The 57,671-nt window shown below is 61.5% G+C and carries 37 protein-coding genes and 1 tRNA gene (1 of these 38 running past the window's edge); 20 read left to right on the plus strand and 18 right to left on the minus strand.

Annotated features, from left to right (window positions below; translation table 11 throughout):
* Positions 1-243 precede the first annotated feature (243 nt).
* From C8D82_RS13135 to C8D82_RS13185, 11 genes are all read left to right on the plus strand, one after another.
* Positions 244-1,329: a GntR family transcriptional regulator gene (locus C8D82_RS13135; protein ID WP_187144093.1), complete on the plus strand. Its 1,086-nt coding sequence runs from the start codon at positions 244-246 to the stop codon at positions 1,327-1,329.
* 29 nt (positions 1,330-1,358) lie between these two features.
* Positions 1,359-2,018, plus strand: a complete 660-nt coding sequence (locus C8D82_RS13140; RefSeq protein ID WP_116884750.1) for a DUF1559 family PulG-like putative transporter — start codon at positions 1,359-1,361, stop codon at positions 2,016-2,018.
* A 26-nt stretch (positions 2,019-2,044) separates the two neighbouring features.
* Positions 2,045-4,462 (plus strand): GH39 family glycosyl hydrolase, encoded by a 2,418-nt coding sequence (locus tag C8D82_RS13145; protein WP_116884751.1) that lies wholly within the window; start codon positions 2,045-2,047, stop codon positions 4,460-4,462.
* A gap of 197 nt (positions 4,463-4,659) precedes the next feature.
* Positions 4,660-6,135, plus strand: coding sequence for an esterase/lipase family protein (locus tag C8D82_RS13150; RefSeq protein WP_116884752.1), 1,476 nt, complete (start codon positions 4,660-4,662; stop codon positions 6,133-6,135).
* Positions 6,136-6,142: 7 nt separating this feature from the next.
* On the plus strand, positions 6,143-6,493 hold the full coding sequence (folB, locus tag C8D82_RS13155; RefSeq protein WP_165833068.1) for a dihydroneopterin aldolase: 351 nt from the start codon (positions 6,143-6,145) through the stop codon (positions 6,491-6,493).
* 16 nt (positions 6,494-6,509) lie between these two features.
* Positions 6,510-7,064, plus strand: coding sequence for a flavin reductase family protein (locus C8D82_RS13160; RefSeq protein ID WP_116884754.1), 555 nt, complete (start codon positions 6,510-6,512; stop codon positions 7,062-7,064).
* A gap of 19 nt (positions 7,065-7,083) precedes the next feature.
* The gene (gene mutS / locus C8D82_RS13165) at positions 7,084-9,615 is read left to right on the plus strand and encodes a DNA mismatch repair protein MutS (protein ID WP_116884755.1); all 2,532 of its coding nucleotides are present in this window, start codon (positions 7,084-7,086) and stop codon (positions 9,613-9,615) included.
* A 297-nt stretch (positions 9,616-9,912) separates the two neighbouring features.
* Positions 9,913-10,596, plus strand: coding sequence for a 2-C-methyl-D-erythritol 4-phosphate cytidylyltransferase (gene ispD / locus C8D82_RS13170; RefSeq protein ID WP_116884756.1), 684 nt, complete (start codon positions 9,913-9,915; stop codon positions 10,594-10,596).
* The gene (locus C8D82_RS13175; RefSeq protein WP_116884757.1) at positions 10,593-10,991 is read left to right on the plus strand and encodes a YraN family protein; all 399 of its coding nucleotides are present in this window, start codon (positions 10,593-10,595) and stop codon (positions 10,989-10,991) included. Before ispD ends, C8D82_RS13175 begins: the two co-directional genes overlap by 4 nt.
* Entirely contained in the window at positions 10,988-11,704 is a 717-nt protein-coding gene (locus tag C8D82_RS13180; protein WP_116884758.1) for a ComF family protein, read from the plus strand. Before C8D82_RS13175 ends, C8D82_RS13180 begins: the two co-directional genes overlap by 4 nt.
* 71 nt (positions 11,705-11,775) lie before the next feature.
* Positions 11,776-11,852 (plus strand) — tRNA-Val (locus C8D82_RS13185).
* 580 nt (positions 11,853-12,432) lie between these two features.
* Here the strand turns inward: C8D82_RS13185 and C8D82_RS13190 are convergent.
* The 5 genes from C8D82_RS13190 to C8D82_RS13210 all read right to left on the minus strand — a co-directional run bounded on the left by C8D82_RS13190 (position 12,433) and on the right by C8D82_RS13210 (position 22,038).
* The gene (locus C8D82_RS13190) at positions 12,433-15,498 is read right to left on the minus strand and encodes an alpha-mannosidase (protein WP_165833069.1); all 3,066 of its coding nucleotides are present in this window, start codon (positions 15,496-15,498) and stop codon (positions 12,433-12,435) included.
* Positions 15,499-15,562: 64 nt separating this feature from the next.
* Positions 15,563-16,432 (minus strand): DOMON domain-containing protein, encoded by an 870-nt coding sequence (locus C8D82_RS13195; protein ID WP_116884760.1) that lies wholly within the window; start codon positions 16,430-16,432, stop codon positions 15,563-15,565.
* Entirely contained in the window at positions 16,429-20,031 is a 3,603-nt protein-coding gene (locus tag C8D82_RS13200) for a LamG domain-containing protein (RefSeq protein ID WP_116884761.1), read from the minus strand. The genes C8D82_RS13195 and C8D82_RS13200 overlap by 4 nt, the downstream gene beginning before the upstream one ends.
* A gap of 65 nt (positions 20,032-20,096) precedes the next feature.
* A complete protein-coding gene (locus tag C8D82_RS13205) occupies positions 20,097-20,777 on the minus strand; it encodes a type II secretion system protein (protein WP_116884817.1) in 681 nt (226 codons plus the stop codon).
* Between the two features lie 34 nt (positions 20,778-20,811).
* Positions 20,812-22,038, minus strand: a complete 1,227-nt coding sequence (locus C8D82_RS13210; RefSeq protein WP_116884762.1) for a GntR family transcriptional regulator — start codon at positions 22,036-22,038, stop codon at positions 20,812-20,814.
* 204 nt (positions 22,039-22,242) lie between these two features.
* Between C8D82_RS13210 and C8D82_RS13215 the strand changes: the two genes are divergently transcribed.
* Entirely contained in the window at positions 22,243-23,391 is a 1,149-nt protein-coding gene (locus C8D82_RS13215) for an alpha/beta hydrolase family protein (protein WP_165833071.1), read from the plus strand.
* A gap of 420 nt (positions 23,392-23,811) precedes the next feature.
* On the opposite strand, the gene C8D82_RS13220 is transcribed toward C8D82_RS13215, so the two are convergent.
* A complete protein-coding gene (locus C8D82_RS13220; RefSeq protein ID WP_165833072.1) occupies positions 23,812-25,893 on the minus strand; it encodes a family 78 glycoside hydrolase catalytic domain in 2,082 nt (693 codons plus the stop codon).
* A gap of 167 nt (positions 25,894-26,060) precedes the next feature.
* Here C8D82_RS13220 and C8D82_RS13225 point away from each other — a divergent pair, with 167 nt between their 5' ends.
* Positions 26,061-27,737, plus strand: a complete 1,677-nt coding sequence (locus C8D82_RS13225; RefSeq protein WP_116884765.1) for a hypothetical protein — start codon at positions 26,061-26,063, stop codon at positions 27,735-27,737.
* 428 nt (positions 27,738-28,165) lie between these two features.
* Here the strand turns inward: C8D82_RS13225 and C8D82_RS13230 are convergent, their stop codons facing one another.
* From C8D82_RS13230 to C8D82_RS13240, 3 genes are read right to left on the minus strand one after another with little or no spacing between them, the layout of a single operon-like run.
* Positions 28,166-31,420 carry a glycoside hydrolase family 5 protein gene (locus C8D82_RS13230; RefSeq protein WP_116884766.1) on the minus strand — a complete coding sequence of 1,085 codons (3,255 nt, stop codon included), beginning with the start codon at positions 31,418-31,420 and terminating at the stop codon, positions 28,166-28,168.
* Between the two features lie 23 nt (positions 31,421-31,443).
* A complete protein-coding gene (locus C8D82_RS13235; protein ID WP_116884767.1) occupies positions 31,444-32,592 on the minus strand; it encodes a type II secretion system protein in 1,149 nt (382 codons plus the stop codon).
* Between the two features lie 17 nt (positions 32,593-32,609).
* Positions 32,610-33,737, minus strand: coding sequence for a GntR family transcriptional regulator (locus C8D82_RS13240; protein WP_165833073.1), 1,128 nt, complete (start codon positions 33,735-33,737; stop codon positions 32,610-32,612).
* Between the two features lie 227 nt (positions 33,738-33,964).
* Between C8D82_RS13240 and C8D82_RS13245 the strand changes: the two genes are divergently transcribed.
* Together C8D82_RS13245 and C8D82_RS13250 are read left to right on the plus strand one after the other, a co-directional pair.
* Positions 33,965-34,441, plus strand: a complete 477-nt coding sequence (locus C8D82_RS13245; RefSeq protein WP_116884769.1) for a methylated-DNA--[protein]-cysteine S-methyltransferase — start codon at positions 33,965-33,967, stop codon at positions 34,439-34,441.
* Positions 34,442-34,570: 129 nt separating this feature from the next.
* Positions 34,571-35,902: an alpha-glucosidase/alpha-galactosidase gene (locus C8D82_RS13250; RefSeq protein WP_116884770.1), complete on the plus strand. Its 1,332-nt coding sequence runs from the start codon at positions 34,571-34,573 to the stop codon at positions 35,900-35,902.
* A gap of 11 nt (positions 35,903-35,913) precedes the next feature.
* Here the strand turns inward: C8D82_RS13250 and C8D82_RS13255 are convergent, their stop codons facing one another.
* The 6 genes from C8D82_RS13255 to metG all read right to left on the minus strand — a co-directional run bounded on the left by C8D82_RS13255 (position 35,914) and on the right by metG (position 46,643).
* Positions 35,914-37,455: an alpha-L-rhamnosidase-related protein gene (locus tag C8D82_RS13255; protein ID WP_116884771.1), complete on the minus strand. Its 1,542-nt coding sequence runs from the start codon at positions 37,453-37,455 to the stop codon at positions 35,914-35,916.
* Positions 37,439-41,485, minus strand: a complete 4,047-nt coding sequence (locus C8D82_RS13260; protein WP_116884772.1) for a glycoside hydrolase family 2 protein — start codon at positions 41,483-41,485, stop codon at positions 37,439-37,441. The genes C8D82_RS13255 and C8D82_RS13260 overlap by 17 nt, the downstream gene beginning before the upstream one ends.
* Positions 41,482-42,204 carry a type II secretion system protein gene (locus C8D82_RS22165; protein ID WP_116884818.1) on the minus strand — a complete coding sequence of 241 codons (723 nt, stop codon included), beginning with the start codon at positions 42,202-42,204 and terminating at the stop codon, positions 41,482-41,484. Before C8D82_RS22165 ends, C8D82_RS13260 begins: the two co-directional genes overlap by 4 nt.
* An 18-nt stretch (positions 42,205-42,222) precedes the next feature.
* Positions 42,223-43,206: a LacI family DNA-binding transcriptional regulator gene (locus C8D82_RS13270; RefSeq protein WP_116884773.1), complete on the minus strand. Its 984-nt coding sequence runs from the start codon at positions 43,204-43,206 to the stop codon at positions 42,223-42,225.
* Between the two features lie 136 nt (positions 43,207-43,342).
* Positions 43,343-44,512, minus strand: a complete 1,170-nt coding sequence (locus C8D82_RS13275; RefSeq protein WP_116884774.1) for a sugar transporter — start codon at positions 44,510-44,512, stop codon at positions 43,343-43,345.
* A gap of 190 nt (positions 44,513-44,702) precedes the next feature.
* The gene (gene metG / locus C8D82_RS13280; RefSeq protein WP_116884775.1) at positions 44,703-46,643 is read right to left on the minus strand and encodes a methionine--tRNA ligase; all 1,941 of its coding nucleotides are present in this window, start codon (positions 46,641-46,643) and stop codon (positions 44,703-44,705) included.
* A gap of 390 nt (positions 46,644-47,033) precedes the next feature.
* Between metG and C8D82_RS13285 the strand changes: the two genes are divergently transcribed.
* The 5 genes from C8D82_RS13285 to C8D82_RS13305 are packed head-to-tail and all read left to right on the plus strand — an operon-like array spanning position 47,034 to position 53,749.
* The gene (locus tag C8D82_RS13285; protein ID WP_133245199.1) at positions 47,034-48,083 is read left to right on the plus strand and encodes a LacI family DNA-binding transcriptional regulator; all 1,050 of its coding nucleotides are present in this window, start codon (positions 47,034-47,036) and stop codon (positions 48,081-48,083) included.
* A 54-nt stretch (positions 48,084-48,137) separates the two neighbouring features.
* Positions 48,138-49,049, plus strand: a complete 912-nt coding sequence (locus C8D82_RS13290; protein WP_116884777.1) for a glycoside hydrolase family 130 protein — start codon at positions 48,138-48,140, stop codon at positions 49,047-49,049.
* An 18-nt stretch (positions 49,050-49,067) separates the two neighbouring features.
* A complete protein-coding gene (locus tag C8D82_RS13295; protein ID WP_116884778.1) occupies positions 49,068-49,835 on the plus strand; it encodes a prepilin-type N-terminal cleavage/methylation domain-containing protein in 768 nt (255 codons plus the stop codon).
* 17 nt (positions 49,836-49,852) lie between these two features.
* On the plus strand, positions 49,853-53,023 hold the full coding sequence (locus C8D82_RS13300) for a carbohydrate binding domain-containing protein (protein WP_116884779.1): 3,171 nt from the start codon (positions 49,853-49,855) through the stop codon (positions 53,021-53,023).
* Positions 53,024-53,749 (plus strand): sugar-binding protein, encoded by a 726-nt coding sequence (locus C8D82_RS13305; RefSeq protein ID WP_116884780.1) that lies wholly within the window; start codon positions 53,024-53,026, stop codon positions 53,747-53,749.
* A gap of 813 nt (positions 53,750-54,562) precedes the next feature.
* Here C8D82_RS13305 and C8D82_RS13310 read toward each other — a convergent pair.
* The 3 genes in view from C8D82_RS13310 to C8D82_RS13320 are tightly spaced (at most 13 nt apart) and all read right to left on the minus strand, a layout consistent with a single transcriptional unit that may run on beyond the window.
* Positions 54,563-56,167, minus strand: coding sequence for an NAD(P)/FAD-dependent oxidoreductase (locus C8D82_RS13310; protein WP_116884781.1), 1,605 nt, complete (start codon positions 56,165-56,167; stop codon positions 54,563-54,565).
* 13 nt (positions 56,168-56,180) lie between these two features.
* Positions 56,181-56,936 (minus strand): CvpA family protein, encoded by a 756-nt coding sequence (locus C8D82_RS13315; RefSeq protein ID WP_116884782.1) that lies wholly within the window; start codon positions 56,934-56,936, stop codon positions 56,181-56,183.
* A gap of 5 nt (positions 56,937-56,941) precedes the next feature.
* Positions 56,942-57,671, minus strand: the end of a protein-coding gene (locus C8D82_RS13320) for a GspE/PulE family protein (protein WP_116884783.1). 737 nt of this gene lie beyond the right edge of the window; the window shows 730 of its 1,467 coding nt (coding positions 738-1,467); the start codon falls outside the window, past its right edge; the stop codon is at positions 56,942-56,944.

Raw genomic sequence — 57,671 nt, forward strand, 5'->3', positions numbered from 1 at the left:
GGAGGACTACTGGCAAAAACGTATGCAAATTATCGGCAACGTCGTTATCGGCGTTGGAAACTACAAGTGTGTTTCACAAAATTTGGGACAATAACAACATTTGCCCTCTTGACATCGGGTGAAAAGTTTGGTATAATAGTTATAGGAGAACCGAATAACCTGTTGTTTGAGCTTCCTGCTGCTGAAAAGAGAATGAAAACAGGGTATGGCGTTCCGGCTGGAAGAAGTTATAGGAGAACTGAAATGAATATCGTGGAGACTCCGTCCAAAAAGGATCAGGTGCGCAACTACCTGATCCAGGAGCTGAACAGCGGAAAATATCCGCCCGGCTCGATGTTTCTGTCGGAGAATATGCTGTTCCGTGAGCTCGGCATCTGCAAGAATACGGTGCGCGAAGCACTCTCCTCGCTGGTCAGCGAAGGATTGCTCGAACGGGTGCGCGGCAAGGGCACGTTCGTGCTGGAACCGCGCCCGCATATCGTGGAAAGCACCTCGGCCGGAGTGGTTCATTTCATCTGCGCCAACCCCTGGAGGACCGGGGAAAGCGATCCTTTCATCAGCGGGCTTGTGCAGGGGCTGCATGCGGCGCTCGACCCGTTCCGCTGGCGGATCTGCCTCGATTTCGCGGACTTCACGGAACATTCGCACGAAGATATGAAGACGATCATCAGTACGATTCATCCCGGCGAGTGCGCCGTGTTGGCGGGCTTCAATTTTTCCGCGGAGCTGACCGGAATGCTGCGCGAGGCGAATATCCGTTTCCTGACCGTCGGGCAGGCGGAGGATGAGTCGGTTCCCTGTGTGGATACCGACTATGTTTCGGGAACCTACGATGCCGTCTGCGACCTGATCGGGCGCGGCCATACCCGGATCGCGCTGGTCGACCGCCGCGGCCCGCACTTCCCCTCCTGCGAGAAGCGGCGGCGGGGGTATATCAAAGCACTCGGCGAACACGGCATTATCCCTGACGCCCGGCTGATGGCGCAGTATTCAAACCTGACGCCCGCCGAGGGGGAAAAAGTGTGGAAGGAGCTTGAGGAGTATGCGACGGGCTTTACCGCGGTGCTGATTTACGGCGACGTGCCGGTTCTCGGCTTCGTGAAGAGCGCGCTGGCGGCGGGCCGGAAAATACCGGAGGGGTTGTCGGTCGTGGCATTCTGCGATCCGCCGCTGCTGGTCGCGGATCACGTGATCACCCGGATCGTCCCGTCGCTGATCGAGCTCGGCAAGGCCGCCGGAAATCTGATCCGCGAACCGAATGGAACTTTCCCGCGTACCATTGCCTGCCGCCGGCTCGAAGGCAATACGGTTGCCGGGATCGGAGAATAGGAACAGGATGTTACAGCGAAAGGAGCAAAATGAAACATCGTTTTACATTGATCGAATTGTTGATTGTTATTGCGATAATAGCAATTCTCGCTTCCATGCTTCTGCCGGTGCTGGGACAGGCGCGCGAAGCCGCCCGAAAAACCGCCTGCGGCGCGAACCAGAAGCAGGTCGGGCTCGCGCTTCAGCATTACCAGGGGGATTTTGACGCTTATATCCCGGCTTACTGGACATCCGGGTACCAGCCGTCGGAGTGGTGGTTCTGGCAGATGTCGATGTTGAACTATATCCCGGAATTGCAGGAGGGAAAGCCCGGCATCATGACCTGCGCGACCAACGCGATGTCCGCTCCCCGGCCGGAACTGCTGGTCACCACCTATTGCCGCGTCGGCAACGGCTGGTACTGGTGGCCGGGAGAGTGGCGCAGCACGGACGGCTTCTGTAAAATCAGCCGCCTGCCGCATCCTTCGCGCCAGATCCTGCTGATGGAGGGCTCTTTTCTGGAAGGCGGCACCGGCGCCCCCCGCGACGGCGCGTCGATCAATTCATGGGGATTGAAGCACTCCGGCCAGGGGGCGTTCGCGCACAAGGGGACGATGAATTGTCTGTACGCCGACGGTCATGTCGCTTCCCACAGCTTCGGTGAATTCGACGAATATGATGAACGGATGAACCATCCGGACTCCCATTGAGCAACCTGTAACGCTGTGAGGTTCTGATGAAATTTCTGTTGTTGTTCTGCTTTTTGTGTTCGCTGGCGGCGGGCGGGGTTGACTTCCTGCGGCTGAAGCCGGATTTTTCCCGCTCCGACTGGCGCGAACTGCTGATTCCATCCGGGGCGGGTGAGCCGTCGGTCCGGGGTAACGCACTGGAACTGCCCCCCGGCAGCCTGCTGGCCACACAGCGTTTTCCGCTGGTGAAGGGGGAGATCAAAATCAAGGCCGGGGTTTCCGGGGCCGTGAAGCTGAAACTGGCGTTCTACCGCGCCGGCAGCAGGCTCGGAGAGCTGCCGGTGGCGGCCGTGGCCTCCGTTCCGGCCTCCCGCGCTCCGGCGAACAGTGAGGAGTTCCGGCTGGAAGTCGCCGCGCCCGGCCCCGGGAACGGGCGGCTTTCCGCACTGGAATTGCGGCTGGCGGTCGATGGCGCGCCGCTGACCGGCGACCCGTTTTTCCGGAACGCGCTCGGCCGCGATCACTGGCTGATCCGCGGAAACGGCCGGGACTGGGACAATCTGAGCTACGGAGGCCCGGACAGCGGAGTCCGGATCGAATCCGCCGCCGGTCCGGCCGGAGGCAACATCCTGGCGGTTACCGATACCGGGACGGTAAATTCGGCGACTTTTCCGTATGCGGGCGAGAGGCTCCTGATCGGCGCGTGGCTGAAGCAGGAGAACCTGCGAAGGGATGCGAATGCTCCCGCCTGGGCTTATGCGACGGTTCAGGCGGTGCTGTTCGACCGCACCGGCAGGGAGATCGGCCACTGCGATCTGACGCCGCTGGCGCCGGGCGATACGCCGTGGAAATTTTACTGGCTCGAAGTGGAGCCGGGCAGCTGGTCGCGGCAGGTCGACAGCTTCGGGCTTTACATCCGGGTGTTCGACGGGGCGCACGGCACGCTGAAAACCGGCATGGCGGTCGCGATCCGGCAGGAAGATGGGAGTAAAAGCCGCCGCTCCTACAACGCCGCGCAGGGGACGGTCCGAATCGACGCGGCCCGGCCGGGAAAGCTCTTCACGCCCTTATGGCAGGCGGCGGATATGTCCTATGCGGTCGACACCTATCACCCGTCGATGCGTTACGCGCTGGCGGAGCTTCGCCGGGCCGGAGTGCGCCAGTTGCGGCTGCGGGAGTTCATGCAGGGGCTGCGCATTGTGAAAAATCTCGCGCCGGACGGCAGCTTTGAACTGGATTTCACCAATGCGGACCGGGCGCTCGACTATGTGGTCCGGGAACTGGGATTTGACCTGACCGTGACCGTCGAAAGTTCGCCGAACCAGCTTTCCGTGAAACCGGATCCCGGCGATCCCTATGCGAACTCCCATCCTCCCCGGGACAATCGGGTGTGGGGCAATATCGTGAAGGCCGCGGTCAACCACTGGATCGACCGGTACGGCCGCGATGCCGTGGCGCGCTGGAGTTTCGAGTGCTGGAACGAACCGAATTCCTCCGCTTTCTTCAAGGGGACGGATGCGCAGTTCACCGACCTGTTCCAAGCCTATCTGGAGGCGCTGACCGAAGTGGAGGCCGAGAGGAACATTCAACTGAACATCGGCACGATGAGCGCGTTTGAGGCGACGTCATGGTTCTTCAATCTCTTTGAAAGGGCACGCTCGACGGGAAAGCTGGACCGGATCGATTTCATCTCCTTCCACCTCTACGCCGGCTTCATCGGCTCGCTGGAGAGCTTTACGCGGAACATCGCCCGGATGCGCCGGATCGCGGCCGAGTTTCCGCCGATGGACAAGCGGCCTCTGTACCTGACCGAATACAACGCCAATACGATGAACGATGTGAAGCTCGACACGGGGGCCAATGCGGCATTCGCGGTCAAGGTCGCGCGCCTCTTTCTGGACGGCGGCATCGAACGGGCATATTTCTTCTGTGTGTGCGATCACCTTTATCTGTACAGCGGGCGGCACTTCGAGGGTGGACTCGGCCTTTTCACCGCCAGTGGAATTCCGAAGCCGGCTTTCAACGCGGTGGCGTTGCTGAACCGCCTTACCGGAAACAGGCGGTTGCCGGTGAGTTCCTCCAACGATCCGTTCGACGCGGTCGCCGGAGTCGATGAAAACGGCGCGGTCCGGGTGCTGCTGACCACCTTCGATGAGCTGCAGCCTGAAGCGGCTGCTGCGGCCAGGGTCCGGTTGGAACTCGACTGGACCGGACGTTCCCGGAATATCGCTCCACTGCTGATCCGTGTTGACAGCGCCCATGCGAACTCTCACGCGGCTTACCAGAAGGCCGGTTCTCCGACGATTGCGGCGCATCCTGATGTGACGCCGTTCCGCCGGGCGAACGAGATGAAACCGGAACCGGTAAAGAAGTTCCGCTTCGCCGGGAACAAGCTGCTGATCGATCTGGAGCCGGAACTGAACTCCGTGACTTGCGTGGAAATCGCTCCTCCGGAAAGCCGATGACAAAGATTATTAATGCCATGTGCAAGTTTCTTGAACATGGCATTTATTACTATTGAGTCTGCCGGTAGTACTTGCCCATACCATTTCCTTTCTTCCTCTCCTCCTTTACCCGGAATAAAATCGGTGTTTTTAGCCTGCCGGTTTTGCTAAATACGGAAAAGAGTGGTATTGTATAGAAACCCGGTATAAGGAATTTTATGAAATCATTCACTCTGTTTTTTTCGTTCGCTGCACTGGCTGCGGCGCTGCTCTTCGGTTGCGCGCCTTCGCCGGTCGGTTCGTACCAGTCGGCGGCGACGTATGACCGGGTGCTTTTCAGCGACACGGCGAAGGAGGCATTCCGCTTTCAGGGGCCGGAGCGCAATCCGGTGGTGGTGATTCACGGTTTCCTCGGGGCGAAACTGGGAAATGCGAAAAGCTGTGAGATGGTGTGGGGAAAGTTTTCCGCGCGTCCCCCGGCGGCGGCTGAATTGCAGCAGCTCGCACACCCGATGATTCTGGGCCGCCCGCTGCGGGAGATTCCGACGGCTCTGGTACCGCTTTCGATTCTGGATGAGGCGGATGTGGAGGTCGGGATGTTCAATTTCACTTTTCCCGGCTACCGGACCGCGATCGACCAGCTCGTGAAAGCCGGCTATGTCGACGCGAATAAACCGCTGCCGAAAGACCGGAAGTACGCGGATCTGTTCAGTTTCGCCTATGACTGGCGCCGCGACCTGCCGGAAACGGCGGAGCGTCTGCACCGGTTCCTGTTGAAGAAACGGGAGGAATTGCAGAAGATTTATGAGCGTGAATACGGACTGAAGGATTACGATGTCCAGTTCGATATCGTCGCTCACAGCATGGGCGGGCTGGTGGCGCGTTACTACCTGATGTACGGCGACCGGGACCTGCCGGAAGACCCGGCGAAGGTGCCGGTTCCGGATTGGAGCGGCGCGAAACTGGTGGACAAGGTGATCGTGGCGGGGACGCCGAACGACGGCTATCTCGACACGCTGACCGAAATGGTCGAGGGGCTGAAAATGGTGGCCGGCGCGCCGGTCTATCCCTCGGGAATCATCTCGACGTTTCCCTCCTATTACCAGATGCTGCCGGGTGCCGGGGGGGGCGAGGCGGTGGTGAAGGGCGATGATTCCGGCAAGACGCTGGACCTTTTCGATTACGGAGTCTGGGTGATGTTCCGCTGGGGACTGGCGAATCCGGCGGCGGATGCGCAGCTGAAGCTGCTGCTGCCCGGCTTCTACACGGCCGCGGAGCGGCGGGTGGTCGCGCTGGATCATCTGAAGAAATGCCTGGCCCGCGCCCGGCAGTTCCGGGCGGCGCTGGCGGTGCCTTCGCGTCCGCCGGACGATGTGATGCTTTTCCTGTTCGCCGGGGATGCGGTGGAGACCGCCTACCGGGTTGAAGTTGATCCGCGTTCCGGTAAATTGACCCCGGCCGGATTCAGCGCCGGGGACGGCAAGGTGCTGGCGACCAGCGCCCGGTTCGACCGGACGCGCCGGGGAGCGGGGCTGCCGTTTTCCCAGTCGCCGATCTACTGGCAGGGGGTTGACCATGTCGCGGCGGCGCACATGGGGCTTTTTTCAAGCAATGACTTCTGGCGCAATGTGCGGTACTACCTGCTGCAGTTCCCGACGGTTGCGCAGCGGGAGCGGTATCAACTCAACCGATAGGTTTTTCATGGATAAGATTTTTATTTGCGACCTGCGGATCAATCCGATCATCGGGCTTTATCCGGGGGAACGGATTCACCGGCAGGGGCTGCTGGTCAACGTGGAGATCGGGCTTGACCTGCAGATGGCTTCCCGGAGCGATGACCTTTCTCACACTGTCAATTACGCCGAGATCGAGGAACGGATCGTCGTGCTGGCCGATGCGTCGGAATTTCTGCTGATCGAGCGGCTGGCCGGAGCGATCGGCGCGCTGGTGTTGGAATATACCCGGGTTCAGACGGTGAAAGTCAGGATCGAGAAACCCCGCGCCGCCCGCCATGCCCGCGCCATCGCCGTGGAATTGAATTTTACCCGCTAACTTGAGGAAGAAGAATATGGAGCAGGATGTGAAAACGGAATGGATGGAAATTTCCCCTGAAGAGTTCCGGTGTGACGCCTTTCAGGTCTGGGGTGACAACTGGTTGGCGCTTGCCGCTGGCGATTTTGAAGAGAAGCGTTTCAACGCGATGACCGTCGGCTGGGGCTTTTTCGGCACGATGTGGGCGGCTCCGGCGGTGATGGTGGTGGTGCGCCCGCAGCGGTATACGCTGGAGTTTCTGGATGAGTATTCGAGCTTCACCCTGAGCGCGTTCGCGCCGGAGCACCGCGAAAAGCTCGCTTTCATCGGCAAACACTCCGGGCGCGGGATGCCGGACAAGCTGGCGCAGGCGGGGCTGACCCCGTGCGCCGCGAAGCAGGTTGCCGCCCCCGCGTTCCGCGAGGCGGAACTGGTGCTGGAGTGCCGCAAAACTTACCGGGGCCAGTTCACCGGCAAGGAGTTTCTGGAAAAGTCGCTGGTCAGCCGGATGTACCCGGAACGGGATTTCCACGTGTTCCTGCTGGGCGAAGTGGTCCGGATCGCGGGTGTTTCCAAATACGTGAAACCGTGAGGAAAGGGGGCGCGGAACCATGCAGGACAACCTGACTCCGATGATGCGCCAGTACCGCGAGGCGAAGGATTCGATTCCGCCCGATGCGGTGCTGCTGTTCCGGATGGGCGACTTTTACGAGGAATTTTTTGAGGACGCCGAGGTCGTGAGTTCGACGCTGGAGCTGACGCTGACCAAGCGGCAGGGGGTGCCGATGTGCGGCTTTCCGCACCATGCGCTGGATACCTATTTGCCCCGGCTGGTTGCCGCCGGCGTGAAGGTCGCGGTCGCCGAGCAGATGGAAGACCCCAAATTCGCGCAGGGCATCGTGAAACGGCAGGTCACCCGGGTGATCACGCCGGGAACCATCATGGACAACGCGCTGCTGAATCCCTCCTGCAACAACTTTCTGGTGTCGCTGGCGGCGGCGAAGGAGAAGCGCGCGCTGGCCTGCCTCGACATCAGCACCGGCGAGTTCCGCGTGACCGAGATTTCCGACGGCCATAAGCTCTGCACCGAATTGAACCGGCTCGGCGCGCGCGAGTGTGTGATTTCGCACCGGCTGGCCGCCGAGCTGCGCGAAACCGACGGTTTCCCGGAGACCCGCAACAAAATTCTGTGGACGGAGCTGGACAACGACGACTTCGATTTCTCCCGCGCCGAGGAGTTTCTGAAAGAACACTTCAAAGTCGCGACGCTGGACGGCTTCGGCTGCCGGAACCTGCCGCTGGCGGTCTCCGCTGCCGGAGCCGTGCTGCGCTACGCGACGGAAAACCTGCGGCAGGACGCGAAGCATATCCTGAAACTTGAGGTGTATTCGGTCGATCATTCTCTTGAACTCGATTCGATTTCACAGCGCAACCTTGAGCTGGTCGAAACCATGTTCGGCGGCGGCAAGTCCGGTTCACTGCTCGGCGTGCTGGACCATACCGTGACCCCGATGGGGGGGCGCCGGCTGCGCAACTGGGTGCTGCGTCCGCTGTGCGAGCACGACGCGATCGTGGCCCGGCTCGATGCGGTCGAACAGCTGAAGCTCGATCCGCTGACGCTGGCCGAACTGCGCGAAACCATCGGCGTGGTCCGCGATCTGGAGCGGATCGTCGGGCGGCTGAACATCGGCAGCGCGAATCCGCGCGACTTCCAGACGCTGGCGGTGTCGCTCGGCGTGCTGCCGGGGGTGAAAACGCTGCTGGAGGTGTTCGATGCGCCGCTGCTGGAGCAGTTGAACAACCGGCTGGAGCTTTTCCCGGAGCTGTCGGAGAAGATCAGCCAGGCGATCGCGGATGAGCCGCCCGCATTGCTCTCCGACGGCGGCGTGATCCGCCCCGGTTATTCGCAGCAGCTTGACGAACTTCGTGCCGCCGCGACCGACGGCAAGGGATGGCTCTCCCAGATCCAGCAGCGCGAACAGGAACGCACCGGCATCAAGTCGTTGAAGGTGAAGTTCAATTCGGTATTCGGCTACTATATCGAGGTCAGCAAAGCCAATCTCGCCTCCGTGCCGGAGGATTACATCCGCAAGCAGACCCTCGTGAACGCCGAGCGGTTCATCACCCCGGAACTGAAAGAGCTGGAAAGCAAAATCCTCGGCTCCGAGGAAAAGGCCCGCGCGCTCGAATACCAGCTTTTTCAGGAACTGCGCGAATTCGCGCTCGGTTTCACGGGCGGCATCCAGAACGCCGCCAACGCGCTCGCCGACGTCGACGCATTGCTGAGCCTGGCCGAATGCGCCCGGCTTCACCACTACAACCGGCCCGGCATTTTCGAGGACGACCGGCTGATCATCAAGGGCGGGCGGCACCCGGTGCTCGACGCCGCGATGACCGGCAGCGAGAAATTCGTGCCGAACGACTGTCTGCTCGACGGCGACCGCAACCGCATGATGCTGATCACCGGCCCGAACATGGCCGGTAAATCCACCTATATCCGGCAGACCGCACTGCTGGTGGTGATGGCGCAGATGGGTTCGTTCATTCCGGCGGATTCCGCCGAAGTCGGCCTCGTCGACCGCATCTTCACGCGCGTCGGCGCGGCGGATGACCTCGCGCGCGGCCAGAGTACCTTTATGGTCGAGATGGTCGAAACCGCCAATATCCTGAACCACGTGACTCCGAAAAGTCTGGTGATCCTCGATGAAATCGGACGCGGCACCAGCACTTTCGACGGACTTTCGATCGCATGGGCGGTGGCGGAATTTCTGCACGACGATCCGGGCTGCCGCTGCCGTACCCAGTTCGCGACCCACTACCACGAGCTGACCGAACTCGCCCAGACCCGGCGTGGCGTGAACAACTACAACGTCGCGGTCAAAGAGTACGGCGACCAGATCATCTTCCTGCGCCAGATCATTCCCGGCGCGACCGACCGCAGCTACGGTATTCACGTCGCGAAGCTCGCGGGCATTCCGACGCCGGTGATCGAACGGGCCAACGTGATCCTCGAACTGCTGGAAAAAGCCGCCGACGCTCCGCGTGACGCGATCGCTTCGCTGCCGCGCAACACGGTGAAGGCCCGCCGCAAAAAAGGCAGAGAGGATGAATCCGACGATATGATCCAGCTCCGGCTGCTGTAATCGGCGAGGGGGATGCCTCCGGCGGCCGGGGGCGCTTCGCCCCCCGGTCCCCCCGACCGGCAAGGTGCCGGCGCCGGGTACGGTTTCGAGTTTTTTGCTGCGCAAAAATCTCAAAACCGGGGTATTACGAATGGGTTGGAATCGTCTATGGGCGATATACGCCACCGGGTGCAGTCCGGGCGGGGCTGAACGGTCGGCTTCGGTAATCAGGTGAAGCGCCTTGCCGCCGCGAATGCGGCGTGGTTTTCCCGGCAGACGCCGGTATTGATATTGAGAGAAAGAAAAGCGGATACGGAAATGTACGAGGATACCGGATTTGTGATGGTGGCGGGCGGTTCGGCGCGCCGGTTCGGCGGCGGCAACAAGCTGCTGCTGGAGGCGGGCGGCCTGCCGGTGTTCCTGCACGGAGTGCGGGAGTTCGCCGGAGCGATGCCGGGTCGTTTTGTGATTGTGACGCCGGCGGATCAGGGAGAGCTCTTCCGTTCGCTGGCGGAGAAATACTGCCCGGAAGCCCGGATTTTGTGGACGACCGGCGGAGCCGTCCGCAGCGATTCGGTGCGGGCCGGGCTGGCGATGCTGCCGGATGGGGTGAAGTTCGTGGCGATTCACGACGCCGCCCGCCCGCTGGCGACCCGGGAACTGCTGGCGAAGGTATTGGAGCGGGCGCGGGAGATCGGCGGCGCGATTCCGGGAAAGCCGGTCACCGACACCCTGAAACGGACCGATGGAGAGGGTGTGATTTCCGAAACGGTGGACCGCGCCGACCTGTGGCGGGTGGAAACTCCGCAGGTGTTCGACGCGGCGAAGCTGAAGCAGGCCTATGAAGCGGCGGCCGGGCGGGAGTTCACCGACGACGCCGGGGTGATGGCGGCGGCGGGTTTCGACACGGCGGTCGTGTTCAATCCCGCCGAAAACCTGAAAATCACCTATGCCGGGGATGCGGCGATTCTCGTCCGGCTGCTGGAGGAACAGGGCCGATGAAGCTGGCGCGGGCGGCACATCTGGCGCTGGGACGGCGGGGTGAGGCCGCCGCGTGCCGGCTGCTTGAAGCCAAGGGGTTCGATATCCTGGCCCGGAACTGGCGGGTGAAGGCGGGAGAGCTGGACATCGTGGCGCGCGACGGGGCGAGCGTGGTGTTCGTCGAAGTCAAGACGCTGCACCGGAAAGGATTCTTCCGGCCTCTGGACAATCTTTCCGCTCATCAGAAAAAGCGGAATTTCCATGCGGCGCAGTTGTATTTGCGCATGATCGGCGGTACGGGATTGCCAGTGCGCTTCGATCTCGTGGAGGTGGTGGCTTCGCGCTGGCGGCTCCGGGAGATCCGCCACCACCACGACTATCTGCCGCGCCTGAACTGGAAGGAAATGCCGGGATGAAGGAGCTGTTTTTCCGTTTTGCGGCCTGGTTCAATTTGTTTCCCTGCCCGCTGTGCAGGACGGGGGACGGCGGCGGGCGCAACCGGATCTGTCCGGAGTGTCGCAAAGAGTTCCGGGTGTTCGAAGAGCCGTTCTGCCCGGGCTGCGGCGGCACGCTGGACGGACTGATGGCGGTCTGCGGCAAATGCCTGGCCGAGGAGAAGCGCCCGTGGGTCGGGGCGCGGACGCTGTTCGAATACCGGGGAGCGGCCCGGCGGATGCTGCATGAGTTCAAATTCGGGGGGCGCCCGGAATTGGCGAGGCCACTGGGGGAACTGGCGGCGGAAGCATTGCAGGGGGCGAAATTCTCCCCGGAACTGGTCGTGCCGGTTCCGCTGCATCCACTGCGGCTCTATGGGCGCGGCTACAATCAGGCCGGGCTTTTCGCCGAGGTTGCGGCAAGGACACTGCATGCGAAATACTGCGATGCATTGAGCCGGGCGAAGCGGACGAGGAAGCAATCGAGCCTGAACAAGGAGGCGCGCCGCCGCAATCCGGCCGGGGCGTTCCGGGTTCGCACCCCGGAAGCAATCCGCGGGAAACGGATCCTGCTGGTGGACGATGTATTCACGACCGGGGCGACGCTGGCCGCCGCAGCGAAAACGCTGCTGGCGGCGGGTTCCGGGCCGGTGTTCATCCTGACGGCGGCCCGGACTCCGGCCTACCGCCGGTGAAAATTCCGCAAACTTGCTTCAGCCGCTTGATATTGCCGTAAGCCGGTGATATATTTTAAAACATTCTTTTCGGGCGATTAGCTCAGTTGGTTAGAGCGTTTGCTTTACACGCAAAATGTCGGGGGTTCGAGTCCCTCATCGCCCACCATCCTTCGCTCGATGAAGTCGAGCTACGGATGGCAAGCCCTCCTTTTTGCGAGCGAAAGCGAGTGAAAAGGATGAGCGCAGACAGGAGTACCCGCAGGGGAAGGATGTCCTCCATAGCGCGTAGCGCGTCGGAGGACCGGCAAGCCCTCCTTTTCGTGAGTGAAAGCGAGAAAAAGGATGAGCGCAGACAGGAGTACCCGCAGGGGAAGGATGTCCTCCATAGCGCGTAGCGCGTCGGAGGACCGGCAAGCCCTCCTTTTCGTGAGCGAAAGCGAGAAAAAGGATGAGCGCAGACAGGAGTACCCGCAGGGGAAGGATGTCCTCCATAGCGCGTAGCGCGTCGGAGGGCCGGCAAGCCATTCTTTTCTGCGAGCCAGGCGAAATTATCTCAATCCGGCAGCGGTCACGCTTTCGCAAAGCGTCACTTTCTGTTCAAGTCGTTGATAGATTCATTATAAAGCTCGAACCGGCTTTGTGAAAGTTCAAGATTCTTGCCATGAGTATGTTTATATTGGGCTACTGGTTTATTATCAATAAGTTAAGCTGGTCTTATCACCTTGGGGGATTCGCATCTTTCGGTTTCAATATAGTTTGAAGGTTCTGATTTCAAAGGGGTGAAAAGAGATGGTGGTCAGGCCTGCCTCCGGGAGAATTTCCCGGCCATCTTCCCATTCCAGCAGCGAAGTCTCCACAAGCCGGTATGACGTTCGGATGACCGCCTGCGAGTAACGGCCGCTCCGCTCGATAAGGCGCATTACCAGGCAGGAACCCTGTTGGGCCTTCTTCAGGGCACTCAACTCCACATGCTCTGATTCGATTGCAACCGGCAACTGCGGAGTTCCGCTCCGGCCGTCGAAGCGGAATGGGGGCCGATTCAGCTGTTGCGCTTCCAGGCGGACGGCCGAGGATACCGCATCTCCCGGATGCGGCAGAAAACTGTAAGTGAAGCACTGCTCTCCGCGGTCCGCTTCCCAGTCCGGGAACTTCGGGGCGCGCAGCAGGGCGAGATCAATCGTATTTCCCTGCAGTCTGCAACCGTACTTGCAGTCATTCAGCAGGGCCGCTCCGAAGTCGGGTTCAGAAAGGTCCGCGTACTTGTGAATTGCGACTTCAAAGCGTGCCCTGTCCCAGCTGGTGTTGGTGTGCGTTGGACGCCGGATGAAGCCGAAGGGAATGTCGGCGGTGCTTTCCGCCGCCTGAACCGTTACCGGGAAGGCGACGCGCAGCAGCTTTCTCGCCTCACGCCAGTCGACGGTGGTCACGAAGTCGAGACGGCGGGAAGATGTTCCGAGAATCACACGCTGAACAATGGTGGAACAACCGATTTTCAAATGAAATTCGGCTGTGTCGCGCACACTCCCGCGTGTGATGCGGCAGGGAGCTTCGGCGCGCACCTTCGCGCAGGGGCGGTTCCGGTAGGAATCGTCGATATTCCACGCTTCATAAACGGCGGGGCGGTCGACGTAAAGGGTGAAGGCGTTGCCGCAGGCACCGGAGGGGATGAATTCCCGCTGCAATTCCTTGTCGAACGCGGAAATCAGCTGGCCGCAGGAATCGAAGCGGTAACGGATGAATTGGTTTTCCAAAACGGGTGACTTCTCTTCTTCCGCCCGGAGGTGTTCTGCCCGGCCGATCCGCCGGAGTGTGACGAAACCCAGCGGCGGGACGGTGAGCGCCGCAGCGTACCGCCTGTTTCCTTCCCGCTGGACGGGTACGCGGACTCCGTCCCCGGCCAGGCCCGCTCCGTCCCAGTCCGCCGGGAGTTCGACCGAACCGCGGAATTCCGTGTTCAGGGAGTTGAAAAACGTCACGCATTCCGTGTCGGGCTTCAGGAGCCGGGCTGCGGCTTCCATCCGCAATCGCATCAGGGTGGCGCGGGCATCGGCGTACTCTTTTTCGGTATTCTCATACACGTCGCGAATGGAAGAACCGGGCAGAATATCATGAAATTGATTGAGCAGGATGATCTTCCAGACCCGGTCCAATTCTCCGGCCGGATATTGATCCGGAGGCAACGCGCTCCACAATATCTCGGTCGCGGCGATTTGCTCTTCCAGCTTCCGGTTGCTCCTCTTGGCGCGGGCCTGACTGGTCAGGGTGCCGCGATGGTTTTCCAGATAGAGTTCGCCACTCCAGGAAGGCAGCGAGTCGGCGCACCGGCTCAGACGTTCAAAGAACGCATCGGCCCGCCCGAAGCGGAACTTCGGCGTCCCCTCCAGATTTTTCAGCCGGAGCGCCCTTTCCAGATACTCCTCCTTGGGGCCGCCTCCGCCGTCTCCGATCCCGAAGAGGCTCAGGAACTCATCGGTCACCGTGTTTTCGTTGAACCGGTTTTCCGCCGGAATCAGCTCGGAAGGCCTGACGAAGGCGATATAGCTGTCTTCCGGCAGGAAATGGGTCAGAAGTTCGCTTCCGTCGATGCCGCGCCAATGGAAGGCGTGATAGGGGAAACGGTTGGTTTGGTTCCAGGACATTTTCTGGCACACGAAATTCGGGCATCCGGCGAGGCGGGCGATCTGCGGCAGAGAAGCCGGACAGCCGAATATATCCGGCAGCCACAGGTTCTTCACTTCGATTCCGAACTCATCCCGGAAGAAATTCTTGCCGTAGAGAAACTGGCGGACCAGCGATTCGCCGCCCGACAGATTGCAGTCGGCTTCAATCCACATTCCTCCGAGCAGTTCCCAGCGGCCGGAGCGCACGGACTGCCGCACTTTTTCATAAAGTGCCGGGTAGTGCTCCCGGACAAAGAGGTAGTGCAGCGGCGACGAGGCGCCGAATACGTAATCCGGATATTTTTCCAGCAGGTCGATCTGGTTGGCGAAGGTCCGGCCGCATTTGCGGACCGTCTCCCGGACCGGCCACATGAAGCCGGTATCGATATGTGCGTGTCCCAATCCGGTTACGGTCATCGAGCTCGAACACGCCGGACGCGCCAGTTCCGGAGCCAGCTCGGCCCGCGCCCTGGCCGCGTTTCCCGGCTCCTCCGCAAAGATGTCCGCAGCGCGGCTGACGGCGGCCAGGATCAGATCGCTGCGGCGGGAGCGGGCCGGCAAAACCTTCAGCAGGTCCAGCAGAATCTCCAGATCAAGCGACAATTGCCAGAGTTCGTGGTTGAAACAGCCGATCCGCATTGTCGCGGCAACGGCTCTGAACCGGCCGTAAGGGTTCTGTTCTCCCAATTCCGGGTCACTGTCGGGAAGCAGCCCGTGAACGACGTTGCCCGCGGCCTCCACCAGGAATTCGGCCTGTCGCCCGGCGGGACAATCGGGAAGACGGTAAATCTCCTTGCGGAAATCCGGGCCGAGCAGCGAGCCCGCGCTGAAGGCGAACTGCGGCACGCCGTCCCGGTCGAACAACAGGGCTTCTCCGCCCAGATTCAGGCGGAGCGCCAGTTGCCGTCCGGTCCAATCGGCCGGAATTTCCGCATGAAGGCGGAACCAGCCGGATTCCCATGCTCCCCCCCAGCTTTCCCCCTCGGAAATCGGCCGGTATTTTCCTGCCGCCGCCAGTTGAAACGGCACCGGTTCAACGGAATGAAACACCTCCGCCTTCAGCGGGATGGTTTCACCCAGCAGATGGCGCGATACGCGTTCGTGGAATTTAACGGCATACGCGTATTTGCAATCGTACTCTTTTGGCTGCATGTTCGGCAACTCCATATTATGGTTGGATTGTTCGGCGGCCGCCGGAACCGGGATGGCCCGGCGGTCAGCGCGTCAGAATGAATTCCGCATATCCGTAGAGGTTATGGCCGTCATAGAGAAGCGGATACGGCGAGGTTTTCACCGGCGGGCTGCCGGATTCTCCGTTCCAGTCGCACCGGACCAGCGCAAGGCGGACCCGGTTCCCGGGGACGGCTTCGCGTTTTTCCCAGAGTCCGGCGAGCTTGTTCCAGGGAATGGAGCAGGTCACGAAATAACCGTCCGGGGTCAGTCCCGCGGCGGCGGTGAATTCCGGTCCGCGCCGGTCGATGCCGTAATGGACGATTCCCTCTTCGGTCCGCAGGTGGTATATGGAACGTTTCCCGCCATGCGGCGTGACCAGATATTCCGCATAGAGCATCAGCGGGATATCCGGCCATAGGAAAAGCTCAATGCAATCCCCTTCCCAGAGCTGTTTGCGCGATGAAACCGGGGCGGGATCGACGCATTCGACCCGGACTTCCAGTGTTTCCGGAGTCCAGCCCAGGAACCATCGCGTTCCGCCTGCTCCCGCCGTTTGTCCCAGTGGAAACGCCCGGTCAAACTTCAAAGCGTGCGTCCACTCTCCGGCGGAAATCCGCGGCAGATTATAGCGGGGCGGCTTCAGGCGCCAGTTCAAACCGCTCCGGATGTCGCATAACAGGGCTTTCACGCTCCTTTCCGCCTCCGCCTCCGGTATGCGCGGAATATCGGTGCCGAGCCACGAACGGATCGCCCTGCCGGTTTCCCGGTCGCGGATGATTTTATCCGTTGCGAATTGGGCAGGCGTTCCCTTGCCGGTGCGGTAGGCTTCCTCCAGCAGCTTTGCCCTGCCGTCGGAGGCGCAGCCGGCTGACAGGAGAATCCCGCAGGCGGCGAGCGGTACGTATCGCTTCATCTGACTTGCCCTGTGAGTGTCGCGCCGCCTTTGATCCGGAATGTGCGGAGCTGGTAGGGCGCCAGTTCCAGCCGCAGCGGCGAGGGCAGTTTCCGTCCCGAAGCGGTATCTTCCGCCGCCGTGGCGTCGAAACGCAGTTCGGCGCAGGCGGGGCGATCGTCGGTGTTGACCGCGTAAAACCAGGTGTCCCCCTGAAAGGAGAGCGTCCGGAGCTTCACGGTTTCCGAATTCAGCGGCTGCTCGCGGAACGGCAGGGCCGGAAGAGACCGGAACGCCCGGCTGAAGGCGGCCAGGGCGGTGTCCATGCCGTAGGTGCCGATCAGGTATCCTCCTTTGGAGACATTCATGTAATCGGCGTAGCGCAACGGCAGCACATAGTGCTTCATCGCATGAAATCCGGCCGGATTCAGCGTCGAGGCGCGCCACGGTTTCTCATTGAGCCACGAAGCCTTCAGCCGGTTGGGCTTGTCACTCCAGTGGTTCTGGAACGTCGAACCGATCGCGGATTCCCAATAGCGGTCGTGCATGTGAAGCCAGGAGCGTCCGGGATTCATCATGAAATTGTAACACTCCCGGGTGTCGAAGAACTCGCGGAGCCGTTTCCGCCGCTCCGGGGACATCTTCCGGTCGGAGTAAAAACGGTGGTCGGCGGGGAAAACCGTTTGGCCCGTGATGATCCGCGTTCCGGAGAAGCAGTGCAGGTCCAACCCCATTTCCGCCAGCTGTTTTTGCGCGAAATCCCGATCGGTGTAATTCGCGTTCCCGTACAGGTTGCCTCCCTCCATCGGCAGGAGCACCAGCCGCAGGTCGGGGCGGGCCTGGCGGACCATTGAATCAACTTTCCTGTAGAACGCGGCGAGTTTCCCGCAGCGCCAGCGGATCCAGCTCTGCCGGGCATTCTTTAAAATCCATTCCGCGTACAGCTTTCCCCGCGTGGGGGCCTCGCGGTTGACGGGGACGGCGATCCCGGTATCACGGGAAAAGGCTTCCACTGCGTAATCGTTGTAACCGGCTTCGAGACTTCCGAAGGAGTGCAGCGAATGCAGCGACAGGTGCATCACGATTCCCTTGAATGAGGGATGCTTCGTTCCGGTCTCCAGAATTCGCCGCAGGTCGGCGAAAAACTCCGCCTGAACCGCCGGATGCAGGATGTTATAGTTGGGCGGCGTGCCGTGCCACCCGGTATTGGGCCGTCCGGAAGCGAGGATGGAAAACGGCGAGGAAAGCAGGCTGCCGTCACTTTGCTGTTCCGCCGGAACCGATTTTACCGGACAGGCCTTGAGGTTGTGCTGGTTGACGGTTCCCATGAACTGCAACCCGGCCCGGTCGAATTTCTCAAGGAAGCCGTCCAGGAATGTGTCCGCGTGCATCCGGGGATTGTATTCGCCGTCGATGTATCCCTGATACCAGACGAGAGGATAGGCCAGCATATTCTGGCCGCTGTATTTCATATAGGCGACCAGCTTGTCGAGCATATTCTCGAAGCCGGGCATCCGCGAGGCCGCCGTTTCGAAGGCGCTGTTGACTGCCGGGTCCTCGAAATAGAGGACCACATTCCGGGTCTGTCCGTTCACGGCGGGGGCCGGGCGGTCCGGCGATATCGGGAGCTTGCCGTCTTTCGGTTCATATATCCGGATTTCTCCGGCCGCGGCGGGGAGCCCTTCCCGGGCGGTCATGAAAATGGCGGTTACATCGTCCGACAGCGCGAAGAACACATTGCGCTGCGTCAGCATTTTGCCGGTGTTGCGGTATTCGTCGCCGCTGCAATAGCCGACGTTGAAGGTTGCAAGGTGCGAGGCGGAATTCTGGACGATCACGTCGCAGGTACGCACTGCGTCATCCGGGTAATCGAATTCCAGAAAATAGATCGCGGGAGCCTTGGGGAGGCGCAGCCGGACGGCGAAACGGTCGCCGCGTTCTTTGCCCGCTTCCAGATAGGGCTTGCCGTCGCAGCGCTTGCGCACCGTTTCGCCGATCGATGCGAAGCGGCTGTCGCCCAGATCGGGATCCGGCAGGATGCGGAGGATTTCTTGGGGGGCCTCCTGAGTTTCGGTCAGGAAAGGATTCTCCCGGCGGAATGCGAACAGGGGCTCTTCTTCGGTCATTCCCCCGGCTGTGACGCGCAACGTATAGGTTTCGCCGGCAGTGCTTTTCCGGCTGGAGGTTTCGGAGAGGTGGAGCTTTTCGCCTTGGCGGAGCCTGTCCGGGGACTCCCCTGAGGCTGCGGTTTCTCCTGCCGAATTCAGAATTTGCCACTTCACCTGGGAAAGCGGGGCGCGGGCGGTCAATTCACAATCGGCGACGAGCGGAGCGTCCGGCGAAAAGTAGCGTTTCCGCACTTCCAGATCAAACGTCAGGCGCCTGTCGCTTTCGCGCCGGATCTCTTCGGGTGATAATTCGTAAGAGAAGATTTTCACCTCGTCGATCAGCCCGTCCGCCTGCTGCCTGCCGTGATGGTTGCCGATGAAGAGACTTTTGAGCGGCACACGGTCGAACTGCGGAACCTGCGGCCGCCTGACCAGCGGCGAATGTTCGTCGCCGGGACTCGCAAGGCTCTTTGCGTTCATATAAATTTTTTGCCCGTGCTCCTCATCCCACGTCATGCACAGATGGTTCCAGTTGCGGTTCCGGATCGGGGAAAAGGAGAACACGTAACGGTCCTTTTTATCCGAGAGGTCGCCGCGCAGGAAACCGCCGTACGCCCAGAACCAGATCGCGCCGGAACCGGCCCGGGGATCGGGCTGTTCCGTCATGACCAGTTGCCGCCACTCGTCCGCCGGGCTGGCGAAATCGACCGGACAGTCCCATTCCGGCTTGAACCAGAGTGAGATGGTACCGCGCTCCGGACGCATGTTGTTTGCCAGCGCGAATTCCAGCGCGCCTCGGTTCCGGTGGTTGATCCGCAGGGCCTTGCCGAACAGTCCGTCCGCGAATTCCAGGCGTTCCGCCCGTACCGGCCGGCCGTCGCCTTTGGCGTAATCGGCCCCGGCCCCGTTGTCGAAGGTGTGGTGGAACAGGAGTTCCCGCGGCCCCCGCGAGGAGCTTTTCTGCAGGAATGCGGCCCGGGAGAGGAAAAATTCTCCGGCGTATGGAATATCGATCTGCAAGTACACTTTCCGCGCTCCCGGCGGAAACGAAACCGTCAGGCCGGCTGTCTGCGGCTCCCCGGTCAGGTCGATATCCTTTCTGAACCAGAGATGCTTGTTGTTCTGATCGTAACTTTCGAGAAAAAGGGAAGCCTTCCGCCCCTTTTCCCCTTGAAACCGCGCGGAGAACTCATAGCGGGGAGCGGGATATTCCAGCAGGGGAAGCCCGGTGAAGACAAGGCTGACCTTTTGCGCCCCCTCCCGGAACGCCTTCGAACTGTCGATGCGCAACATTTTCCGGGCGGTTCCGCTTCGAACCGCATTCGCCGGGATGCCGGCGGGAACTGTGCGGATCAGGATGCCGGAAGCGGTGTCTTTCCCCGAACCATCCGGGAACGAATGTTGAAAGATGATCTTTTCCGGAAATTCCCGCGCCGGTTCCTCCGCCGGTAAAATTCCCGTACCGGAAAACCACGCAAGCGCGACGATGACTGTAACATGCCGGAGATTCATGAGGACCCTCGTAAGGAGTTATGGTTATGGTTGCTGTTTCGGTTGCGGACAGGTGTTCCGGATATTCACTGATTGTCGTGTCCCCAGAGATCATTGCGGTTGTCGATGATGGCCTCGCGCCTGTCCCAGGTCGCGGAACCGTCCACTTTCGCCATATTGGCCCCGCCGTTGTGTCTGCCGGACAGGTTGGCCGCATGGCCGGCGAATTCCACCAGACAGGCGATTTCCCAGTTGTTGCGGCCGGTGCCGCCGCGCGCATCGACGAACATCTGAATCTGGGAGGGGCGGCGGAAGCCGGAGATCTTTCTGGGTTTCGGCGAATAGGCATTGGCGGGGCTGGTGGCGAACACATGCGACAGATTGGCGGCGAAAGAGCCGTGCTGATGCGTGCCCAGCGAATCCGCCGTCACATCAGGGCAATAGAAAGGCGTTTTCATGGTTTTCAGCAGTTCTTCGGCGGAGGAGGAAGCACCGAGCTCCACATTGAAAACCGTCCGGGCGAGGGTCGGCTGAAGAAAAGGCGCCTGATAATTGCCGTAGTAGAGCGGAGGCAGGTTTCCATCCGAAGAATCCGCATAGATCGCGACGGCCTGCCCGATCTGCTTGAGGTTTCCCAGACACCGGGTCTGTCGGGCCCGCGTCCGGGCCTTGTTCAGGGCAGGCAGCAGCATCGCCGCCAGTATCGCTATGATTGCTATTACGATAAGCAATTCTATCAATGTAAACAGACGGCGTTTGTGTGACATTTTCCACTCCTTCGCTTTGGTTCTTTTGTTCCGCTTACGACGCGACATGATTGAACGCGCCGGGACCTTCTCCTTTGGTGACAGCGATCCCCGCCGCACGCAACTCTTCGCATATTCTCCCGGAGAGCTTCTCCTTTCCGGCGCATGAGTCGCGTATGACCAGAACACGCGACAGCTCACCCGGATATTGGCACAGTTTGCCGTCGGCCCTGGCAATGGCGGCCTTCAGCGCGATCCGGGCGATCTGGGCGTAATCGGGCCGGACGCTGGAGAGGGGCGGTTCGCAGTAGACGGCTTCCGGCGTGTCGTTTGCCCCGATGATCCGGAAGTCCGCAGGCGCGCTCAAGCCCAGTTTGTGCATGGCGACCATAAAGCGCAGAGCATGAATATCGTCATAACAGATAAGCGCCAGCTCTCCTTTGAATCTCTTCAGTTCCGCCGCCGTTGCATCCATGTCGCGGGCGGAGGGGCCGGTCATGCGGATATGGCACTCCAGCGGGTTGGCGGACATGAACCGGGAGAAGCTCAACACATTGTCGCGCATATTGGGGACGCGGCAGATATCGGGGCCGAGCAGGACGAGGCGTTTTTCGCCGAGTATCTGGAAATACCGGCACACTTCATCCGTCTTTCTGCTCAAGTCCATCTGTTCCGGCGGGGGAATTGTGATGTTGCACTCCTCGAATCCCGGGAGGGCGGCAGGCAGGCAGACCGGCAGCGGCGAAATCTTCAGAAACGCGGCGAGTTCCATCAGATTTCCAGGAGGAAACCATGGAATCAGGAGAGAGTCGCATCCTTCCTGAAGAAGTTCCGCGGCCACTTTTATGATATGCGTGCCCAGATTGCTTACACAGACGAGTTTGAGCCTGACCGGCAGCTCTTCGGCCGCGTTGTTGATGGCGTTCAGGACGTTGATGGCGTACGAATCGGCTCCGGCGGGCAGCATCACGCCGATTGTGACGTTGCTGTTGCGGCTTTTCGCTTTCCGGACCCGGAGCGGATCCGCGACGAATGTGCCGCTGCCGACGTTGCTTGAAATGACATCGCGCTCGGCCAGCAGCTGCATTCCCCTGCAAATGGTCGCGCGGGTAGTTCCGAGAATGGTCATAAGCGTTCGGACACTTGGCAGGCGCTCGCCCGGCTTGAGTTGTCTTTGCTTAATGAAATCTTCGATGTAATCAGCAACTTGCTGATATTTTTCTTTCTGTGCCATACAGCGAAGGCCCTCTGTGGATACAAATAAAATTGTCCTAGTACACATTAATTATACCACAGAGAAATGAAAATGTCAAGAGGCGTTGCCGAAAAAGTGATTTTAAATGGAACATATACGGGTTCGCCAGGGGGGGCTTGCGGGTCTGTTGCACTGTTTTCAACCTTTTTGCAACTTTCCCGGAACACGAAATGGTTTTGGGATTTGAAAACAGTATATTATCATAGAGATTTATTTCAGGAGGATAGAACGATGACATCTGTATTCGACGACAAACTCGATCAGTTGTTTCAGGTTCCGCGGACCTGGGAGGCTGAGCTGCCGTGGTGTTCCGGCGCGAAGCCGGTCTGGGTGGAGAGTGTTCCCTACAGGGGCAAGACGACCCGGTTTTTCGCCTGTTACGGCCTGCCGGAAGGAGCGACGCCGGAGCGGCCGGCGCCGGGCGTGGTGCTGGTTCACGGCGGCGGGGCGACCGCCGTCGCCGACTGGGTCGCGCTGTGGAACCGGCGCGGCTATGCCGCGATCTCGATGGATACCTGCGGAGCGGCGCCGTGCTGGGCGGAAAATCCGCAGTATGCGAAGTGGCCCCGGCAGCCGCACGGCGGCCCCGCCGGCTGGGGAAGGATGGAGGAGGCCGGTCTGCCGCCGCGGGAGCAGTGGCCGTTCCATGCCGTTTCCGCCGTGATTCTGAGCCATTCGCTGCTGCGTTCGCTGCCCGGTGTGGACTCCGGCCGGATCGGTTTGACCGGGATTTCATGGGGCGGCGTGCTGACCTGCATCACGGCGGGCGTGGATGACCGTTTCCGCTTTGCGATTCCGGTGTACGGGTGCGGATTCTTCCATGAGGAGGCCTCGGCGCTCTGCTTCGAGCACCCGGATGTCACGGAAGAGTTGCGAAAGCAGTGGTTCGAGCTGTGGGACCCCGGTCACTATCTGGCGCGGGCGAAGTTGCCGATGCTGTTCTTTTCGGGAACCAATGATTTCGCGTTTCCGTTCGATGCGCTGTCCCGCTCGTTCCGGACGGTTCCGGCAAAGCTCAAGCGGCTCGGTGTGCGGGTTGCCTATCCGCACAATCATACGGAGTGCCGCACCGAGGAGACGATCTTCGACTTTGCGGATGCGGTGCTGAACAACCGTTCCATTCCCGCTGTTTCCGAAATCACGCGCGACGGAAACCGCCTTTCGGCAGCGGTCGCCTCTGAACGGCGGCTCAGGAAAGCGGAGTTCAACTTCACCCGGGCGACCGGTTACTGGGGCGACCGCTGCTGGAACACGCTGCCGGTCGAGCCGGTGGACGGGTGCATCGGCGCTGAGATCCCGCGGTGCGCAACTGCCGCCTATTTTACGGTGTTCGACCACAACGGCTGCTGCTACAGCTCGCCGATGATTGAAATCAATTGATTGAGTGCCTCCGGCGGCCGGGGGATTATCTATCGGTTTATTTGCTCTATCGGCAATACTCGCCACCGGGTGCTACCCGGTCGGGGTCAAGGGGCGAAGCGCCCTTGCCACCGGAGGTAACTTGTGCGCTATGCGCCCAGCTACCGGAGCCTGATTGAAAATCAGGCCGCGTAGCGCACAAGGTCTGCCGCCCGGTAGGGTGGACAGACCCGCCTGCCGCGAAAGCGGCATGGCTGTGACTCGCCGGTTTATTGTCTATCAGTTTATCGGCTCTATCGGCGTTACTCCGCACCGGCACGTTGCCGGTCGTGATCCAACGGCGAAACCGTTGGCCGCCGGAGATCTTCATGCGTGCAGCGGGCAAGGCCTGCAAACGGCAGGTTTTCCCCCGCTGCGATTCGCCTTGGACAACCGGAGGCGCTATTTGTCGCGGGTGCAGCGGGTGACCAGCTCGCCGTTTTCGTGATCGAATTCGGCGGTGATGATGCCGGAAGGGACGCGGATGCGGTAACGGCCGGACTTCAGGCCGCCGGGCTGCGGCTTGCATTCAAACTCTTCCCAGCCGGGCTTGGTCGGGCGCAGGCCGAAAACGCCGCGCATGATCATATTCCCCGGCGCGCTGCCCCACGGATGCACGAAGCTCATATTGGGCTTCAGCTCCGGATTCCACGCTTCGGTCGCGCAGGTCGCGCCGAGGCGGATCATCTCCAGCCAGCTGCGGTCGGAGTCGGAGGTCATCAGTTCGACGGCCTTTTCGGCGCAACCGTAACGGAAGAGGGCTTCGAGGTAGAATTGCGCGCCGTAGACGCTGCACTTCATGCCGGACTGCGCGATGAAGGCGAGCGGCCTTTCCACCTTGTCGTCATCGGCGACGCCGAAGGCCAGCGCGAACATATTCGCATGGAATCCGGCGTGGCGCGAGGCGGCGTTGTCGAGGAAAAGACCGCTCTCCGGGTCGTAAAGCCGGGTATTGAAGGCGCGTTTGACCCGGACGGCAAGCTCCTCGTATTCGCGCGCTTCGCCGGCAAGGCCGAGGGCTGCGGCGAGTTTGGACTGGTCACACAGGTCGCGGTACAGAAATGCGTTCGGAACTGCTTCGGCGGGACCGAATTCGTATTCGTCCCGGCAGGACATCGGCCAGTCCACGATCACGCGCATCGGAAATTTTTCAACCAGCCCGTCTTTGAGCAGGTGGTGGAAGGTGCACTCCGATTTGAGCCGGGGCCAGACTTCCCGCACCAGTCCGAGGTCGCCGGTGTGCATGTAATATTCGTACACCACCGGAATCATGAACATCCGCCACTCGCACGGCCAGGTGTAGTGGTTCATCTGGTAGAGGATGGTGCGGCGGGCGGTGGCGGTCTGGTGTTCGACCGCGAAATGGGTCAGCATATTGATATAGGCGTCGGCCTCGTAAGCCATGCGTTCGCGGCTCGGGCAGTCGTAGTAGATGTCAAGCGTGGTATACCGGATGGAGTTGCGGCACAGCTCCCACACTTGTTCCAGCCGGGGATCGGAGCAGGAAAAGGCGGAATCCTCCTCGCGGAACGGCAGCGTGATCGACACCGCCCGGATCGCCGCCGGATCGAGCCTGTCCGGATATCCGAGCAGCTCGGCGTAGCGGAAGGAGCGCATCCCGAAGTGGCTCAGCGTCCCGCCGTTTTCCGGGAAGCGCCACCCCTCCTGATAGCAGTTGCCGGTGCGCATCTGGAACCGCACGCCGCCGGAGGGGAGCAGCTCTTCGCCGAGCCGCAGCTCGATTTCGGCGCCGCAGGGGGAGGTCAGTTCGATTCCGCCGGCCACCGCCCGCCCGAAATCGGCCACGATGCGGCCGTCGCCGAGCTGTTCGATCCGGATCGGTGCGATGGAAACCGGCGTGTAGTGGAGCGCTTCTCCCGCTTCGAGTTCAAAGGGATCGACGGCGGTGACGGCGGCGGCCTCCCAGCCGGAGTCGTCGAAGCCAGGCCGTTCCCAGTTCTGCGGCAGGCGGGTGCCGTCGAGGTGTTCAGGCTGTTCGCCGGGGCCGAAAGTGCCGCGGGACATGCCGAGGGCGGGGTGCCACCAGCAGACCGGATTGCAGAAGTCGTTGGCGTTTTGCCGTTTCCAACCGGGACCGGTGGCGACGGTTTGCCGGGAACCGTCGGAAAACGTAAGCTCCAGGGTCAGCGCGAAGCCGTATTTTTCACCGCGCGACTGCACTGCGAGCACATTTTCACCCTGCCGGAGAAGGCCGGTCACATCGTACCGTTCCGCGACCGCGCGGCCGTCCCGGACCGGGCGGAAGGGGCCGACCGCCGCCGGGGCGCTGTTCAGGAACACCCGGTATTTCAGGAAGCTCCCGGCCAGCAGCCAGTTGTGTTCATGCTCCACCTCCATCCAGGAGGGCCACAAATAAGTATGCGGATCGGCGGCGACGGTCAGGATCGCTTCCGCAACCGTTCTGTCTATGGAAAAACTCTTGCGGCAAAAGGAGTTGCCGGCTCCTCCGATATAGTTCATCATCCGATGCTCCCCGAGGTTTGAAACTGTTTCGTATGGAGAATATATCTGTATTTTACCGAAAAACAAGGCGGTTCCGGCGGAAAACTGCTTGAAACCGCCGGAATCCGGATTATACTTTATTTGCATTTGCCTCCGGCCTTACAATGATAATTCAGAGGGACGTCTTTATGGAACTTGCCGATATGATCGCGGCTGTCGAGCCTGATTTCAACGCCGAACGCAATTTGCTCGGCTCCGTCTGGAACGGGCCGGGTTATCACAGCCGGGTTCCGAACGGAAGCTGGGTGCACCAGACCCGGCTGTCGATCTACTACGCGCTGGCGCTGCTCGACGACGGCAGGCCGGAGTATCTCGAACGCGCCGCAAAGGTGATCCGGGCGGTGCTGAAAAGTCAGGTCACCGATCCTTACGATCCTGCCTACGGCATCTGGCCGTGGCTGGACGAGGAACCGGTCGCGCAGATGGCTCCGCCCGATTGGAACTGGGCGGATTTCATCGGCTCCGGGCTGTGCCACATACTGGTCGAACACGCCGGCAAGCTCGATGCGGAGTTGAAGCGGGAGATCACCGCCGCGCTCGAACGCGCCGCATGGTCGATTTTCCGCCGCAACATCCAGCCCAATTACACCAATATCGCGCTGATGGGGGCGGCGGTGACCGGCTGCGCCGGGGAGATTCTCGACAATGCGATCCTGCGCGAATACGCGAAGAACCGGCTGGCGAAGTTTCTTGCCTACACCCGCGAAACCGGCGGGATCAACGAGTACAACAGCCCGACTTACACTTTCGTCGCGCTTTTCGAGGTCGAACGCATTCTGCAACTGGTGCGCGAGCCGGAGACGCGCAGCCATGCCGGGGAGCTGCTGCGGCTCTTCTGGAACGAACTGGCGAACCACTTCCATCCGGCGACCGGGCAGCTCGGCGGGCCGCAGTCCCGCGCCTACGGCGACTTTCTGCCGGCGGACAACGCCCGCTTCATCCGCGAGGCGACCGGAGTGGAGATTCCGATCGCCGCACCGGGAAAAGAGGGCGAGGAGTTCTGCCACTTCACCTATTCGGGAATCCGCCACCGGCCCTGCCCGCCGGATATCGCGGTGCGCTTCGCCCGACTGCCGGAGCCGGAGACGGAGGTGGCGCTGCGCTGCATCAGGCGGCAGCCGGACACCCATTCGACCTGGTGCACCACCTTCCTGAACGACGATTTTGTGGTCGGCTCGGCGAGCGTGTCGATCTTCTGGATTCAGAGCCGTCCGCTGCTCGGCTACTGGCGGGTGCCGGGAACGGCGGTCCCTGCGCAGTTCCGGTTCCGGTTCTTGCGGGACAACCGGGATTTCTCGTCGGCGCAGCTCTATTCGCGGCAGTGCCGGAACCGCATCCTGTGCGGCGTCGGCCTGCGGCGCGACCTCGGCGACCACCATCCCGGACTCGACCGGCCCGCCGACGGCGTATTCCATTTTGAACGGCTTGCCGCCTGCTTTGAATTGACCGGAAAGGGAGCGGAGGTCAGCCGCAACCCGGATGGAACTTTCACGCTGCGGCTCGGTTCAACGCAGGCGGTGATCCGTCCCGGTTCGGGTGTATTCAGCGGTATTCCGGTCCGCTGGGAGTGCAGTTCTTCTGAAAACGGGGCGCGGGTGGAGGCGGTCTTCTATGCGGGGCCGTCCCGTTCGGAGCTTTTCGATGAGAGAACCGAACTTACTCTGGCCTGCGGCGTCGAAGTGCTTCCCGCCGGCGGCGCTTCCGAAGCCGGAGCCTTCACGGAGAGCGTCGGCCCGGAAAGCGTCACGGCCGCGTGGGGCAGCCTTGCGCTGGAGTTTCCGCGCTTTGCGCAGAAGGAGTGGTGAGCGGATATCTTGCCCGGCGCGAGGTGCGGAAAGGGAAAGCCTGCCGCTTTGAAAGTGCAGGGCTTATATTTTTTATGATCTTCAAAGGCGAATCGCGGGGGAAGCCTGCCGTTTTGAAGGCAGGCGGGTCTGTCCGCCCTGTCGGGCGGCAGACCTTGTGCGCTACGCGGCCTGATTTGCAATCAGGCTCTGGCAGCTGGGCGCATAGCGCACAGGTGTCTCCGACGGGCAAGGCGCTTCGCCCTTGCAACCCGACCGGGTAGCACCCGGTGGCAAGTACTGCCGATAGAGCGGATAAACTGATAGATAATACCCTCGGTTTTGAGATTTTTGCTGCGCAAAAATCTCAAAACCGTACCCGGCACCGGCACCTTGCCGGTCGGGGGGCCCGGGGGGCGAAACGCCCCCGGCCGCCGGAGGCCGAAAGTCTACCGGGTCAGGTGGTAGACCATTACGCCGCTTTTTCGGGCGGAGGTGTCGGCGGTGAACCGGAGTTTGCCGTCGCGGTAAGCGGCAGGAACCGCTCCGGCGGCTGTGCCGTCGAGTTTCAGCGCCTCCACCCGGAAACCGGCCGGAAGCGTCAGCTCCACATCGGCTTTGCATTTTTCCAGCAGCAGCGGCAGCTGCCCCCAGCTTTCGAGCAGGTTGCGGCGCCGGTTGGCGAACTTCATTTTAGTCGCGGCCAGATTGGGCATCTGAATCAGGAGCAGGCTGCGGCTTTCGCCGAGTTTCCGGCTGTCGAGCGAAAGCAGCGCGACCGTCTGATAGCGGCTGCCGTTGGAGAGGCGCATGACCTTGCCGGTTTCGTTTCCGGCGAAGGTGAATACCTCGCACTTCGGAGCGACGACTTTCAATGTTTTCGCTTTGGCGTCGAGGGTGATTTCGCCGCCTGCGCTGGTGATGGTTCCACTTTTTTCAAGTCCCGCCAGCGCGGCGCGGGCGGCCTGCGGCAGCTTCGCCTGCCAGCCGGAAGTGAGCGGATCGACCTTCTGCACTCCGGGGAAAGTCGCTTTCGGGCCGAGGGTGCCGATCCGGCCGTACAGGCCCAGTTCGGTGAAGGCGTCCGGATAGTTGCCGTCGCTTTCTGGCGGGCCGGCCAGCGTGCGGAGCTGCTCCGGGGTACAGGTGAATGCGAAGGCGGGCGCGGCGGGCCGGATGTAGTCGCGGGTGAACAGCAGATTGATGATCCGCTCCGCCAGCTGCGCCTGCGGGTCGTTGACGATGTCGAAGCCCATCGGGATATTGAACTTCTCCATATTGAGCCGGTTGTGGGACCACGCGAAGCGGTAGAGCCCGTCCCAGTCCTGAAGGCCCGCGTAGCCGCCGATCAGCGGGGCCGCTTCCACCCGGTACGGATTCGGATTGCAGAAGTTGAACTCGGTGACCGTGTACGGCTTGCCGAAGATGCGCGTCGGCATCAGGTAGCGGGGATTCTGCGCGAGGCGCGCGATCGAGGACATGTTGGAAAACAGATAGGGCATTCCCCACTGCCGCACCGGGAAGCTCGGATGGTCCCAGTACTGGTGGTTGTCCACGAAGTCGAGCTGCTCACGGACCGGGTTCAGCGTGAATTTGCTGTGCATGTTGAGGTCGGTGATCAGCGCGGTGAGCTTCAGTTCCTGCTTCAGGAACCGCTTCTGTTCTTCGATGCACCGGATCTGGAGGTCATTCAGGAATTCGATGAAAAGCCCGCCGCGCGAGGCGCGGTTTTCCGGGGTGTCCAGCCCCTTCGCTTTCAGGAATTCGACATATTTCGCCTCGAAGAGCGGAATCAGCGGCGGGTTGCGGTTCCAGATCGACACGAGCGGATTTTCGTTGACCAGATTCAGGGAGTAGAGGGCCGGGTCCTCCGCGTAGGTCAGACCGGTGTACGGATTGCGGTGGGTCAGCAGCCGGCGTGCGAACTCCTTCCAGTTCGCCATCGCGGAGGGGCTTAACGTGACCAGGCTTTTCATTTCAAAGTCGTAGCGCCCGAAGCTATTGCCGTTGCGCTCTTCGATGTTGTCCCCGGCGCGCAGCGCGCGGCTGGCGTAGAGGTCGAGGCACAGATAGATGCCGTGTTTTTTCAGTTCCGCGAACAGGTAGTCGAATTTGTCGAGCGCCTGCGGGTCGAAGGTCAGCGAATCGGCGCTCCCGCGATCGAGCAGGTCGTTTTCAAAATGGTGGAAACGGATGGTGTTGTAGCCGAGCCGCGCGATTTTGGTCACGAAGTCGTCCGCCGTTTTTTTGTCGAGGTAGCTGGAGTTGCCCACCAGATTCGGGCCGAAGAAACGGATGCGTTTTTCCGGCGCGTCGCGAAAGGAGAAGTGCCCGTTCCCATTCACCGTGACCGGACCGTATTTCCCGGCGGGAGCGTCGAGGAAAACCGAAAAATCGAGCGGGGAGCCTTTGGCCGTCGTGCCGTCATAGTCGAGCGGCAGCCAGTCGTTGCCCGCGACGATATAGGAGGGCGGTTCGATCTGGTTCAGGTTCAGCCGGCGGTCGCCGAGGGTTGCGCCGAGAATCATCCAGACCGCGTCGCCGCCGGAAGCGGCCCGGAAGGTCAGCTTTCTCGGCGTGCCGCCGACGGGGAAGCAGGAGAGGTAAAGCCCGACGTAGGACTCCTTGTTTTCGCCGGTCCACGCCAGCGCGCCGTTCGGGAAGCTGAAGGGCTGCCACCAGTTGCCGACGTCGCGGCCCGCGAGGACCGGGAACTCCTTTTTGCCGCCGTCGGCATATTCGGCGGCGATCGTGCCGACCGGCTGTCCGGCGGCGGGAGTCCACGCGGAGGCGTGCAGCAAATACAAATATCGGAGTTCTCCGGCGGTTTTCGCACAGTTCACCGTCTTTTCCGCCGGAAACTTCTTCTGGCCGGAGGAGAGCACCAGACAGGAACGACCGTCGTTGCGGGCCGGGTCGGCGATATCGAACTCGACTCCGAGCGCGGCGAGCTTGCCCGGCTTCATCATGGAGAGATCGTTGGAAGGCCCCTGATCGGTCCAGCCGCCTTTGCCGTCGTTGAGTTTTTCATCGCGGAATCCCATATTGAAGGCCGGTTTGAGGTCTACCGCGACGGTGCGGGGCGACGCGACCCGGAGCCGCAGGTCCAGCGACGCCTCCTTGAGTGTGCCCGAAACGGGATCGGCTCCGAGACGGAACACGAAATGGTTGTTGCGCCACTTGCGGTCGTCCTGGATCAGCAGCGTGAAGTCGCCTTCGATGGTGACGGTCCGTCCGTCCAGCTCGAATTGCAGGCAGTGGACCTTGCGGCTGCCGAAGAGCTGGATGCGCTCGAACGTTGCCGGGAGTTCGATTTTCCGTCCGTCGACCAGCACGCCGGGCGCCGGGGTGTCGGCGGGCAGATTCATCACCAGTGCGAGCGTCCGGGTTTCGACCGGAGGATTGGCTTTGAACCGGGCGGAATAGGTGATCGTGTCCTCTTTCACTGCCGCGGCCGTGACGGTGAACCGGAAGCCGTTCCACGTCCCCGCGGTTTCAAATTCACCGGAGTTGTATCGCGGGAAACCGGGAGCGGCTTTGAAGCTGTCGTTTCCCAGTACCGCGGCGGACCAGTCGGGGGCGTAGCAGGTCCAGCGCAGCGCGAGTTTTCCGATCTGCAGATTGCCGTTGCCGTCCACGACCGGACCGGCCGGAAGCAGGAGCGCCGCGATCGAAAGCAGGAGAGACATCAATATTTTTTTCATCAAATCACCTCGGGTTGAATGGGTTACTGTTTATCCGGCCACAAATTCCAGTATTGATCGTAGATTTCCGAACTCTTGGGATCGGAGGGACGGTTCGGCGTTTGGGTGTCGCAGATCTCCCGCCAGTCGATTCCGGCTTTCACGTGGCCGTCGTAAAAGGCCGCGTTCAGCTTGCGGGCGTGTCGGTAGGCGGGCATCACATTGTCGACGCTCGGAAGCACTTCGCCGGTCATCAGGTAATTGGTGTTGTAATTTGCCTTGGGATATTCCGCATTCCAGTCGTTGGCATCCATCACCGCCAGTTTGCCGGAGGGATTGCGCAGGCGGTCGATTTTGGTCACACGGTGGTTGGGGGTCCGCCAGCTTGTGCCGAATTCGTTGTTGCGGCCGTAGACCACGCTCATATCGGCGAAGCCGTCCTTGTTCCGCCCGCTCTGGTTGACCAGTGTTCCGTTGGGGCACAGGAAGCTCGGCGTCACGAACTGAGGATCATCACCTTTGAATTTGAGACCGAGCATCTTCAGATAAGTTTCATTTTTGACCCAGTAGTTTTTGGAGCCGGAGGAATCCGAATAGGCGCCGTATACGCCGTAGCCGTTGTAATCGGAGGCGTAAATCTGTTCCGTCAGCCCCATCTGTTTCAGGCTTCCGGCGCATTTGGTGCTTTTCGCCTTGTCCCGCGCCTGATTCAGGGCCGGAAGCAGCATACCGGCGAGAATGGCGATGATCGCTATCACAACGAGCAGCTCAATAAGGGTAAACGGCCTTACATGGCGGTATGCGGGGGGCGTATCCGCCGCCCCCCGCGCCCCCTGCGTCCGGCAAGGTGCCGGTGCCGGGTAGGGGGCGGTGCAGTGCAAAGACGCGGTCGGTCGGTGGTGGGAAGAAGATCCGCAATAACGTGAAGTTGTCTTCCCGCTTTTTTGCGGAAAGGCAACTTCACGTTTTTGCTCCGACTTGCCGCTTGCAGAGCATTGGCGGAGGCGTGAGAGCTTGCGGGGAATAAGAGAGATGTTCAGATTGGTTGGTACGGGGAGAGACGCGGCGCTTGTCGCCGCTTTCTCTCCCCCGAACCCCTCTCTTTTCCGCAGAGCGGTATATGAAAGAAAATAGTATATTTGACAAGTTTTAATAACGAGCAGCTCAATTAAGGTGAAATTTCTGGTTTTCATCACGAATCCTCCTTCTTTTATTGGGCAATTAAGGCTTGCTGCCGGTGCATCGCATTGGAACTGCCGGTTTCCGGCCAGCAGACCCGGACCGGAAGCCACTGCTGGATCACGGAGTCGTCCCCCTCCTGAATCACGGAGATCAGCCGCTGCGTCACCCGTTGAAACAGTTCCGACGCGCTTCCGGCGACTCCGGCGGTTCCCTGCTTCGGGTCGATCGTGATGACCGCCAGCCGGATATCCTCCGGGACCCGCAGCCCCTGCCGGCGGATCGTTTCCTCCAGCGAATCGGCGAGGTCGGCGTTGCACAGGATCACTTCGGGCAGTTCCGCTCCGTTGCGGATCAGGGCGGCTGCCCGTTCGGACGGCGGCTCCTCTTCCCGGCCGAAATCCGCTTCAAACGACTCCGCTCCCGCCGCGAACAGGTGCGGCCGGAACAATCCGCCGAGCTTTTTGCGGAAGATGTTGTAGACCCTCTCGTTGAAGCCGTACTTGCCGGGCGGCCCGAAGTAGCCGATGCGGGTATAGCCGCGTTCCCGCAGCAGGTCGAGCAGGTCGCCGATCCCCTGCGCCATATTGAAATCGATGTAGTTCACCTCGGAGATGCCGTAGCAGGCGTTGGCCGATACGAACGGAATATGCCGCTTTTTCAGGATGTCGGCGATCTCGTAGGTCAGCGAGGAGAAGATGAAGACCATGCCGTCCACCGGCAGACTCGTGAGATAACCCGGATTCTGCCGCAGCTGCTCCGCCCCGATGTGAATCAGGATCGCGTGGAATCCGGCCTGCGCGGCTTCGGCGTCGATCTCGGCCGCAATCTGCGATACGGTGTAGGGCGAATAGTGGTAGCGGCTGCTGAGATAGCGCGACTCGGTCTCTTCCGCCGCCTCGTTCCGGCGGATGCAGATCACGCCGATGGTATGGTTGGGGGCGGTGTTTCCCCGCGGAATCACGAAAGCTCCCATATTCGGGACCACCGAAACATATCCCTTTTCCTCCAGCACCCGGAGCGCCTTGGAAACCGTCGCCGGATTGACGCCGAACTGCTTTCCCAGCACCCGCACCCCCGGCAGCCTGCCGGAGAGGTCGCCGCTGCGAATGCTCGTCTTCATTTTATCGACGAGTTCATGGTAAACCGGAACAAACATTTCACCTCCGTATTGTAGAGTGTTTCGCATATCGTCATATATATTTTGAATACCGTATTACATCAATGTCAATAGGGAAGTCGAAAAAAAAGTCACATTTTTTATTCCGACCGGCCTTTGGCGGCTATGGAAATTTCCCGTTTTTACAGAGAAAGGGGAGGCGGAAGAGAGTTTGACGGGATATATTGCAGGAGACTGGAAAAACACGGAATGGAGGGCATGATGTTATGAGCTTCAGGATTTTTCGGGATTTTCCGTTCGGACGGTTCGGGGTGGAGGAAAAAGAGGGAGCCGTCACTCATCTGTATCTGAATCCGGCCGGGGCGGTGCTTCCGGCGGAGGAGCGGGAGACGCCGCTGCTGGCTGAAGCGATGCGCCAGCTGGCGGAATACTTTGCCGGGGAACGCCGGGAGTTCGAGCTGCCGCTGGCGCCGGAGGGGACGCCGTTCATGCGGCGGGTCTGGGCGGAGCTGGTAAAGGTGCCTTACGGCGCGACCGCGACCTACGGGGAGATCGCGGAGCGGATCGGCAACCCGGGCGGCTCCCGCGCGGTCGGGCTGGCCAACAACCGCAACCCGATCGCGATCATCATCCCCTGTCACCGGATCATCGGCAGCAGCGGAAAACTGGTCGGCTACGCGGGCGGAGTCGAATTGAAGGAGCGCCTGCTCGCGCTGGAATCCGGCAGTCCGCTACTGTTCTGAAGGTGCGCCGTATATGGGCTTGCCGCTTCGGGAAGAAATACATCAGAAATATTGTTTTGGCCGGAAAGCAGCAGGTGCTGCCGGAAGGAATCCCCAAAAAACGTCAACAAAAAGCGCAGGGAGAGAAACATGAGTAAGAAAATCGCCTTTATCGGAGCCGGTAGCTTCGGCTTCACCCGTAAGCTGGTCCGGGACATCCTGACGTTCCCGGCCTTCCGGGATGCAACCATCGCGCTGATGGACATCGACGCCGAAAAACTCGGCTTCGTGACCACTGCGGTCAACCAGATCGTCGAAGCGGGCAACTATCCGGCCCGGGTCGTCAGCACCTTCGACCGCAAAGAGGCGCTCAAGGACGCCGACGGCGTGGTCATCACCATTCTGCAGGGCGGCTTCCAGGTGTTCCGCAGCGATGTGGAAATCCCGATGAAGTACAAGGTCGACATCAACGTCGGCGACACCCGCGGCCCCTCCGGCATCTTCCGGATGCTGCGCACCTTGCCGGTGATGCTGGACATCTGCCGCGACATCCGGGAGTGCTGTCCCGGGGCGATCGTGCTGAACTACACCAATCCGATGGCGATGCTCTGCCGCGGGATGCAGAGTGAATTTCCCGAACTGCGGATTACCGGGCTTTGCCATTCGGTGCAGGGAACCGCCGAAATGCTGGCCAGATGGATCGGCGCGCCGATGGAGGAAATCACCTACACCTGCGCCGGAATCAACCATCAGGCCTTTTACCTCGATTTCAAGTGGAACGGCAAAGACGCCTATCCGCTGATCCGGGAGGCGGTCACCACCCGCGAGGAGGTCTACAAAGAGGAGATCGTCCGCAACGAAATGTTTCTCGCATTGGACTATTACGTGACGGAGTCGAGCGGCCACAACTCCGAATACAATGCGTGGTTCCGCAAGCGGCCGGACCTGATCGAAACCTACTGCCTGCCGGGAACCGGCTGGAATCCGGGAGTGCACGCCTATATCGTCGACTGCTACCGCGAGCGCAACGACAAGTGGCAGGAGCTGACCCGCAAGGAGCTGGCCGAGCCTTTCGACCTCGCGCGGGGCAACGAATACGCAAGCTGTATCTTCAACGCGGTGTTCGGCGACTACACGCCGTTTGAATTCAACGGCAACGTCCGCAATTTCCACTACATCGACAACCTGCCCTACGGCAGTTGCGTGGAGGTCCCGGTGATCGCCGGGCGCGATACGCTCCGAACCGTCGCCATCGGCGCGCTACCGCCGCAGCTGGCGCTGCTGACCAATATCAGCGCGCGGTGCGAGGAGCTGGCGATTGAAGGTTTCTTCGCCGGTGACCCGAAGATGATTTATCAGGCGATTCTCTTTGATCCACTGACCGGTGCGGTGCTTTCGCTTGCGGAAATCCGAGACATGGTCAACGAAATGTTCGAGGCGAACAAAGAGTATCTCGGTTATTTCCATTCGCTGAAAGCATAAGGCTGGCGGCGTCAGCCGGGAATCCGGTCGCGGTAGCGGCGGATGAAGTATGCCGGAGCACAGCTCCAGGCATGGCAGGCGCTGTTGAGCCGGACATCCCCATAGGGGGTGCGGTACGGATTGTCAGGATCGAACACCTCTTGAAAGGTGTCGGCTCCGCAATCCGCCATCTTGCCCCAGTATTCCTGCAGGTGGCGGAACAGCTGTTCAAACTCGCCGGCGACCGCCCACGCTTCCAGCAGGAAGTGATGCAAAAAAGGCGTGACGGGCCGGATTGCTTCCGGTGCCGAAGCGAGTTTTCGGAGCAGTGTGCCGGCATCTTCCGGGGGAACCGCGCCTCCGAGGATCATCCAGATCTGCGAGGCATACGAGAGCTGCCGGTCCGGGCCGCTGACGAAAAGTCCCGTCCGGGGATCGCGCAGTTCGCGGCGCAGCCGGAGGCTTCGTTTTTCGGCTTCGGCCAGCAGCGCCGCCCGGTCGCTTTCGCGTCCGAGCAGTTCCGCCAGAGCGGCGGCGTTCCGCAGGCCGAAGAGGTAGACTCCCGCCAGCGCGGTCGTCTTATCGAGCTTTTCCGACCAGTCGATGAACGCCCAATGTTCGGAATGGGGGCAAGGGGTATCTCCCCAGCTTTGACGCATCGGTTCAAGTTGGCGCAGGGCCGTATCGTAATACCGGGCGGCGAATTCCGCTCCGCCGGCGGCTTGTGTGTGCTCGCGGATCAGCGCCGGGAAAAGCAGCGGATAATCCGCCAGCCAGTTGCCGGGGGCGGGTACCGGCTTTTCATAGACGCTGGAAACCACCTGCCCCTGCTCCGAAGTAAAGGCGGCCAGAAGTGCGATCGAGCGTTCCACCAGGTCAAAGCGACGGAAACTCACCCGGTCCACTTTAGCCTGCAAATAGAGGTCTCCGAGCCAGAGCCTCCGATCGCGTTTGGGGCCGTCCTCAAACAGTTCCTGCATACAGTCCCGGAGTGTGCGCAGCGCGATTGCGTCGAGCCGCGCCAGCCGTTCGGGAACGCCCGGCGGGGGCGGCGGCAACCTCCGTCCCACGGCGCTTTGGGCGATGAACCGGATATCGTCAAATACCAGCCGGTCCGGCGTGCCGACCACTTCCAAAAGCAGATAGCGCATCGCATAGCGGCGCGGCAGCACCACGGTTGCCGGAATCTCGTCGATCGTTACGGTCTCCTCCTGAATCCATGAGCGGCACAAATACCCGGTGAACGGCCGGTCCGCTTCGGCGATCTCCTGCGGCAGTTCCGCGAAGAGCAGTTTCAATCGTACCGGGGCGTCGGCCGGCTTGCCTGTGGTGCGCATCGCCAGTTTCAGGCGGCCGACCGAATGCTCTCCGAAGTCAAGGAGGAAACGCTCTCCCGCGGCGAACGGCCGGTTCAATACTCCTGCGACCGGCCCGACGCCGATCGCCGCATACCCCTGCCAGGCGGTGGAGTCCGCGGCGAAGGCCACCTGTTGTTCCGGAGCGACTTCCCAATGTTCCAACTTCGGTTTCAACACCCTGACCTGCCGGAGCAGTTCTTTATCGCAATTGGCCATGATCTTTCTCCTCTGCCTTTTCCGCGGTCACGGCGACCAGTACCGGGACGGGGGAGTTCGACGGAAGCCAGTCGATTCCCCCGTCCTGCGCCTCTCCGGCGGAGAGGAAGTCGAAGGAGTCCACCCTTACCTCCGGGCGCGGATTCCGCCACGCCGCGACGAAAGTGCCCACTTCACTGCCGAATGCGTTCCGGCAGATGATTCCGACTTTGGCTTCCGGCAGCATGGCGACCCGCCACCAGTCGCCGATGTTCTTGCCGCCCTGAAGTTTGTAATCGACGGTTTTGCCGTCGGCATAGCGGATCCGGTAGGCTCCGGCGAATCCCCGGTTTCCCCACGCGGCGGTGTGCATGAAAAAGAGCCGGGACACCTTTTCATGTACCCGGATGCCGCGTACTGCCGCCGGAAGTCCGGGGCGTTCGGAGCCGCGGAGCACCAGGCATCCCCGGCCGCCGTTCCGGGCGGGATCGACGATGCGGAACCGCACTCCGGCGGCGGTCAGCTCCCCGACCGGCATCATGCGGAAGTCGTTGCTGCCCTGATCGGTCCAGCCGCCCTTGCCGTCGTTTTCATATTCGTCGCGGAACGGGGCGTTCGCATATGGTGCAAGGTCGATCGGCTTTTGCGTCTCCGGCCGGACTTCAAAGGTCCGGCTCTGGCCGACGCTGAGCGGCTGTGCCTGTTCCCAACGTTCTTCGCCGACCGCATAGGCCAGCAAATTGCGCAGATAGGCGGCCGCTGCGCTGTCATTCCGGTAACACGCCGTTGCTTCCAGCTGCGACAGCAGGACCCGCCCGCTGCCGACAGTTCCTTCTATAACGGCTCCGCCGATGCCGTTCTGCCCGAGGCCGGTTCCCCTGACTGCCAGCGCATCCGGAGAGTAGGGGAGGAAAGCCGCTGCTGCCACGTAACCGTGGTCCGGGTTGTTCCAGGTATCGAACCGGGCCGGATCGAGGCCGGCGAAAAGCGGATGGTCCGGCGTGACGACATCGACGAAGGTGTTGCCTCCCGGCGCCGGGCTCCGGTTGCCGGGCAGGATGCTTTTGATGTTCTTCTGTTCCAGCACCAGCAATGTGCCGCCGCGGTTCAGGAAAGCGGCGACTGCGGGATCGTCCTGCAGCCGGAGGGTCTGCGGTTCCGCGGTTTCGGGAGGTACGGCCAGCACGGAGTCCGCCGCGGCCTCCGCCGCGGAATTGATCCGCCGGCAGGCAAGGCCGAACTCATCGAGGAGGGTTTCAAGTGCGGCCACATTTTTCCCGGCGCCGGTATCCAGCACGAAAAGAGGGCGCCGCCCGGTAATCTTTTCCGGCCGGGGCGAGAGGAAAAGATCGTAGTAATTTCGCGCGACGATTTCATCCGCCTCGCGCAATGTCACCCGGAGTTGCCAGTCGCCGGAGCGGAGTCCGGCGGGAACCGTCAGGGCGACCGGCACGGAACTGCGGCTGTACGGCGCTATCTCCGGCAGCTTTTGCGTATGCAGGATGACCGCTTCGCGCGTGGTGCGGTGGAGGGCGAGTTCGAGTTGCGGCGCCCGGTATCTCCGGGAATTGCTGTTCACAAGTTCCAGACGCCAGCGGTAGTTCTCCCCGGTGAACAGGTTGCGGGGGAAAAGCGAGTTTTCATTCCGCAAAGCCGGGAAAAGCGGTTGCGTCCACAGCGTCGCCGCCGGATTGCCGCCGAACCACGGCGCGAAACCGCTGAAATTCGGGTCGAGCCGGAATATCTCATAGATGCGCCTTCCGTAGAGCGCCTGCGCCCACTCCGCGAAGCCGGGCGTCAGCGCCTCGAAAAGCGGCGCGCAGCCGATGAAACCGATCCCATTCGGGCTGCCCCACGAACTGGGCTTGTTTACATAGTCGGCGTATTGCCCGATATCGCCGCGCCGGAAGTTGCGGTCCGTCACATGCGTTCCCCATGAGAAGCCGACCGTCTCCCACGCAACCAGCGGCCGCGACAGCCGCCCGGTTTCTCCGTAGATCCGCAGTTCGCCCTCATACTGGCGGGCCAGCAGTTCCGGCAGCCGGCTCCACGGCGAAGCCAGCCCGGCATACTCGTGGATGTCGATCACATCGGTTTTCAGGCGGTTCGTACCGTAGGAGTACCAACTGCCCATGGCGGAAAAGGAACAGGCCGGGCGTCCCGATTTATCCAGCGCGCGTACCGTGTCGTACTGGAGATCCAGCTGCCGGGCGATTCCCGGTTCCTGGTGCTTGATCTCGTTGCCCAGCGACCACATGCAGACGGAGGGATGGTTGTAACTCGCCTTGACGAACTCGGCGATTTCGCGCAGGTTGTTCCGCTCGAACGCCTCGAAGTCGAGATTCGTGGTGAAGCTCCATGCCCATTCGTGGTAGATCATCATGCCGATTTCGTCCGCAATTTCCAATGCAAGGGGCAGGATCGGCATATGGGAGGTGCGGGTCATCACATAGCCCAGATTGCGGTAATCCAGCAGGATTCCGAGAATATTCCGCTCCTCCTGTGCTTCGTCCAGGCCGTTGCCGCCGAACTTGGAACCGATATTCTGGCCGAACAGGTAGATTTCTTCGCCGTTCAGAAAGAATTTTCCGTCCCTGGCGGCGAATTCCCGGTAGCCGAACCGGACCGCATCGCGGGAGAAGCCCCCTTCGGCGTCCTTCACCTCACAGACCAGAAAGTACAAATAGGGATTCGTCGTCGACCACCTAACCGGATCGCTGAGCGGAAGTTCGACCGTGCCGGTGTTGACGCCCGGTTGCAGCGCGACGGCATGCCGCCGTGTTCCGGCGAGTTTGCCGGCATCCTGCCGGATTGCGGGCGTAGCGGAAAAGTCCAGTGCGGTTTTCACGGTTTTTCCGGTGTGGTTGAGGATCTTGTAATCGACCTCGACGGCACTTTTCGCCAACCGTGGCGTAACGAACAGTCCGGCGATTCGGATTTCCGGTTCCAGCGACAGCGCGACGTTCTGCCAGATGCCGCCCTTGATATCCTTTACGGACCACTGGGCGCCGTAGGCGTGGTGAATCTTTTCCGGATTCGCGGCGTGCCCCTGATCGGTGAACACCCGGATTGCGAGCGTATTGCGTCCGGGCCGCGCCGCATCGGTCACATCCAGCTCGAATGCGGTGAAGTCCCCGAGATGACGGCCGACTTCCCTGCCGTTCAGGAAGAGTGTCGCATCGCAGCCGATCACATCGAATTTCAGGATCACGCGGCGTTGCTTCAGCTCCGTGGCGGCGAGGTCGAATGTGGTGCGATACCAGCCTTTCACGTAAGGTTCGCGGAGATTCTGCTTTTCCGGGTACTTCAGATACCAGTTCAGCGGAACCGCGATTTCAGCCCAGCCCGAATCGTCGAACTCCGGGCGCTCGATTCCCCGTTCCCGGTCGGCATCGGCAGGAAACGGCTTCACTGCAGTCTCCAGTTCGGAGATTTTCCACATTCCGTTCAGCGAACGCTGCACTTTCGTAGGCCCGGTTGCGGCGATGTCGATTGTGTCGGCCCGGCGGAACTTCCCGCGCGGCGGCAGATAGGGTGCCGGCGATACTTCGGCATCGGGACGTTCGCCGAGGTCGCGTACTGTGATCGAACGGACCTCGATCAGGCCGGAACTGTTTTGCAGACCGACCATGAGTTTCGCGGTCCGGGCATCTTCCGGGACCGACATCGGAATTGTGACTTCCCGCCAGTCGAAATCGCCGTGGTTCCACTGCCGGGGCGTGTCGGCGACAATCTCCCGGTGACCGCTGCGGCAGCTCAGGATCAGCTTGATTCCGGTGAAATCCTGCGGCGGCCGCGTGACCTTTTCGGCCCGCAGCCGATAGACCAGCTCGATGTCGTGGCCCCGGTAGGGAATGATGTCGAATGTGCGTTGTGCCGTCAGGAAGCGGTTCGCCTCTTTCCCCGGCCTGATCTGGATTTCCAGTGTCCCCGCCGGAGTGAGGCGCGCACCGTCAGGAAGCGTCCACGCGGCGTCAAGCGGCACCGGGTGTTCCTCTCCGCGCGCAGCCAGAACGCACAGTAGCAACATGGTGAAAAGCAGCCGCCTCATTCGTAAATCTCCGCCCAGACAAGTTCATGAATCACCTCGGTGGGAGGAAGCACTTCGACATGGCCGTCGAGCATGCAGAGCGCGGCGCGGTTACCGTGCCGGTAGGCGAAGATGTTCCCCCAGACCGAAGGCGTGGTCACCGTCTGCCAGGCGAGGAGATTTTCCGCATGGCTTTTACGGAACATCCAGCCGAGCGTGTCCGCGAATTCCGGCACCTTCGACGGGCGTTTCACCCGCGTCACCTTGGGGGCAATCTGGTTGTACTGATAGAACGGGTCGTGGTTGAGGCCATAGGAAAACGGAATTTCACACCCCTCGTTGTTCTTCACCTGAAACGCAAAGGTCGCATTCGGGCAGATCAGGCCGGGAGTGATCCGGTTGCTGTACATCAGGTTGCCGGGGCTGGCCGGGTCCGGCTTCGCCCCGTCCAACAGTGCGCGGAAGCCGGGATTTTTGAACCAGTGGTAGGAGTCCCCTCCCCACGGCACCCCGAAGCCGTCGTAGTCGTTGAAGTACATGCTCAGGGCCGTGCCGTACTGTTTGAGGATGCCGACGCATTTCGCCTGTCTGGCTTTTTCGCGCGCCTGATTCAACGCCGGCAGCAGCATGCCCGCCAGCACCGCGATAATCGCAATTACCACGAGCAACTCGATCAATGTAAAACCGGCGATCACGATACGTTTTTTGCTGATGCTTTCGGGCAGATGATTCGTTTTCACTTCATACCTCCTGATGTGTTAGGGTCGTGTACTTTGACGGACGATATATTCAGACGGAGTCATGAAACTCCGTCCCGGTTCACAATTCGGGTAATCGATCAGCATCTCCACTGCTTTTTCCATCATCGCGGCCACGTCGTAGCCGATGCAGGAAAGTTCGGGCTGCACCCATTCGGTGGCTTCGAGGTTGCCGACGCCGACCAGTTCCACGTCGTCCGGCACCCGGATTCCTTTCCGGGCCAGCCGGGACATCAGCCGTACCGCGGTTGCCGAACCGCTGACGATGAACGCGCCGGAGCCGGAAGTGCGTACAAATTCCGCCACTTCGTCGGCGCAATCCGGCAGGCCGATGTGCCGGAACCGGTGTTCAACCGGTTCGACTCCCGCCGCCTTGCAGACGGTCGTCAGCGGGCGGGAGTCGGTGTGCGGAGAACAGATGTGGCCGATTTTCCGGTGCCGCCGGGCGAGATCGGCGACCGCCTGCCGGAATCCCGGTTCGTAATTCACTCCCACCGTCGCAAAGACCGGATCAGGCGTGCAGTAGGTCACGACCGGAAACTTTTCCTGCCGGAGCGTTTCGTAGAATTCCGGGTCTTTCCGGAACGAACCGGGCTGGAAAAACACGCCGTCCACATTGCGTTCGTGCAGCAGCCGCAGCAGTGCGAGCTCCTTCTCCTCTCCCCACGGAGTCGGGCAGGTCAGCACCTGATAACCGCGCGCCTGCGCCGCCGTGATCAGGTGAAACGCCAGCATCGAATAAGAGGGGTCGCGCAGGTCGCCGACCACCATCCCGAATGCGCCGCTTTTTCCGGTTTTCAAGGCTCGCGCCATATAGGAGGGCCGATAGTTCAGCTCTTTCGCGACCGCGAAGACCCGGTCGCGCGTTTCGGCGGTCAGCTTTTTCGCCCGCGCCTTATGGTTCAGCACCAGCGAGACCGTGGAAATGTCCACGTTGGCCCGACTGGCGATATCCGCCAATGTAACCCGGTTGTTTCGTCCCATCAATCTGAAATCCCTGAAAAAGCAATTGGTCAAACGTTTGAATTATATTATACCAAACTTGAGGGCAAAAGTCAAGAGCGGTAATGGAAAAATCTGGAAAATCGTCCGGTACCTGCCGGACCGGGCGGCGGAGCTTCTACGGATTCAGCCGCTTCAGCAGCCGGCGCGTACAGTAGAAGAAAGCTCCGACGGCGACCAGGCCGCCCGCGAATCCGATGCGGGAAATGGAGGAGTAGGTGCAGACGGCTCCGCCGAGCAGCGTTCCGCAGCCGATCCCGAGATTGAAGATGCCGGAGAAGATCGACATCGCGACCGCCGTCGCCTCCTGCTGCGTATGCTTGATGATCTCCGCCTGGCAGACGATGTTGAACGCCGTCGCCGCCACTCCCCAGAAGCAGCACAGCAGGATCACCGCGCCGGTCTGAAAGGAGGCTGGATACAGCAGCAGCAGCGCCCCCGCGATTCCGCCCAGCGAGAGTTTGATGAAGGTATGGGGGAAACGGCTGTAAAGCCACGAGAACAGGAAGCTGCCCAGAATCCCCGACACCCCGAACAAAGCCAGCGTCATCGTAATCCAGCTTTCCGGCAGTTGCGCGACCTGCTTCAGAAACGGTTCGATATAACTGTAGGCAGTGTAATACGCCGTTGCGACCAGTGCCGCCAGCCAGTAGATGCCGAGCAGCAGCGGATTCCTGAGGAGCCGGGGCAGTTCGCGCAGCGTGAAGGTCTGGCGGCTCGGCAGCCTGGGAGCCACTTTCAGCAAATAGGCGAAGATCGCGAATGCCAGCAGCCCCACGCACAAAAAAGTCATCCGCCAGCCGATGTGAAGGCCGATCGCCCGCCCCAGCGGCAGCCCGAAGATCATCGCTACGGAGGAGCCGGTCACGATCATGCTCAGTGCCAGCGGGCGGTGCTCCTCCGAAACCACCCGGACCGCGATCGGCGAAGCGATGGACCAGAACACCGCATGGGAGCAGGCCACCCCGATCCGCGAAGCCATCAGCGCCCCGAAACTGCCGGAAACGGTCGACAGAATCTGGCACACTCCGAACAAAGCCAGCGTGCAGAGCAGCAGTTTACGCATCTCCATGCGGCAGACCAGCAGCATCAGCGGCAGCGACAGCAGCATCACGACCCACGCGTAAACCGAGATCAGCAGCCCCGCGTGCGCTTCGGTGATCCCGAAATCGGCCGCGATATTGGTCAGCAGCCCGATCGGCATGAATTCGGAGGTGTTGACGACGAATGCGGAAAAGGTCATCCCCAGCAGGGGAAGCCACTCTTTGAGAGGCATATTCTTTTTCATAACGGTGTTCAGCGGCCTCTCCGCCGGGCAGGGAGGATGGAGCGGCCTTTCATTATATCAATGCAACCCTTGCAAAATAACAGAATGCACCACAGTTTCAATTCAAAACTTCGATATGATTTACGGCATATACCGAACCTCCGGGCCGGCTTTCCACCGGCCCGGAGGTTTGAATGTTTCGTCAGAAAGTTCAACCGACCTGGGCGCCGGAGGCGATTTCACCGTCGACGGTCACGAGTTTCAGCTCCTTGCCCTGTTTGGCCGCGAGCAGCATGCCGTTGGATTCGACGCCGCGGATCACCGCCGGCTTCAGGTTCGAGACGATCACCACCGTCTTGCCGGTCAGGGAGTCCGGCGTGTACCAGGCGGCGATGCCGGAGACGATCTGGCGCTTTTCCCCGCCGACTTCGATCTGGAGTTTCAGCAGCTTGTCGGCCCCTTCGACCTTTTCGGCCTGAAGCACCTTCGCGGTCTTCAGCGCGACTTTGGCGAAGTCGTCGATCGCGATCAGGTCGACCACATTGACCGGTCCGGCCGTCTTTTCCTGCTTGGCTTTGGCCGGTTTGGAGGCCGGAGCGGGTTTGTCCGCTTCCTCCGCCAGAATACGCGGGAAAAGACCGGCGGAATCCCGCACGGTACGCCCCGCCAGATCGCTCCTGCTGGAAAGGAGGTCCGAGATCCGCGCGTTGGTCAGCTCCTCGCCGGAGTAACCGAGGCAGGCGCGCAGTTCGGCCATCTTGTCGGGCATCACCGGCGCGAGCAGCACCGAAATCCGGCGCAGCGCGTCGGCGGCGGTGTAGAGCACGGTGTTGAGCCGGGCGACTTCGCCTTTCTTGGCCAATGCCCACGGCGCGGTCTTTTCCAGATAGCGGTTTCCGGCGCGGACGGCGTTCATCACCGCATTCAGCCCCTGGTCGAACTTCATCGCTTTCAGGCTGGTTTCCATCGCGGCGATCGCGGTTTCGACTTCGCGGTTGAGTTCGAGGTCGTCGGCATTGAGTTCGGCGGGGGGCTGGATCACGCCGCCGGAGCGGAGCGTCATCTTCAGCACCCGGCTCAGCAGGTTGCCGAGGTCGTTCGCAAGGTCGCTGTTGTAGCGGGCCACGAAGCTCTCCTCGCTGAAGTTGGCGTCGTTGCCCGGCGACATTTCCGACAGCAGGAAGTAACGGAACGCATCCACGCCGCATTTTTCGATCATATCCATCGGATTGACCACGTTGCCGAGCGACTTGCTCATTTTGGTGTTGCCGGTCAGCCACCAGCCGTGCGCGAAGATCGTGCGCGGCATCGGCAGCCCGATCGCCTTGAGCATCGTGGGCCAGTAGACGCTGTGGGTGGTCAGGATGTCCTTGCCGATCAGGTGGTAGCTGGCCGGCCACCATTTTTCGAACTCGGCCTGATTGCGGCGGTAGCCGACCGCCGAAATATAGTTGATCAGCGCGTCGAACCACACATAACACACGTAATCGGCGTCGAACGGCAGTTCGATCCCCCAGCTCAGGCGCGATTTCGGGCGGCTGATGCAGAGGTCGCCCAGTTCGCGCTTCAGGAAGCCGAGCGTCTCATTGGCGCGGAAGGCCGGCTGGATGAAGTCCGGATGGGTCTGGATGTAGTCGATCAGCCACTGCTGGTATTTGCTCATGCGGAAGAAGTAGTTGGACTCCCGGATCGCGGAGACTTCGCGCCCGCATTCCGGGCACTTGCCCTCGACCAGATCCTTTTCCGTATAGAAACGCTCGCAGCCGACGCAGTACCAGCCGGTGTATTCGGCTTTGTAAATCTCGTCGCGGTCGTAAAGTTCCTGCAGGATCTCCCGGACCACCTCCTTGTGGTATTCGTCGGTGGTGCGGATGAAGCGGTCGTTGGTGATGCCGAGCCTTTTCCACAGCTCCTGGAAGCGCACGACGGTTTCATCCGCCTGCTGCTTCGGGGAAACTCCCCGTTTGGCCGCTGCCTTTTCGACCTTCTGCCCATGTTCGTCGGTGCCGGTCAGGAAGAAGGTATCCACATTCAGCGAACGGTAGTAGCGCGCCAGAACGTCGGCCAGGATCGTGGTGTAGGCATGACCGATGTGCGGCTTGTCGTTGACGTAGTAAATAGGGGTGGTTACATAGAAGTTGTCGGTATTCATGGGCACCTCGCAAGTAGACGGTATTGAACTAAAACGAACTATTATCAAGTGTGCGCGGCTTCCCGGATCATCCACATCCCGCGACAATCACAATTGCTTAATATACAGCGGAATTTGAGAAAAACCAGCAGAAAATCGGCTTGAATCGGGGATATTTCGGATGAAATGCGCCGATCATGATCCTTTCATGGAATGAATTGACGCCGAGTGCAGGTTTCCGATGAGATCGAGCTGCTGGACAAGCCGCTTGCATCGGAAGTCCGCCTTTTTCCATTGACGTCGGCGAAAAAAAACGAATTTTTCCAACAGCGGGTATTGCTTTTGGCGCGCGAATATGGTATAATTAAAGAGGGTTACAGAATAAAAAGTAAACATCAATACAGGCGCATCATGATCAGCCGCACCAAACCGACCGTCAGAACCATCGCCGCCGAGCTCGGCGTCAGTGCGATGACTATCACGCGTGCGCTGAACGGCCACCCGAAAGTCAGCACGGAAACCCGCAGGCGGGTGCTCGCCAAGGTCAAGGAGGTCGGCTACGACTTTCGCGCCAGCTCCCGGACCGTCCGGCAGGAGCGCGACCGGAACGTCGCGATCCACTGCGGCGACGATAAGCTCTATTCCGACAACATCCTGAACTTCTACATGCGTCTGCATTATTTGTGCCAGCGGCGGCTGAAGGCCGAAGGGCTGCGCGGCCAGCTGATCGACCTGAATGTTCACGCCGAAGCGGCGTTTCCGGTACTCGACAACTGCGGCAGTTTGATCCTGCTCGGCCCGGTGGAGCAGGCGCGGCTGGAAACGGTGCGGAAGCGCTATCCGGAGCTGCGGATCATTTCGGTTTTCGGCAGCGTCGACGGCGTAACCCAGGTCGGGCCGGACGATTACGAAGGCGGCGCCTTCGCCGCCCGCCGGTTCGCCGCGCTCGGTCACCGCCACGCTGCGGTGTTCGCAACCCTCTCCGAATCCGGTTTCTGCAAGCGCTACGGCGGCTTCGTCGCCGAATTTCAGGCCCGGCAGCCGGGAGCGCGCGTGGACCTGATCCAATTCTCCGAAGAACACGACCAGTCCGCCGACGACCGCACCCGGCGGCAGCGTCTGGATGAGTACTTCACCAGCGTTTCGCCGCTGCCGACCGCCTGTTTCGTGCCGAACGGCTACGCCGGAGTGTTTCTCGCGGACTACCTGGCCGAACGCGGCTGGCGGATTCCGGAAGATTTCAGTTTGATCGTCTACGACAACCTCGAACTTTTCGATTTCCGCACTCCGGCGCTGGCCCGGGTCTGGTTCGACCTGAAGGAGCTGGCCGCGCAGGCCGTGACCGCGCTGCAGAACCAGCTGCGCGACCGCGACAGCCGCCCTGTTTCAATTTCGATCGCCAACGAGTTCACGCCGGGCGGCTCCCTCGCCGCCCCCCGGAATCCGCGGCGCGAGCTCTGATTTTTTTGCATTTTGATGTTACAAAACTAAATATCAACATGAAAGGTGAAAACAGTGAAAAGCCCGCTGGTGCGTTGCGCGAAAAATCCGATCCTGACCCCGGCGATGATGCCGTTCGACTGCTATACGGTGATGAATGCAGGGGCGACCCGCTTCGAAGGGGACGTGCTGCTGCTGCTCCGGGTGGAAACCCGCGAACGCAAAACGCAGTTTCATGTCGCCCGCAGCCGGAACGGCATCGATTTCGAGGTGAATCCCGAACCGATCCGCTATCCGCTGACCGAGCTGGACCGGCTCGGAACCCGTCCCCACCGCTTCGACATGAGGATCACCCGCATGGGCGAGGTCTATTATGTATTCCACGCGAACTGGCTCGACCCGTGGGGAAGCCTGATCAACCTCGCGAAAACCACCGATTTCGTGAATTTCGAGCCGGTATCGCATTCGGTGCCGGCCAACCGCAACGCGGTGCTTTTCCCGGAAAAGATCAACGGCCGCTACGCACGGCTGGAGCGCCCGCAGAACATCGACGGCCGCGGCGCAATCTGGTACAGCGAATCGCCCGACCTCGAATTCTGGGGCCGTTCGATGCCGGTGATGCTGCCCGCGACCGACTGGGCGCAGTTCAAGCAGGGGGCGGGTTGCGTTCCGGTCCGCACGCCGCACGGCTGGCTCGAAATCTATCACGCCACCGCGATGACCGCCTCCACCGAAAACTACTACCTCGGCGCGTGCCTGCTCGACCTCGACGAACCGTGGAAGGTGGTCGCCGCCCCGAAGTCCTTCCTGCTCGCCGCTGAGGAACTGTACGAATGCGTCGGCCAGACTCCCAACGTGGTTTTCACCGGCGGCGGCTGCGAGATGGACGACGGTTCCTATTTCCTTTATTACGGTGCGGCCGATACGCGCATGTGCATGGCCCGCACCACAATCTCCGAACTGGTCGATTTCTGCCTGGAAGCCTAACTGGAAAGGGATGTACGAATGAAAAAATGCAAATTCACCTTAATTGAGCTGCTCGTAGTGATAGCGATCATCGCGATTCTGGCGGCGATGCTGCTGCCCGCCTTGAACAAGGCGCGCGCGACTGCGCAGGGGGGAGTCTGCCGGGGCAACCTGCGCCAGATCATGCAGGGAGCATTCCTGTACGCACAGGATTACAGCGACTACCTGCCGCTCGGCTTCGGCGAGGAATACGACGGCTGGAAGGTATGGTGGAGCCAGATCATGACCCGGACCAGCGGCTACACCACCGGTTATATCATGCCGACCAGGCAGATGACTCTGTTCCGCTGCCCCGGCGACTCCACCAATTACGTGACGCCGTCCACCCAGCCGTCGGAAATCATTACCACCACGCCGGAAGGCAGCCGGTGGGCGCTTCAGAGCAATTACGTCTACTACTCCCGGGTCGGCCGGATCGACTGGTATCGCGCCAACGGCACCGGCTGGGCGAAACACTATGGGCCGAAAAAGCTGTCGCGGGTCCGCGAGGCCTCCCGCTCCGCGTTGATTCTGGACGGAAAGGGGATGAAAGCGGTCTCCTCCAGCGTTCAGGGCGGCCTGCTGTTCAACCGCTATGATTCCGACGGCGACAGCTACAACGGCAACCGGTTCACTCCCAATTTGCAGAACGTCGATTACCGTCATAACAAGCAGATCAACTGCGCGCTGGTGGACGGCCACGTCGAAAGCATGGGCGTGTCGTGGGGCATGCCGGACAGCTATCTCGCCTGGACCGATGAACAATAATCCATGAAGGTATCACTATGAAATACAATCTTCTTCTCCCGCTTCTGCTGGCCGGTACTGCCGCCGGTGCGGCGGAGCTGCTGCCCAACGGCACCTTTGAACAGAAATTCAAAGGGTGGCATTACGCCGATTACGCAGGGAAACCCGAACCGGGCGCGGTCGTCTCCGACATCGTCTACGGCGGCAACTTCGCCTACCGCATGGGGATTCCCGGCGACAAGGGCAACGATCTTTACACCGGCTTCAAGCCGGTTCCCGGCCAGGATCACCAGGTCACGCTGATGTGGAAATCCGACGGCCTGCCGCCCGGCGACGCCGAAATCCGCATCCTGCGCAACGGCGGCGGCAAGGTGATCGGCTGGGCGTCGAATCCGGCCGGAAGCGGCGTGAACCGCCTCGCGGTCACCGGCGGCACCCATGACTGGCGGCAGGTGAAATTCACTGTCTCCGGCTCCGAATTTCCGCCGGAGGTGACCGGTGCCAACCTCTATGTCAAACGCGGCCACAACGGGATCGGCAATCTGTATGTCGACGAAATATCGATCCGGCCGGTCGTCCCCGCTCCGGCGGCCCCGGCGGACAGACTCGACCGCTGGGAATACGAAAAGTGGCGGAAAATTCCGGCGCCGGGCGGCATTGACCGCGCCGTGACCCGTTCCGGCGGCGGCTCCTACTGCATGTTCGCGCCGGGACAGAAAGGAGCTTCGATCTACCAGCGCATTCCGTTCCGTCCGGGCGAGGGGCTGGAGCTTTCTTTTTATCTGAAAGCGGAAAAAGTGCCGGACAAGGACGCCTCCTTTATGATCCTCGTGAACCATAAAAACAAAAAGACCAGCTGGATCGCGATGCCGCCCGGCAGCGGCGTGAACGTGCTCGGCACCGCCGGCGGCACCTTCGACTGGCGGGAGTTCCGGCTCTCGATTCCGGCGGACGCGATCCCGGAAGACGCCGCCTCGCTGCTTTTCTTCCTGAAGCGGCGGCAGAATGACGCCGGCAAGCTCTATATCGACGATTTCACCGCCGCCCCGCCGCAGGCGGAAAAACCGGTACAGGTCGTGAACCTGTGGCCCGGCGACGGCTCCTTCGAGGGGGGCAGCACTTTTTTTCAATTGCCGCCCGATGAGACCCGGGCGTTTCACGGGCGGCGTTCCTTGCGGATGGAGCCGGCGCAGACCGGCCTCACCTCCGGCTATCTCTTTCGGGTGATGCGTCCCAACCGCACCTACACGGTCAGCGGCTACGCCACCTCCGACCGGCCCGGCAAGTTGACGGTCAAGGCGGATTCGCACAAATACGAAACCATCGGCACCGGCAGCGTCGAGCTGGCGCCGGGCGAATGGAAACGCTTCACGGTCCGGCTGCGGCCGCAGCAACTGGTCTCCAGTTTCCGGCTGGGCTTCACCAAGCCGGAGGGCGTGGCCGTCTGGCTCGACGCATTCCAGCTGGCCGAGGGGGACGCTGCCGGAACCTATGTGCCCGAAACTCCGCTGGCGATCGGCGTGGACCGTACCGGTGTTCCCGGCGAGATCCTGTACACCGGCCCGGAACCTCTGGTGCAGGCCGCCCGGCTCCACAACAGTTCCGGCAGGCCGATGACGGTGAAATTCACTGCTTCGGTCGATGCGTTCGGAACACCCGCCCGGCGGCTCGCCTCCGAAACCGTCACGCTCGCTCCCGGCGAAACCGCGGTGCGCCCGCTGACCGTGCTGTCCAGGCGCGAAGCCGGCTATTACGTGCTCCGGCTGCGCGGCGAGGCGGACGGCAAAGTCTACAAGGCGGATTTCCCGCTGGCGGTCACGGCTCCGCCGCCGCCGAAGGGCGGCAATCCGTTTTTCGGGCTTCATCCGATGGGGCCGACTTCCCCGGAGATCCTGCGCCGGATTGGTGTCGGCGCGATCCGCCACATGCCCGGCTGGCGGTACATTCCGGAAAAGGACGGCAAATACCGCTTCTCCGACCACGACATCCGCTATGCGCTGGCCGGGATGGATCAGATGAACAGCGTGAAAGTCGGCCTCGTGCCTCCCAGATACCGCAGGCCGGACGGGCGGTTCGCGGACCACGCGGCGGTGAATGAGTTCCTGCGCCAGATGCTGGCCGCGTGGGGCGGCTCCATCCGCGACTGGGAGATCGAAAACGAACCCGACCTCGTGTTTCCCGGCATGTTCAAAAAGGGCGGAAATGACGCGGCGGAGAACTACGCGGCTTATGTGAACGCCGCCGCTCCCGTGATCAAGGCGGCGAATCCCTGCTTCCGGCTGCTCGCCTCCGGCGTCTCCGGCGTCGATTTCAACACCGGTTTCCCGTTCACCCGCACCGTGCTGGAAAAGGCGGGCAGGGTGATCGACGTGGTGCCGGTCCACCCCTACGCCAACGCCCGCTATGTGGGAGCCGACCGCAGCGACATCGGCCCCGAAGCCAACGCGGTCTACCGCAAAACCCGCGAACTGCAGAAGCTGATCCGCGAAACCGGCGGCAGCCAGCCGGTCTGGTACGGCGAAATCGGCTGGGCGCTCGACGTGGAGGAGGATTACCTCAGCGAAGCGGCCCTGCGCCACGCCGAATACCTGTCGCGCCTGATGCTGATCGGCAAGGCGGCGGGAGTGGAGCGCGTGCAGTACTTCCTCGCCGACTTCTGCATCGAAAAGGAACGCTATTACTATGGACTCTGGCGCAACACCCTGCCGCTTCCGGCGGCGCCGGCCTACGCCGCCAGCGCGCAATGGCTGGAGGGGGCGAAGCCGGGCGAGACCGTCTCCGACTCCGATATCCAGTGTTTCACCTACCTTGACCGGAACGGCCGCCCCTTCGCGGCACTGTGGACCGCCGACGGCACTCCGACCAAAGCCCGGATTCCGCTGGATGCGGCCCGGCTGGAGGCCGCCGACTTTTTCAACCGTCCGCTCGCGCTGAAGCAAGGGCCGGCGGAGCTGGCCCTCTCCGGCGCACCGGTCTACCTGCGGCTCCGGGAAGGCACCGCCGCCGAGTTGGCCGCCGCACTGCGGCAGGCGAAATACGACCTGCCCCCGGTGAGCGCGGGCTGGCGGCTGCGGAACGGCTCGACGGTGGAGCTGACACTGGCCAACCGGCGCACCGCGCCGCTGACCGGCAAGGCGGTGCTTTCCGGCGCGGAGTTCCGCGAGCCGGAGCGGCCGTTGGCGTTGCAGCCGGGGGAGGAGACCACGTAGGTGTTCGCCGCACCGAGTTCGCTGAACGGCAAAGAACTGACGCTGCGGGTCGATTCCACGCTCGGCGAGCTGACCGCCCGCTACCGCGCCGAGTTTCTGCCGTGTCCCGCCGGGCGGCCTGATTTCCGTTCGCCGGAACTGCCCGCCGCCGGACGGCTGCCGTCGATGGCGAGCCGCGACTACCTGATCCCGAACGACCCGGAAAACGGCTATGACGGCCCCGCCGACCTCAGCATTGAAAGCGCGATCGGCCACGACTCCGACAATCTCTATCTCGCGATCAACGTCCGCGACGATGTGCATTTCCAGCCCTTCTCCGCCGGAAAGCTCTGGGCCGCCGACTCCATCCAGCTCGTAATCGATACCCGCGCCGACGCGCTGCCGAACGTGTACGGCTTCGCGCCGGACGACTACGAGATGAGCTTCGGCCTGACTCCGAACGGCCCGGACAAGGAGTTCGACTACATCTACGAACGCGGCCGCGCCGCCGCCTCGCTGAAGCAGGTCGAATGCAATATCTTCCGTTCCGGCGACCTGACCTGCTACCGCATTGCGATCCCGTGGAAGGTCCTGAATATGGAACCGGAAAACGGAACCGTTTTCGGACTGAACTTCATCGCCAACGATCACGACGGCCACGGCCGCAACTACTGGATGGGGTTGACTCCCGGCATCGGCGAAGCCAAAAATCCCTACGCCTACCGGAAATTCATCCTGCAACGCTGACTGCCGGGATTTCGCCTTCGGCGACCAAGGCGCTTCGCCCTTGGAACCCGACCGGCAAGGTGCCGGTGCCGAATACTTCAGATCCGGGAAAGGCATACCGCCTTTCCCTCCGGGGGGGAGGCTCTACTGTGGACAGGCAGGCGGGTACCTGAGCGGCACACCGCTCCGGTCGGCACAAAGCCCGCTTTTCTGCGGGCTTCAGGCACTCCCTGCGGTGAGCTGCCGCCGGAGGTCACGCGCGGAACCTCCAGATGCTGACCAGATAATAGAAAGATACCCTGATGGAGGCTGATAAGAACTCATCTGCCGATATACGCAAAGCGAGGTCAGGCAACAATACAATTGCCATATCACAGGCAAGCATATCTTTGAGTACGAGCCTTACTGAACCTTGCCTGTATTATGGGATAGGCAAGGCGAGATCAGGCAACAATGCAGTTGCCAACCCACAGGCAAGCATCTTGGAATACGAGCCTTACTGAACCTTGCCTGTATTATGAGGATAGGCAGAGTTCAGCCTCCATGAGAGTACCTTTCTATTATCTGGTCAGCATCTGGAGGTTCCGCGCGTGAACTCCGGCGGCAGCTCACCACAGGGAGTGCCTGAAGCCTGCAAAAAAGCAGGCTTTGCGCCGACCGGAGCGGTGTGCCGCTCAGGTACCCGCCTGCCTGTCCACAGTAGAGCCTCCCCCCCCGGAGGGAAAGGCGTTTCGCCTTTCCCGGATCTGAAGTATTCGGCGCCGGCACCTTGCCGGTCGGGTTCCAAGGGCGAAGCGCCTTGGTCGCCGAAGGCGAAATCCCGATTTCCCGGATTTATTTTGCGCGAGGAACGTTTTTTTTCAGCATTGCTTCGGCCTGACGCAGACCGTCCGCCGCCGCTGACATGATTCCGCCCGCGCAGCCGGCCCCTTCGCCGCACAGATACAGATTTTCCACGGAACTCTCCAGCGTTTCCGGGTTTCGCAGAAACCGGATCGGACTTGAGACGCAGGTTTCCGTGCCCACCAGCTTGCCGTATTTCAGGAAGCCCGGCATGGTCCGGTCGAAGTGTTTCAACGCCGCCCGCAGGCCCGCTCCCAACTCCGGCGGTACGATCCGGTCGAGCCGTCCGGGAGTGATTCCGGTCGCGGCGCCGGTCTGCTTCCGGGTCAGGCCCGCTTTCCCCGACAGGAATGCCGCCGCATCCTGTGCGGGAAGGGTGTAGTCGGAGCCGCCCTGCTCGAAGGTCGCGCGCTCCATTGTTTCGAGCAGTCCGTAGGCTTGATCGCAGGAGTCGAACCGGTCCGGCGGCAACGTGACGATCAGGCAGCCGTTCGCAAACTCACCGTCGCGGGCGAAGTCGCTCATGCCGTTGGTGACGGAGCGGCCCGGCCAGGCTGTCGCGTTCAGCAGTGTGCCGCCGGGACACATACAGAATGAACTCACGTTCGGCACACCGTTGCCGGGACGTGAAACGATATGGTATTCCGCCGCGCCGAGTACTGCCGGCCGCGCCCCGTCGATATGGTACTGGCAGCGGTCGACGAACTCCTGCGGATGCTCGATCCGGCAGCCCACCTGGAAGGATTTGAAGTCGGAGGCGATTCCCGTCCGGCGCAGCGACCGCGCCAGTTCCCGTCCGCCGAGCCCCGGAGCAATCAGCACTGCCGGAGCCTCCAGAACCTCGCCGGAACGGAGCCGCACGCCGGTGCAGCGGCCGCCGGCGATCACGGGCGCGGCAACTTCGGTGCGGAAGCGGAAGGTGCCGCCGAGTTCGACGATCCGCCTGCGCAGGTTGGCCGCGACGATGCGCAGGTAGTCCGAACCGATATGAGGGCGTTTCTGCCAGCGGATCTCCGGCGGCGCTCCCGCTTCGACGAAGGCGCGCAGGATGAAACCGGAACGGCTGTCTTTGGTGCCGGTGTAGAGCTTGCCGTCGGAAAAGGTCCCCGCGCCGCCTTCGCCGATCAGCAGATTGCTGTCGGGATCGAGTTCGCGGCTCTCCAGCATGGCCTGATACTCTTCGTAACGCGGGCCGACTTCGGGGCCGCGGTCGAGGATCACCGGTTCGGCTCCGGCCAGCGCCAGCGCCAGCGCCGCGAAGATGCCTCCGGGGCCGGTGCCGACCACGACCGGATGGCGCAGCACGGATTCCGGCGGCAGTTCCAGCTCCGGGAACCGCATGGCGCGGACCGCCTCCGGCTCCAGCCGTTCGAGGCGGGCGGCGCCGGGAGTGCGGTCGTCCAGTTCCAGGATCAGCGAGTAGACCAGCGACGGCCCGCCGCGCCGGGAGTCGACGCTCTTGCCGGTGATGAAGAAATCCAGCAGCGCCCGTTCCGGCAGGTGCATCGACTTCAGCACGAACCGGGCGATTTTCCGGTCGATGTCGGCGGGAGCCTTGGCGGCGCTGATCTTGAAATTGCTGACCGGTACGAACATGACGGTTTCTCCTTTACTTCGCTGCGTCGCGGACCGACCGGTTATGCTTGTCGGAGGTGGCGTTCACACGTCCCCGGATGCGGTTGAAGAACGCGCCGTTGGGGCCGGACGGGGAGGAATGGATCACCGCTTCGGAACCACCGGTGTTTCCTGTCTGCGGAGCCGTCCGGGCGGGCGGCCGGGAAGCTCCACTGCCGCTGTTCGGATTTTCCTCCTCGTCTTCCGGGGGCACATACAGATAATACGTGAGCAGCTCCTGCCGCTGCTTTTCGGTGAATCTCTGGAAGCTCATCCGGTCGACGGTGTGAAGGGTGCGGGTCAGGACCGTTACGGAAACCCGTTCCAGCATCGCCGGATCGGCCTCGACCGGCAGTTTTTCCCGGAAGGGAGTCATCAGCACCAGCAGGACCAGAAAATTGGTCAGCACGACTCCGGATAAAGCGCCGCAGATCGCGCCGCCGAAACGGTTGATGATTTCCGGGAAAGCGTACTCCTCGCTCTCGCGGTTCAGCATTTTGCCGACGATGGCGAGGATCAGGAACACCACGGCGGCGGTGATCCAGCAGGAGAGCATTCCCTCAAGTTGGGCGTTCTGCGCCTCTTCCGGTAAAGAGCGCAGAATTGCGGGGGCGAAATGCGGCCCGGTCAGGATTCCGACATAGACCGCAAGGGAGATTCCCAGCAGTCGGAAGAAACAACTGAGCAGCCGGGAGGTGAAACCGAATGCGAAAAAAATCAGCGGCAGCAGCCACAGAATTGCGTACCCCATCGTGATTACTCCTGTGTCAGGATCGCGCGGCGGACTTCATCTTCGGAAGTCTGGCCGGTTGAAACCAGTTGAAAGCCGCGGTAAACCAGCATCGAGCTGCCGTGCTCGCGCTCCAGCTCCTGCCGGACCATGCTGATCGGCACTCCGTCCGCGTCGAGCAGGTCGCGCAAATGGTCGGAGACCTGAACCAGGTCGAAGACCGGCAGCACTCCGTCGTAGCCGGTGCCGTTGCATTTGCGGCAGCCGGCGGGCAGGCAGACGTTTGCGTCGCTCAGGTGCGCCTGCTGGAAATAATCCTGTATTTCCGGAGTGAGCCGTCCCTTCTGCCTGCAGCTGCAAAGTTTGCGTACCAATCGCTGGGAGAGCAAAAGCAGCAGCACCCGGGCGAGCGCCGCCGGTGAAATGCCGAGCTCCGGGAAGCGGGAGAGGACGCGGCCGAGGTCGCCGCCCGGAATCACTGCGATCACCAGCAGCTCCCGGGCGGCCCGGAGCGCCATTTTCATGCTTTCCGGGTCGGTAAGCTCGTCGATGAAAAGCATATCGGGAGTCTGCTGCAGCGCGGTTCCGATCAGTGCGGCCTGATTGTCCGCCGCTCCGCCGCCGACCTCCATCTGGCTGACGCCGGAGATGGCCCGCCCGATCCGGTTTTCCACGGAGAATGCGATGCGCAGTGTGGTGTCGGCCTCCTCCATCAACGTGTACATGGTGGTGGTTCGGCCGCTGCCGGGGGGGCCG

The sequence above is a fragment of the Victivallis vadensis genome (assembly GCF_003096415.1).
GTDB lineage: Bacteria > Verrucomicrobiota > Lentisphaeria > Victivallales > Victivallaceae > Victivallis > Victivallis vadensis.

Coding starts and splice junctions, on each gene's coding strand:
- C8D82_RS13225 (WP_116884765.1), top strand. CDS start 26,061: ATGGAACTTGCCGATATGATCGCGGCTGTCGAGCCTGATTTCAACGCC.
- mutS (WP_116884755.1), top strand. CDS start 7,084: ATGCAGGACAACCTGACTCCGATGATGCGCCAGTACCGCGAGGCGAAG.
- metG (WP_116884775.1), bottom strand. CDS start 46,643: ATGAATACCGACAACTTCTATGTAACCACCCCTATTTACTACGTCAAC.
- C8D82_RS13135 (WP_187144093.1), top strand. CDS start 244: ATGAATATCGTGGAGACTCCGTCCAAAAAGGATCAGGTGCGCAACTAC.
- C8D82_RS13285 (WP_133245199.1), top strand. CDS start 47,034: ATGATCAGCCGCACCAAACCGACCGTCAGAACCATCGCCGCCGAGCTC.
- C8D82_RS13160 (WP_116884754.1), top strand. CDS start 6,510: ATGGAGCAGGATGTGAAAACGGAATGGATGGAAATTTCCCCTGAAGAG.
- C8D82_RS13235 (WP_116884767.1), bottom strand. CDS start 32,592: ATGAAAACCAGAAATTTCACCTTAATTGAGCTGCTCGTTATTAAAACT.
- C8D82_RS13270 (WP_116884773.1), bottom strand. CDS start 43,206: ATGGGACGAAACAACCGGGTTACATTGGCGGATATCGCCAGTCGGGCC.
- C8D82_RS13195 (WP_116884760.1), bottom strand. CDS start 16,432: ATGAAGCGATACGTACCGCTCGCCGCCTGCGGGATTCTCCTGTCAGCC.
- C8D82_RS13145 (WP_116884751.1), top strand. CDS start 2,045: ATGAAATTTCTGTTGTTGTTCTGCTTTTTGTGTTCGCTGGCGGCGGGC.
- C8D82_RS13140 (WP_116884750.1), top strand. CDS start 1,359: ATGAAACATCGTTTTACATTGATCGAATTGTTGATTGTTATTGCGATA.
- C8D82_RS13230 (WP_116884766.1), bottom strand. CDS start 31,420: ATGAAAAAAATATTGATGTCTCTCCTGCTTTCGATCGCGGCGCTCCTG.
- C8D82_RS13220 (WP_165833072.1), bottom strand. CDS start 25,893: ATGATGAACTATATCGGAGGAGCCGGCAACTCCTTTTGCCGCAAGAGT.
- C8D82_RS13250 (WP_116884770.1), top strand. CDS start 34,571: ATGAGTAAGAAAATCGCCTTTATCGGAGCCGGTAGCTTCGGCTTCACC.
- C8D82_RS13245 (WP_116884769.1), top strand. CDS start 33,965: ATGAGCTTCAGGATTTTTCGGGATTTTCCGTTCGGACGGTTCGGGGTG.
- C8D82_RS13315 (WP_116884782.1), bottom strand. CDS start 56,936: ATGGGGTACGCAATTCTGTGGCTGCTGCCGCTGATTTTTTTCGCATTC.
- C8D82_RS13175 (WP_116884757.1), top strand. CDS start 10,593: ATGAAGCTGGCGCGGGCGGCACATCTGGCGCTGGGACGGCGGGGTGAG.
- ispD (WP_116884756.1), top strand. CDS start 9,913: ATGTACGAGGATACCGGATTTGTGATGGTGGCGGGCGGTTCGGCGCGC.
- C8D82_RS13275 (WP_116884774.1), bottom strand. CDS start 44,512: ATGAAAAAGAATATGCCTCTCAAAGAGTGGCTTCCCCTGCTGGGGATG.
- C8D82_RS13260 (WP_116884772.1), bottom strand. CDS start 41,485: ATGAGGCGGCTGCTTTTCACCATGTTGCTACTGTGCGTTCTGGCTGCG.
- C8D82_RS13240 (WP_165833073.1), bottom strand. CDS start 33,737: ATGTTTGTTCCGGTTTACCATGAACTCGTCGATAAAATGAAGACGAGC.
- C8D82_RS13300 (WP_116884779.1), top strand. CDS start 49,853: ATGAAATACAATCTTCTTCTCCCGCTTCTGCTGGCCGGTACTGCCGCC.
- C8D82_RS13180 (WP_116884758.1), top strand. CDS start 10,988: ATGAAGGAGCTGTTTTTCCGTTTTGCGGCCTGGTTCAATTTGTTTCCC.
- C8D82_RS13150 (WP_116884752.1), top strand. CDS start 4,660: ATGAAATCATTCACTCTGTTTTTTTCGTTCGCTGCACTGGCTGCGGCG.
- C8D82_RS13295 (WP_116884778.1), top strand. CDS start 49,068: ATGAAAAAATGCAAATTCACCTTAATTGAGCTGCTCGTAGTGATAGCG.
- C8D82_RS13215 (WP_165833071.1), top strand. CDS start 22,243: ATGACATCTGTATTCGACGACAAACTCGATCAGTTGTTTCAGGTTCCG.
- C8D82_RS13200 (WP_116884761.1), bottom strand. CDS start 20,031: ATGAATCTCCGGCATGTTACAGTCATCGTCGCGCTTGCGTGGTTTTCC.
- C8D82_RS13210 (WP_116884762.1), bottom strand. CDS start 22,038: ATGTGTACTAGGACAATTTTATTTGTATCCACAGAGGGCCTTCGCTGT.
- C8D82_RS13205 (WP_116884817.1), bottom strand. CDS start 20,777: ATGTCACACAAACGCCGTCTGTTTACATTGATAGAATTGCTTATCGTA.
- C8D82_RS13310 (WP_116884781.1), bottom strand. CDS start 56,167: ATGTTCGTACCGGTCAGCAATTTCAAGATCAGCGCCGCCAAGGCTCCC.
- folB (WP_165833068.1), top strand. CDS start 6,143: ATGGATAAGATTTTTATTTGCGACCTGCGGATCAATCCGATCATCGGG.
- C8D82_RS13255 (WP_116884771.1), bottom strand. CDS start 37,455: ATGGCCAATTGCGATAAAGAACTGCTCCGGCAGGTCAGGGTGTTGAAA.
- C8D82_RS13190 (WP_165833069.1), bottom strand. CDS start 15,498: ATGCAGCCAAAAGAGTACGATTGCAAATACGCGTATGCCGTTAAATTC.